The sequence below is a fragment of the Deltaproteobacteria bacterium genome (assembly GCA_016210045.1).
Classification (GTDB): domain Bacteria; phylum UBA10199; class UBA10199.
In genome coordinates this window covers 1-57,671 of record JACQUX010000011.1, presented here as the reverse complement: position 1 = coordinate 57,671, position 57,671 = coordinate 1, and the positions used below count along the sequence as shown (strand labels likewise).

Here is a 57,671-nt window from a genome sequence, read left to right as displayed (position 1 = left end):
CAGTGGGTTTCGATTGCCGCGTGAAAATTACCATATTTGTTATTGGGTTAAAGTGCACAGGGTATTATGGACTTCCCATAATGAAATTAATTGGGTACCATCCTACCCGATGGCTAAGGGGGGCATCACAACACGCGTCGTGGCCGTACCGCGCAAGCCGCCCAAGTTGGTGGCGGCGAAGGCGCCAACCCGGGGATTGAAAGAAAAGATTGTCGAATTAGAGCGACTTGTCGACCTCCTGTCGCGCGGCAAATATCTCTGGGAATCGACCTTCGATGCCATCCAAGATCCGGTCAGTGTGCTCGATCGCCAATACCGCATTCAACGCGCGAATTTGGCGATGGCGGCGCGGGCCGGGATCGATATTCGCGAATTGGTCGGGCAGCGCTGCTACGAAATTTTTGCGCACCGCAAACAGCCGTGCCAAGGTTGTCCGGCGGCGGAAGCGATGCGGCGCGACTGGCAAGCCAAGAGCCAACTCAACCACGCCATCGGCGCACGTGAATACGAAGTCCTCGCCTATCCTTTTCCCGGAGCCAAAGGGCAAGAGTATGCGCTGGTGATGCACTACCGCGACATCACGGAAGAACGGCGGCTGCAGCAAGAGTTAGTGCAGCAAGAAAAAATGGCGGCGATCGGCATGCTCGCGGGTGGTGTGGCGCACGAAATTAATAATCCACTCGGCGGCATTCTGGCCTTTACCCAATTACTGATGCGCGAGTTTCAGGACGGCGATTCGGTGCGCGCGGATCTGGAAGAAATCGAGCGCGCGGCATTACGTTGTAAGAAGATCGTCCAAGACTTGCTCGATTTCTCGCGCGTCTCCTCCGGTCGCGAGAAGACGGCCGTCGATATCGGTCCCTTGATTGAAAAAGTGTTCGGATTCTTGCGGCGCGAATTTCTGTCGCTGAATCTGCGTCTCCATACGGAAATCGCCACCAATCTGCCACCGGTCTTCGGCGACGGCAATCGGCTGCAACAAGTCTTCTTGAATCTCCTGACGAATGCCGCGCAAGCGATGCCAAAGGGCGGCGCGATCACGATCCGCGTGCGTCACGCGGCGGAACAGCGGCAGGTCGTTGTGGAAGTCATCGATAACGGCGTTGGGATCCGGCGTGAACTGCTGAATAAGATCTTCGATCCGTTTTTCACCACCAAAGGACCGGGGAAGGGGACCGGCCTTGGCTTGTCGATCACGTATCGGATTATTCGCGAACATAACGGGACGATTCACGTCGAGAGTGAGGAGGGGAAGGGGACGACGTTTCGGATCGGTCTCCCGCAGGCAGAGGCCGTGCATGTCGTGGAGGCGTCCGGGGGACTGGTCGGTGCATTACCACAACCGAGTTGAAGTGGAGGGGCTATGCGGCAGGAATCTATTTTAGTCGTCGATGACGAGGCCGTCATTCGCCGGGCGTTGGAAAAATTTCTGACTGATCTCGGGTATCACGTCGGTTGTGCCGGCACGGTCGACGAAGGGATTGCGTTGGCGGAGCGGAGGCCATTCGATGCCGCGCTCGTCGATCTGATGATGCCGGAGCGAAACGGCATTGAGCTGGTGCAGGCACTCCATGCGCGCGATCCGGAACTGGTCGCGATCGTCATGACCGGCTTCGGGACGATTTCCTCGGCCGTCGAGGCGATGCGCGCCGGCGCCTATCACTATTTGACGAAGCCGTTCGAGCTCGAGGCGATTCGGCAACTCGTCGGGACGGCCCTCGAATATCGGCGGCTGCGCGTGGAAAACCGCGCGCTAAAGGTCGCGTTGCAGCAGCAAGTCGGCTTTCCTGAGATCATCGGCCGCTCGCCGGTGATGGGCGAGGTGTTCGACCTGATCGAAAAAGTGGCGGCGACCGACAGCACCGTCTTGTTGCTTGGGGAATCGGGGACCGGCAAAGAGCTGGTGGCGCGAGCGCTGCATCACCGGAGTCATCGCACGCAAGGCCCGTTTGTGGCCGTCAATTGTGGGGCGATTCCGGAAGACCTGTTGGAGGCGGAACTCTTTGGTCATGTGCGCGGGGCATTTACGGGTGCCGTGGCCACGCGGGCGGGAAAATTCGAAGCCGCGCATGGCGGTACGATCTTGCTGGATGAGATCGGGGAGATGAGTCCGAAGTTGCAAGTCAAATTGTTGCGCGTGTTGCAAGAACGACGTTTCGAGCCGGTCGGTTCCGCACAGGTGATGGACGTCGATGTGCGGATTGTCGCCGCGACCAATCAGGACCTTGAGGTGGCGGTGCAAGACCGTCGTTTCCGCGAGGATCTCTACTACCGATTGAATGTCATTCCCGTGAAATTGCCGAACCTGCAGGAGCGGACCGGCGATGTCGCGTTGCTGGCGCAACACTTTCTGGACCACTTTAATCAGGTAAATGGTCGCGCGGTGAGCGGGTTTTCGCGGGACGCAGTGGCCTGCCTGGAGCAGTATCGATGGCCCGGTAACGTGCGGGAGCTGGAAAATTTGATCGAGCGGATCGTCGTGTTGAAGGGACAGGGCGTGGTCGAGGTCGCCGATCTGCCGGCCGCGTTGCAGACGCTCCCGCAGCCGTACCAACCGCCGCAGGTCGTGTTGCCGGTCACGGGGCTCTCATTAAAAGCCGCCGTGTTGGAGTTCGAGCAATCGCTGATTCAGCAGGCCCTGCAGATGTCGGGCGGCAATAAGAATCGCGCGGCGGGCCTGTTACAGCTCAATCGCACGACCTTAGTGGAAAAATTGCGTCGTCAACAGGGCGCCTCCGATGCGCCCGCGAACCAACGAGGTGATTATGTTTAAGCGGACCAATCTGCTGATCGTGGATGACGACGAGTCGCTCGTGAAGGTGTTCGAGCGTGTCGCCAAGGAGGAAGGGTGGAGCGTGGAAGTGGCGCGCTCCGGAACGGAAGCGGTGGAATGTCTGAATCGCCAAATGGTCGAAGTGGCGGTGATCGACATCAACCTCCCCGGCTACAGCGGCATGCAATTGCTGGAATATATCCGCGCCAACCAGCATGCGACGGAAGTGATCATCATCACCGGCGTCGGCACGGTCGAGACGGCGGTGCAGGCCATTAAGATGGGAGCCTACGATTATCTCACCAAGCCGTTCGAAGATATCACGAAGGTCGTGATGGCGATCCAGAAGGCGATGGAAAAATTCCATCTGATGCAGAAGCTGCGCCGCTTCGAGCGACAGGGATCGGATAAATTCGTCTACGAGGGGATTGTCGGGAAGAGTCGCAAGACGCAGGAGGTCTTTCAAACGATCGAGAGTGTCGCCGCGACGACTTCGACGGTGCTGATTCTTGGGGAGTCGGGGACGGGGAAGGAACTGGTCGCGCGCGCCATTCATCAGCGCTCGAAACGGAGTACGCGCCCGTTTGTGATCATCAATTGCGCCGCATTACCCGAACCCTTGTTGGAGAGCGAATTATTCGGGCACCAACGCGGCTCGTTTACCGGGGCGATTGCCGAGAAAAAGGGACTCTTCGAGGAGGCCGACGGGGGTACGATTTTCCTCGATGAGATCGGCGAAATCCCGTCGAGTATTCAGGTGAAGTTGCTCCGTGCGCTCCAAGAGGGAGAGATCCGGCCGGTCGGTGGGAATCAGAGCCGCCACATCGATGTCCGCCTGTTGGCGGCGACGAATCGCGAACTCGCGCAGTCGGTGAAAGAGGGAAAATTTCGCGAAGATCTATATTATCGGCTTAATGTGATTCAAGTCACGATGCCGCCGCTGCGGGATCGGCCCGAAGACATTCCGCTACTCGCGTACCACTTCCTGCAAAAATACAGTAAGAAAATGGAAAAAGAAGTGACGAAGATTGCGATTGACGCCTTGCAAGTGATGCAGAATTACCAATGGGTGGGGAACGTGCGTGAGTTGGAGAATGTCATTGAGCGGGCGGTCGTGCTCGTAACCGGCGATACCGTGACGGTGCGGGATCTGCCGCCGCGCATTTTGGGAGAAAGTTTCTATTTGGCGGAAGAGCCGGTGGCGACCGATCTCTCGCAATTTAATTATCAGGAAGCAAAGGATCGGGCGATGTGGGCCTTCAACCGCGCCTATCTCTCCAATTTGTTACGCCAAACCAACGGCAATTTGTCGTATGCCGCGCAAAAGGCGGGGATGGATCGCAGTAACTTCAAAAAGATCGTGAAGAAATTCAATATCGAAGTGGATGAGTTTCGGAAGAAATCGTCGGCGCGGGAGGCGTAATGCAATACCGTGTCCTGTTGGTCCGGGATCCGACAGCGAACGGCCGAGCGGTCGAGGACTTGCTCCCCGATGCCGCGTGGTCGATCAAGCACGCGAGTGCCGAAGATTATCAGGCGATGTTCGCGCTGGAACCGCCGGAAACGGTGCTGGTTCAGATCGGCGCGTCGCACGATCTGGCGCGCGATGTGCTGTCCGTCGCGCAACAGTTCGATGAACATTTACCGGTGCTGATCCTCGCGGGCGAGGGGAGTTCGGTGGAGACGGCCGTGGAGTTGGTCAAAGGAGGCGCGCACGATTACCTCCGCTGGCCGGTCGAAGCGAATCGTTTCCGCCATCTGTTGGAACACGCCGTCAAACTCTACCGATTGACGAAGCGGGTCTTTTTCCTGGAACAGCAGATGGGGTGGCCACACAAGTTCGCCGGGATGTTGGGCCAAAGTGCGAAGATGCAGGAAGTGTTTCAATTGATCCGGACTGTGGCTCCGACGAACGCGACCGTGTTGTTGACCGGCGAGTCGGGCACGGGCAAAGAGCTGGTCGCGCGCGCCATCCATCAATTCAGTCTGCGGGCCGAGCAGATCTTCATGGACATCAATTGCGGGGCGATTCCGGAGAATCTGCTCGAGAACGAGTTGTTCGGTCATGAGCGAGGCGCTTTTACCGGCGCGGAGCGGCGTTACACCGGCTGTTGCGAGCGGGCGCATCAAGGGACGTTATTCCTGGATGAAATTTGCGAGATGCCGTTGGCGCTCCAAGTCAAGATCCTGCGCTTGTTGCAGGAACGGAGTTTCATGCGTGTCGGCGGGAGCGAGCGGATTACCGTCGATCTCCGGTTCGTGGCGGCGACCAATCGCGACGTGCAAGCGGAAGTGCAGCGCGGTCATTTTCGAGAAGATTTATATTATCGTTTGAACGTTGTGCCGATCCATATCCCGCCGTTGCGGGAACGTGCCGAGGATGTCCCGGTCTTGGCGCGGGCCTTCATGGAACGGTTTGCGCAGAAATTGGAGAAGCCCTTCGTCGATATCGCCCCCGATGCAATGGGCCTGCTCTGTGCGCACACCTGGCCGGGCAATGTCCGCGAGCTGGAAAACGTCATTGAACGCGTCGTCGTGTTGCATAACGACACTCGCGTCAAGCCGAAGCACCTCCCGCCGCAGTTGCAAAAGTCACCGCGCGTCGCCGGGCGGCCGCGGGCCGTGGTCAATCAGGGCGGCGATGCGAGTGGCGTGCTGCCGCTCGACATGGTAGAGCGCTACGCGATCGAATCCGCGCTCGAGAAGTGTGTGTGGAATGTGGGCGAGGCAGCGAAGCGATTGCGGATCGGTCAAGCGACGCTGTATCGAAAAATTCGCCAATACGGGCTGCGGCAGTAGGGGGGGCGTATGGAAATCGTGGTCGCGCGGAAGGGGAAGTCGCTCGCAATTCTTGCCTGCCAGGGGAGTTTGGATGCCTCGACGGTCGACGATTTTAAGCGGTCGGCACAGGGCCTGTGCGACGACGGCGTCCGCCAACTGATTCTCGACGGGAGCGGGCTGGATTTCATCGACAGCGTCGGTCTCGGGGCTCTATTGGCGCTGAAGCGGCGGCTGCGCGAACATGCCGGGGATGTGCGGCTGGCGGCCCTCTCCAGTGACGTCCAGTCGATCTTCGAAATTACGCGTCTGCATCGACATTTTGAAATTTGCACGACGACGGACGAGGCGTGCCAACGATTTGCCGTCACGACGAATTAGGACATGAGGCATGAAGCTGGAGACCGCGGCGTTGACGGTCGCGATTCGGAGCGATCCGCGTTATCTCCCTTGGCTGCGGGCCGTATTGGTGGCGCTGCGCCGTGGGCTGCGACCGCGAGCGTCTTCCTCCCACCTGTGGCGTGCCGGGCTAGTGCTGACGGAAGCGATCAATAACGCGATCGCGCACGCGCATGGGCGCGATATGCGGCGCTGGATCGAGGTGCGCATCCGGTTCCACGCGCGCCGCTGCACGTTGACGGTGATCGATACCGGGCGAGCGTTCGGGTTGCCGCGCCGTGCCGTGATGCCGGGTCCGGAGCAGTGTCAGGGTCGCGGGTTGCCGTTGATTCAACAATGGTGTCGGCAGTGCCGGGTGGTGCGACGGGCACGGAAAAATTATTTCACGATGGTGTGTCATGTCTGATGCAACGTTTGAACATGCGGCCTTAGCGGCAGTGCATCGCTTGAGTCGGGCCATTACGGAAACGCACGATCTGCAGCGGATTTGCGCATTGTTATTGGAAGAGGCAGTGCGGCTGATCCCCGTCGAACATGCCTCGTTGATGCAATACGACGCGAGCGCCGGAGGCTTGCGCGTCGTGGCGGCCCGCGGCATGCCGGCGCATGTCGTGGAGCGGGTGCTGGTGCAACCGGGTGAAGGGATCAGTGGACGCGTCTTTTCGGAACGGACACCACAATTGGTCACGGATGCGCGGAACACGCGGGAAGCCACACGACGGCGCCGGTATCGTGGACATTCATTTCTCGTCGCGCCAGTCGCCGCCGTGCCGCTCCATGTGCGGGGGCAGTCGCTCGGCGTGATCAACCTGACCGATAAATGCGATGGGACGCCATTTTCCGCCCGCGATCTCACCGTGCTGACGACGCTGGCCAACCAAGCCGCCGCGTATCTGCATCTGTGCGCATTGGCCGAGCAACAAGTCCAGGCGCGGGCCGTGGAGCGAGAGTTGGAGGTGGCGCGCCAGATTCAACAGTCATTTTTGCCGACGATGCCTCTGCGGCTGTCCGGGGTGGATGTGGGAGGCATTTGTCTCCCCGCCGCGCGGGTCGGGGGCGATTATTTCGATGTGGTGCGCGGGGACGACGGCACCGTGAATGTCGTTATCGCCGACGTCGCGGGACACAACGTCGCGGCGGCGCTCTCGATGGCCGCCGTCCGCGCGGTGTTGCGCGCCGAACTGACGATCCCGGGCCACGACGTGGCAACCGTGTTGCAACGGACCAACCAGGCCCTGTATGCGGACTTGGCCCGCGCCGAGCAATTTGTGTCGTGTGCCGTGCTCCGATTCGATCCGGACTCGCGGTTGATTCATTACTGTGTGGCAGGACATCCGCCGCCGCTCTGGTGTCGAATGGCCGCAACACGCGCCGTTCCGTTGTTGCAGGGCGGCACCGTATTAGGGGCGGAACGGACGCTCGCACTGCAAGTCGGGCATGTCCCGGTGCGGCGCGGCGATTGCCTCTTCCTCTATACCGACGGATTGACCGGTCTGCGCGGCGCGCGTGGGCGTTATTTCGGGACGCGCCGACTGGCGGCGGCGATCCGGGCGGCCGGCACTGCGTCGGCCAGCGAGATGATTCGACGGGTGCAACACACGGTGGCACAATTTGCGCCGCGATCCCTGCAACAAGATGACATCACGATGGTCGCATTGAAGATCCGAGCATAGCGCATGCCGTGGCGATACGACGATCTGCTGCTGGACCTCGACCGCCGCAGTGAGCGGCGGATGCACTTCGGATTGGAGCGGATGCACGCCGCTTGCGCGCGTTTGCAGCATCCGGAATTGGCGGTGCCGACGCTGCACATCGCCGGGACCAATGGGAAGGGGTCGACGGCGGCCTTTTTGGCAGCGCTGCTGCGCGACGCGGGCTACCGTGTCGGCGTCTATACCTCGCCGCATCTCTGCGACTATGCGGAGCGGTTTACACTCGACGGCGTGCCGGCCGCACACGCCGCATTGGCCGCTTGCGCGGAGACGACAGTCCAACTCACGGCCGACTTGTCATTGACCTATTTCGAATTCTCGACGCTGTTGGCGTTCCGCTATTTTGCGGCGACGCGTCCGGATGTCGTGATCGTTGAAACGGGATTGGGCGGACGCTTGGATGCGACCAATGTCGTGGATCCCGTGCTCGTGTTGTTGTCGCCGATCGCGATTGATCATGCGGAGTATTTGGGGCGCGATGTGGCGGCGATTGCTGCGGAGAAATGCGGGATCATGAAAGCGGGTCGACCGGTGATCAGCGCCGTCCAACTGCCGGAGGTCTCTGCCGTGGTCGAGGAGTCGGCGCGAGCCCTCGGGTGTCCACTGCAATGGGCGGAACCGATTGCGGCGTCCGTGCCGCTCGGCCTCGCGGGCGCGCATCAGCGGATCAATGCGGGGTTGGCGTGGGCAGCGGCGCAAGCGCTGCGCGATCTGGGTTGGCGACGCGGGCGTGTCGCATCGCTTGCGGAGGCACACTGGCCCGGCCGCTGCGAGTGGTGGAGCCGACATCCCGCCGTGCTCTTCGACGGCGCGCACAATCCGGCCGGCGTAGCGGCGCTCGTCGCCTATCTCCGTCGGATTGCGGACGGTCGCGACGTGGGCGTTTGTTTCGGGGCGTTGGCCGATAAGCCAGTAACGGAGATGCTGGACCTCCTGGCACCGTTAGCGACGCGGTGGATCGCCGTGACGCCACCCTCCGCGCGGGCCCTCGCGGCCGCAGACGTCGCAGCGCAACTGCGCCGGTGCCAGGCGTTTGTGACCGAGAGCGCGCTTGCGGCTGTCCCGCAACTGGTCGCGGCGGCACCCGATCTATTGTGGGTCCTGACCGGATCGCTGACCCTGTATGCACCGCTACGAGCGGCCTTTGGTACAGGAAATTTCGCAGGAACGAGCGAGGGCGGGGCCCCACTCCGCGGGACGCTGGGATAGGGGGGACCCGCTGTTGCGGGGGGGAAGGGTTGACCCTTCCCTCCTGCGTCCCGCGGAGTGGGGCCCCGCCCTCGCGCCTTCACCGCGGACAATACGACATTTGACTTTTTTATGGCGGCGTCTCATTTTGCGTCCCTATGCGACTCGACAAAATGACGGTGAAGGCGCAAGAGGCCTTGCAGTTGATGCAAGATCAAGCGGCGCAACGGGAACATCAAGAATTACTCTCCACGCATTTATTGATGGCACTGCTCACGCAGTCGGACGGTCTCGCGACTGCGTTGGTGCAGAAAGTGGGGGTCGCGCCGGCGCAGGTGCAACAAGCCTGTGAAGAGCTGTTGCAGCGGCGCGCGAAAGTGAGTGGGGCGGCGTCCGGCCAGCACTTCATCGGCAAGGACTTGCAGCGCGTGTTTGACGAGGCCTTCAAGACAGCCGACGCGATGACCGATCGATTCGTGAGCGTCGAGCATTTGTTGCTGGCGCTCGCGGAACATGGCGGCGAGGCGGCGCAACTGTTGCGGCGTTTCGGCGTGACGCGCAGTGAATTGGAAAAGGCGCTCGTCAGCCTGCGCGGATCGCAGCGGGTCCAAGATCAAGATCCGGAATCGAAATATCGCGCGTTGGAGCGCTTTGCCCGCGACCTGACGGAACTGGCGCGCAAAGGGAAGCTCGATCCGGTGATCGGCCGCGACGAAGAAGTGCGGCGCGTGATCCAAGTCTTGTCCCGTCGCACCAAGAACAATCCGGTGCTGATTGGCGAGCCCGGCGTGGGGAAGACCGCGATCGTCGAAGGGCTGGCGCAACGCATCGTGCATGGCGATGTGCCGGAATCGCTGAAGAAGAAGCGCGTCGTGGGGCTCGACCTGGGGGCGATGCTCGCGGGCGCCAAGTTTCGTGGAGAGTTTGAAGAACGCCTCAAGGCCGTGCTGCAAGAGGTGGAGCGGTCAGAAGGCGAGATTGTCCTCTTTATCGATGAGCTGCACACGGTGGTAGGCGCGGGTGCGGCGGAGGGGGCGATGGACGCCTCCAACATGCTGAAACCCGCCCTGGCGCGCGGGCAATTGCGGTGTATCGGCGCGACCACACTCGATGAATTTCGAAAACATATCGAAAAAGATGCGGCGTTAGAGCGGCGTTTCCAACCGGTTGTAGTGGGCGAACCGAGCGTCGAAGATGCGATCGCGATCCTGCGTGGTTTGAAGGAGCGCTACGAAGTGCATCATGGCGTGCGGATTCAAGATGGGGCGCTGGTCGCTGCGGCAACGTTGGCGCACCGTTACATCACCGACCGCTTCCTTCCGGATAAGGCGATCGACTTGATGGATGAGGCCGCCAGCAAGTTGCGGATCGAGATCGACAGCTTGCCGACCGAGATTGACGAGATCGATCGGCGGTTGCGGCAATTACAGATCGAGCGCGAGGCGTTGAAGAAAGAAATCGATGCGGCGAGTCGGGACCGACTGACACGGTTGGAGGTGTCCCTCGCCGAGCTGCAAACGAACAGCGATACGTTGAAGGCGCGGTGGCAGCAGGAAAAGGCGGCGATCAGCAAGATCCGCAAGACCAAAGAGGCGATCGAACAAGCGCGCGCCGATCAGGATCGCGCCGAACGGAGCGGCGATTTGAACCGCGCCGCGGAATTAAAATACGGCGTGATGTGGCAGCTCGAAAAGCAATTGGAGACCGGACAAGCCGCACTCGCTGCGCTCCAGACGGGTGGACGGATGTTACAAGAAGAAGTCACGGAAGAAGATATCGCGGAAGTGGTGGCCAAGTGGACGCGGATTCCGGTGACGCGGTTATTAGAAGGGGAACGGGCCAAATTATTGCGGATGGAAGAACGCTTGCGCGAGCGGGTCGTTGGGCAAGACGCGGCGGTGCGCAAGGTCGCCAATGCGGTCCGGCGCGCACGCGCCGGCTTGCAGGATCCGCATCGGCCGATTGGGTCGTTTCTTTTTTTGGGCCCGACCGGGGTCGGCAAGACGGAAACGGCACGGGCGCTGGCGGAATTTTTATTCGATGACGAAGCGGCGATGGTGCGGATCGATATGAGTGAGTATATGGAAAAACATACCGTGGCCCGCTTGATCGGCGCACCGCCCGGGTATGTGGGATACGAAGAGGGTGGGCAGTTAACCGAAGCCGTGCGGCGACGTCCGTATGCGGTAGTGCTGTTCGATGAAATCGAAAAGGCGCATCACGATGTCTTTAATATCTTGCTCCAAATCCTGGACGACGGGCGGCTGACCGACAGCCAGGGCCGCACCGTCGATTTCACGAATACGGTCATTATCATGACCTCAAACGTTGCCGCTACGGAGGAAGGGCTGCGCAGCCACTTCCGGCCGGAGTTTCTCAATCGCATCGACGATATCGTCACCTACGATGCGTTGACGCCGGAACGCATTGAGCAGATCGTCGAGATCCAATTGCGGCGGGTGGCGGGGCATCTGGCAGGGCAGCAATTGTCGCTCACGTGTTCGGCGGCGGCCAAGGCCTTCTTGGCCCGCGCCGGGTGGGATCCGGCCTATGGTGCGCGGCCGTTGAAGCGTGCGATCCAGCGGGAACTATTGGATCCATTGGCGCTGCAGCTGCTCGAGGGTGTGATCACGCCGGGGCAACACGTTACGGTCGATGTCGCCGGCGATGCGCTGGTATTCAATCTCCCCAGGTGAAATGCCTTGCGCCGTCGGCGCACGGCCTCTGCATTCCCTCTCCCTTTGGGGAGAGGGCTAGGGTGAGGGGGAGGATGCAAAATAGTGAGAGTCCTGATGGTCTCCCCCTCACCCAACCCTCTCCCCAAAGGGAGAGGGAGGTGGATACCCCGCCCCTTGGGGCGGGGTTCGTTCATTGCCCAGACTTCGTAGTGCCAAGAAATTGCTCCACGAGTGCATTGACTTGATCGGGACATTCCATCAGCGCGGCATGGGTGGCGCCGTGCACGATCGCTATCGTTGAGTCAGGAATGCGCCGTTGCATCGTGTGTACGACGCGCGTCGGGACGAAGTCGTCATGTTCCGTGGCGATCAGCAGCGTCGGGATGCGAATGGTTTGCAGCACGTGCTCCATGTTGTAGGCCTCGGCGGCCTGGGCGAGTGTGGCGAAGCCGAGCGGTGTGAGACGGCGAATATGGTCGAAGTAATGTTGCATTTCGCGGCGCCGCAGTTTTTGCGTGTCGAGCCAACCGAGTAGTCCGCCGATGTAGTACGGTAATGGCGTCCGCAACAGCGCCTCTAGCGCCAGTTGCACCGCGTTCGGGTAAAAGACGCTCAGCAAATAAAAGAGATCGAAACTGAGACGACCGTACGGGGAATCGCCGAAATCACTGAGCGTCCGACCGGCCGTGCCTTGCACGGAAATCAGTTGCGCAAACGCTGCGGGCGCGGCGGCGTACATGCCGAGCAGGACTTGGAATCCTGCGCTGTGACCGATGCCGACAACGTTCGAGAGTTCCAGATGGCGTACTAGTTGGATGCCATCCGCGGCGAGATCGTCGAAGCGGAGCCGCGCTAAATGCGGTGGTTGATCAGAGCGGCCGTGACCACGATAATCCCAGCAGATGACTTGATGGCTGTCGGCGAAATGCGCGGCTAAATGGCGCCAAAAATACGACGGGACGCCGAGCCCGTTACAACAGAGGATCGGCGGACCTGCGCCGATGCTGCGATACCACAGTTTGGTCCCGTCCTGACTTCGCAACCAGCCTTGGCGCGCGCGCATAGCAGCTAAAACCGAATGATCTGTTCCACGGTCTGGTTTTCGGCCACGGCGAGATTGATCCACTTCTTCAGCAATTGATCGCGATCCCCGTCTTGGTAGCCCGCTTCGAGGTAGTAGTAGCCGGGCTGCATTTCAAACTCTTGCCATTGATCGCTGGTCTCGCCGGCGTACAGCGGCGCGTCTTGGCCATACGTGAAGAGCCGGAAGCCGCACGGAATGGGGATGTCGTTAGTGCCACGACAAGTCAGCCGCACCTTCCCCGCGATGAACTTCGCCAGTTGTTGGGTGGCGCCATTCGCGGTGACCGGGATGCCGCGAATCCAGACCGTCGGATGGACAATACCGCCCTGGCTGACATCGCGCGCGCGGATATCGTAGATCCCCGGCGTGAGTTGAAAACTGACGCCGCCGCTCAAGCTCCGTTGCGTGGTCACCGGATCCTCGCCGCTCCCGGGCCGATAAATCGAGACTTCGGTCGCCAGTGGGTTGTTCTTCGCGTCTTTGCCGACAATCTCCAACGTGCCGAGTTGGAACGAGGCCTCACGGATGTCGTGCCGATCGCCGACGATCTCGACATCGTCCCAAATCAGCGATGGCAGTGGCGTGATCGGCATCTTTTGGCGGGTCGCGACGATCTGATAGCGCCCGGGAGACAACGTGAGTTCGATCGGCGCGCTCGGACTGACTTCACGGACCAGGTCGCTGGCTTCACCTTTGCGACGCACCACGAATTCCGTTTCGACCGGTGCGCCGGTCCCATCCTTGCCGAGCAGTTTCATTGTGCCGACGGGGAACGAGATTAATTCCTGGGAACGATCGTTGGTGGCCACGGCCACAGCCGCGAGGGTGAGCGGCGCGGTGCCGCTGTACAACGGCGACGTGGCCTGGACGCGGATCTGATATTTGCCGACCGGGAGCAGCAATAAACGGCCGTCCGCGGGGAGGTCGCCTTCCGTCAGGACGGTATCGGGTTGTTCCGGCAACGCGATCTGATAATGACCGGAAATAAACTGGTGCTGGCTGGTTTCGGCCCGCAACAACAGTTCGCCGGTCTCGAACGTGAATTGATGTCCCGCCCGTTCTCCGGCCGCGACCACGACACGCTCGGCGGTGGCCACCAGCGGGATGCCGTTCACTTCCGGCCCGCTCGCATTGATTTGATACGTCCCCGGCGTGAGCAATACGCTCAGCGGCGTGCCGGTCCCTTGGGCGCTCCCGACGGCCGTGTTGGAGCGGGCATTCAGGAAATTGTACGTGAGCGCCGCGGGCTGTCCGTTCGGGTCGATGCCATTCAGTTCGAGCGTGCCGAGATCGAAATAGACGATCTGCTCCGCGCGCGCGCTGGCCTGGACTTCGACCCCTTTCAGCATTTTGGAGGGCTTGGAGGTCTCGATCGAGTCGGCATAGGTGACCAAGATGTCATAGCTTCCCGGTTGCAGTTGAAAGAACTTAATGCCGGTAGCGCGGCCTTCGGTGACGATTTGTTGCGTCCCGCTCCGATAGACGGTCATTTGGGTCGGTAATGGGGTGCTGCCGGCATAGGCCTTGATCCGCAGGTTGTACGGAAGATTGGCGTGCAATGCTTCGTCGGCGCTGCTGCGCAGTTCGGCCACGGTGCGGGCCAAATAAAAGCGGCCGTCGGTCTTCTGCGCCACGCAGCGCAGCTGTTGTTCCGCGGCTTGATCGAGGTCGAAGCCGACGACATGGACGATCACTTTTTTTGGACCGGTGTGGACTTGTTCGGCAGCCACGCACGGATCGGCATTGCAGGTGTCGGAACCGTCGGCGAACAGGAGGATCACGTTGTCGGCGTCGGTGCTCGCGTCGGGGAATTCTTCAGTGAGTTGTTGCAGTGCGTGCGCGATCGGGGAACTTCCCTTCGGCGTGATCCCGTCGAGTGCAGGCCCGAGTTTGTTCGGGTCGACCGCGCCGAGCTTGGCGATCTGCACCACATCGTTACAGTCGTTGCTCTCTGCGGGACTGCGCGAGCCGAACGCACGCAATCCAAACGCGCGGCGCATCCCGGTCGGGCTCGGTTGTACGAGGAGATCTTTAATGACCTGCTTGACGTAGTCGAGCTTGGTCCCGCTCTCGATAGCGCTCCCCATACTGCCGGAGGCATCGATCACGAGGGCCATGTTGGTCAGCGATTTCACTTCCTGGGTTGTTAATGGCACGGACGTCATGCCGGTATCGCCGGGGGCCGGCGGGATGGTGCCGGGCGCTGCGACGGTTGTGGTCGTTGAGGGGACTGGCGTGCTGGGGGCCGTCGTTGTGGTGGTGGTCGTTTGCGTCAATTCGAGGGGAGGCGTCGTGGCCGAGGCTGCGGGCCGCGTGGCCTTGGTCGGGGCCTGGCTGCGACGCGGCGAATGGCAAGCGGTCGCGAGACTGCACAACAGCAACAACACGATTCCCGTCTTCATCCAACCGCTCCTTGCCCGTTGGGACCGGTGCTGTGAGAGAGCCATTCGCATACGCAAGCAGATGTAACATGAATGGGTGGGGATGAAAAGATAGCAAATGGCGCCTGCTTATCCACGCCGCTTAATGGCGGTGCGGTGGGTCCAACGACGCCATGAAGGCCTGCCAGGCGGTCACTTCCGCTGTGGAACGTGCGAAGGGTTTCGCCTGCAGGCCAAAGTCCCGTGCCTTTTCTTGATCTCCCTGATCGCGGGCAATTTCTCCGCGGGTCAGGACGAGGGCAAACTGGTGCGCTGACAAACAGCGGTGTTCCGTGGCCAGCGTCTCCGCGGTCGTCAGCAATGTCGAGGCCTTCACGTATTCTCCCTGCTGTCGGGCAATTTCGGCAAGGCCGAGGTTGGCCGGGATGGCGGCGCGTTCGATCGCCGTGGCGTTAGCCTGGTGGCCGGTAAAGGCGAGGACCGTCTCCAACGCGTGTCGCGCGGGCGTGATCTGGTTTTGTCGGAGGTGCTCCAGGCCGATATTTGTCGTGGCGGTGGCCGCGGTCGTGAGGTCATGCACGCTGTACGCCAGCGTCACGGCCTGCTGGTACGCCGCCAGCCCTTCCTCAGCATGGCCCCGATGGCAGTGGAGCAATCCTAACATGTTGTAGGTCTCGGCCAACAGCGGGAGGTATTGGTGTTGGCGCGCCTCCCGTACCACAACCTCCGCATCCTCCTTGGCCTGCGGCCACTGGTCGAGCGACCACCGGGCCACCGAACGCCAGAGCTGCATCCGGAGGGCACGGTGCAGGATACCGGCAGCGCGACACTGCGCGATCTCCTCGGTCAGTATCGTCTCGGCCTCCGCGCATGCGCCGGCCAAGAGGAGGGCATGGCCTAATTCATTGTTCGTGATCTGGTGGGCGGCCCCGGGGGGTAATGCCTGCACGGCCGCACGTGCGGTGCGAAATTGGGCGATGGCTTCATCGTACCGTTTTTGGAGCAGCGCCAATCGGGCGAGCTGATTTCGCACGCGGAGTTTTATGACTCGATCATCGTGCTCTTGGGCCCACTGGACCGCCTCCCGCAATGTCGGCTCGGCCTGCGCATACTGCCGCCCCGCCATCAGCAGGATACCGGACCACAGGAGAAGGAGGCCACGCTGGGCTGGGTAGGCATCGCAACATTGCTGCAGCAGCGTGCAGACCTCCTGGTATCGCCCAATGGCCAGCGCGCACTCCGCCGCCTCCACAGCCAGCGCGACGTTTTGATCCTGCGCAAGGGTTACATCCTGAAAGTACGCCAGGATCTGCATCAGTGCCCGTCCGGCATGCCCCGTCGCCCGATCGTGGCGACAGAGGGTCAGGAATGTCTCGGGGTCCGAGCGCCCGTCCGATGCATCGCTCACTGTAGATACTGGCACGTCAATCACTACATCGGCAAAGAGGTGTTCCTCCCATTGCCCGCTTGCGGTGGCAAGATATCCCCGGGCGACCATCGTCTGCATGACGGCAGCGACCTTTGCAGGGATTCCCTCCGTCCGTGCCTGGAGCTGTTCCACAAGGAGCGACCGTTGTGCGTCTGGGACCGGGGCAATGGCACAGACATAGGTGGTCAGTTCAGCACTGGTAAATGGATGGACCGTGTAATGGGTCATGTGTGCGACGCCATCAAGTTTGCTAAGCGCTCTTCCCGTCATGACACACCACATCGATGTGGGCGGATGAGGATGGGTCGCCAGCGTTGTGAGCAACCCAGCGAGCCGATGCGCCTCTGGCTGGTGACCCCACTGATCGTAATCGTCCAGGCAGATCACGAGGGGCGCTCGCGCTGTCGCCAAGGCCTCGGCGATCGGTTGGAGCACAAGTTCACTCGCATCCGTTGCGGCATCGCACCAGATGGTGTGGCATCCGGCCAATTGGGCGGTAAATTTCAACTCTCGGAGGAGGCGTGACTTGCCCATCCCCTGTGCCCCCGTGATCTGCACCCAATGCACCGCCGGGGGCTGTGTGGTTGCGCCCTCCCATGCCGCCCGCAGTGGATGGATGATCGCCTCTCGCCCGATCAATTGTCCGGCGGCAGGGGCAAAGGCCTGATGCGAGGCGCGCCCCATGGCCTGTTGCACGAACCCATCGCCGAGTACTAATTGCAACTCATTGAGGACAGCTTTTGCCGAGGGGAAGCGGTCCGCGGGTGCTTTCGCGAGCAGGTGCGCGATGACCGTGTCCATCCACGCGGGGCAGTCGGGGCGCATCTGGGAAAGGGGTGGCGGCATCCAATCCAAGTGTTTCTGACGAATGGCCTCCGGTTGCGGGGCGTGAAAGGGATTGGTCCCGGTCAGACATTCATACAGCAGGACCCCCACGGCGTAGAGGTCGGCCCGATGATCCGTGTTTTCTTTTCGAATCCGTTCGGGGGCCATGTAGGCGGGGGTCCCGGCTCCATCGATCGGCGTGGTGACCGTGGCCAGACCGAAATCGATCAGTTTGACGCCATGGTCCGCCACGAGGATATTGGCGGGTTTGATATCGAGGTGTAACACCCCGCGCCCGTGGAGATAACTCAAGGCCGCCAGGGTATGGATCATCATTCGCCAGCAGACCTCGAGCGGTGCCCCGCGGGTTGCCGCCACGCAATCGCGTCCCGCAATCAATTCCGTGATCAACAGCGGTCCATAGGTTGGATCGTGCACTAGATCCCACACGCGGCAGATATGGGGGTGTGCCAGGGTCTTGAGGACCGCACATTCTTGGGTCAGGCTGGCCTGGATCTCGGGGCGGCGCACGAACAGATGCGGCATCAGCTTGATCGCCACCTGCTCGTTACGGCGCCGGTCTACCGCCGCCCAGACTTCGCCGAACCCGCCTTGGCCCAGGCGCCGTTCTAATTGATAGATGTCACGGAGCGTCGTCCCAGGTCGCAACGTGCGGGCGAATAACTCTTTCAGGGTCCCCATAAAGCATGCATATCATATGATGGGATGGGAGAAGAGCCATTGTTCGTTCATCTCCAACATGAGCTGTTTGAGGTGTTGGTCCTTACCAGACCGCGGATCAAATGGCTGACGACTGCTCGTATCCAGACTGCGCTCCACATCGGTCGGTGTATACGGGGCCTTTTTACCGTCCACGGCGGCCGCCAGGGGAGAGAGGAGATATTGGGCGGCCAGCACCCAGGCACACCACATGGCGGGGGACGGGGGTGCGGCATCCGGATGGCGCATGCCGAAGAACACGCCGTGCAGGTCGGGCCACTCTTTTTCACTCCCGGTCAGGATGCGCCAGTTGTAGACCGGGATCGCCACGATCGGTGACTCGATGTCGATGGCGGTTCGCAGGTGCCCAAAGAGGAGTCGTTGGTCCGCCGGTGTATCATGCAATGGTTCCCCCTGAATGGCGGTCCAGAGGGCGGCCATGATAAAGGCCTCTTCTTGGTCCGGTGTCAAGGCGGCGTCGAGGGCATGTTGGATCGTAAACTCCCCATGGTCCTGCGAGGCCGCAAAGACCACCATGGGGGCGTCGGGGATCACCTGCGTCACCCCACCCATCACATTTCGCAGCGTGGCGAGCCATTCCTCGGTGAGTGCGGTCATCGACCACGAGGTTGCCGTCTGCCGTGTGGCCTCCGTCATCGCCAACAACTCGGCGGCATGCTGGTACGTGCCGAGTCGCTCATACAATCGCTTGGGATGGAGTTTGGCCGGATGACCGAAGCCCAGTTGCGTATAGGCGCGGGCGAGAAATCGGCGCCAGTTTGCCGGTGACGGTGTCTGGCCGAGTTGCCCCAATTGTTCCGCCATGGTGGCCCGTGTGAAGTAGTGCGGGATGGCAGCCTGCCACGAATTCGGTGCGGTGGAAGGCCGTGATAGCACGGAACGCGTTGCTATGGGAGGCAACCGATTCTGCGCGGCGGCCACCACAAAGACCTGCGCACTATAGGCGGCACAATACAGTGCCCGCTGCCAGGCTAGTTGGGAGAGCAGCTCCGCACCGGCAGGTCGCCTTGCCAGCATCACCCCCAGGAGCGGTGGGCAGCTTGGTTCCGGCAGCGGCTGCGGATCATCCGCCACCTCCCGATATTCGGGAGGGAAACTCCGCCGTAGGGCCTGGAGGATCATCCATTGGTCCGGTGCGGGGTGCGCTTCCAAATCGGGGCGAAGCAGTGTCCCGTAGGCATAACACGGGATAGCGATGATCGTTGCCCCATCCGTGGTAGCGCCGCATTGGGGAAGCCCGTGCTCTATCGCCGCCCGTGCGACCCGCTGGGTGGCGGGATCCAGTGGCGGGTGAGGCACCTCGCCGAGGGAATAGGGGACCAATGTGTCCGCTGTTTGATCCGCGAAGGTGGTGAACCGCGCATCGTCGGCCTCCAATAAGCGGCCGAATTGCTGGAGGAGCCGACCGGCCTGGTTGGGGACATGCCGGTCGGCGTACGGATGACGCAACGCCCGTCGGATCGTCCCCCAATAGAAAAAATCATAGGCCGAGACGAAGCCATAGGCTGATTGTGGATGGGTATCGTAAAAGGCTGTGGCCAACACGGAGGGAAAGAGGTCAGCGGCGGGGGCAAGATACGAGGTCATACGAGGTCTCCTTAAGCTTTGGCGCGGGATCGTCGCAGTGGTCTCCCTGGTGCGAGGCGAGGCCATGACAGCTTGGCAACGAGGAGTACCATAAGGACTCCGCCAAGCGATACAACCGCACCGGGACCTGTGCTCGTGGTCTGTGGCATGAACGCGCACCCGGTTGCTGCCGCCATCCCACTACCAAATCCACCCACTGCCGCGCCTTCGGTATCCGGTCCCGCCATCGCCACGGCCGCCGGTTTGGTTTCCTGACTTCCGGCGGGCGGCGATTCCGGCGGGGCGGGCCCCGATCCTCCACCCACCGGTGTGTCATTGATCGGGGCGTTCCACGGGACCGCACCCGTGCCATCGCCATCGTTCATCGCGACAATGGTCGAGCCACTATCACCCAATAAAGTAGCACCGGTGCTGGCCTCCCCAACCGCGGCACCACTCTCACCGACCACCGCAGGGCCGGTATCCCCAGCCGCCGCGCCATCGCCAGCGTTCATCGCGACTATGGTCGAACCACTCTCCCCGACCACTGTCGCCCCGGTGTCGGCCTCTCCACCCGCCGCGCCCCCATCGCTGGGTCCCGGCAGCAGCGCCCCACTTTCGCCCAATGTGGCGGTGGCGGGGGTGATGGCGGTGGTGATCTTCGGTAGTGATTCATCGGCTACTTGTGCGAGCAGCCATTCGGAGTCTGTAATAAAACCGAGGGCGGCATGATAGATGCCGGCAGGCCGTATTGTTGATGCCTGCAAGAGTTGGAGTGGTTTTCCATTCAGATCTTTCTCGCACCGGAAAACACAAGCCCCTGCAGGAATATTGGTGACTGACGCATTCGACATGACGAACACTTTTGGTTCAACTAGAGCAAGCGTCGTACATTGTGCCATCAGATCTATCTGGTTTGTGGAATCTGTTGTATCGGCTGTGTTTTCATAGAGGAGGACTTGCAGGATGTTGGGAGATGTCAAATCGCAATAACTATTCGGCATCGCTCCTTCCAACATCGTGATCGTGTTTCCTTCCCAATTAGGATCGCAGATTTCGTAGCCATCAAGTGGTACCGTCTTGGCGCATTTTTTTGCTATCAGCAGTTGTTTGGCAAGATCTGTCGGCAACGGCTGGTCCGATTGGAAGGGCGTTGGGACCTTGATGAACTTTCCGGGCAGCAGGGTCATCGGGGGCGTCGCCGTGTCGATGGGCAGTGCCGCGGTCTCGCCCGTCGGCGGGGCGAGGATGTGGACGCCGACTTGGGCGTCGGTGATCGTGCCGCCGGTGAGGGAGAGCGGGGGCGCGTCCGGCGTCGCCGGCGGGGGCGTGAGTTGAATCCCGGTGGCGACCTGCGCGATGGCGGCGTCGCTGACCTGGTGCCCGGGGCCGGTGAGTTGGAGACCGATGGGGTCGGGGAGGAGGCCTCCGCCCAAGGCGGACGCGGCGAGGCCCCCGCCAGAGGCGGGTCCGGTGATGGTGAGTTGGTGCAGGGTGTGTGTGGTGCCGCTGACGGCAACGCCGGTGGCGAAGTTGAGCACTTTCGTCTGATAAAGCGTGTGGGTGGCGCCGGTGACGGCGATGCCGGTGGTGTCCGCGACCGGGGCGCCGTCGCGCGTGATCGTGCTGTTCCGCACAATAATCGGTGCCGTGCCGCTGAGCGTCAGCGCGGGGAGCGTGGGATCCGCCGTCGCGGGGAGGGTGATATTGAGGCCGTCGATCAGCAAGGGGAGCGAGGTGGGGTTCATGAGGACGACGGGGTGGGTAACGGTCACCGTGGGCGCAAAGCAGAGCGCGTAGTGGGAGGTGCCGACGCGGTACATCGCTTTGAGGGGTTTCATGACCTTGGCGAGTCCGTTTGCCGAGGGATTCAACACATCCGCGACACTGGTGATCGGGACCGGCGAACAGGGCAATGCGTCGTTTGATGCTCCCGCCGTCGGCACCGCCCATCCAATGACCAGTACGGACCAGAGCCCCAGCTGAAATCCGATCGCTCCCAGTCCCCAGCGCCGTCGCCTGTGTCGCTCCATATTCGCTCCTGCAGATCCCTTGTGCGAGAATCGTACCACTGGCGCTGGCGAATGCCGCGTCCGCATTTCAACCAGTTAGCGGGGACGGGCGCCGTGTGCCCTGGGTCTTCGGCTACACAGCCGCCTCAAAATGAGAACGTGCGCGACCGCGTTAATGCTGGAGACAACTCAACGGGTGATTTGCCCAAAACGCCAGGCACTCGGCGAAGTACGGGCCGATCGGTGGGGACAGGTCATCGATGGTGCAACTTTGCTCCGGCAGACACCCAAAGTCGTAGTGACTATAGACATCGACGATGGTCTGATAGTCGATGCCCCCGGGTGCGATCATCCCGGGCAGGGCTTGGAACGGCATCCCCAAACCCACGATCCGAAAACTGTTGGTATCGGACACAAACGTGTCGCCGCTGTACGCCACCCGCCACTCGCCATGCGGACAGAGGACGGCGCGGTCATCCCAACCATCGCCGTCGAAGTCCGCCACGATGGGGTGGCACCGGAGATCCCCAAAGCCCACCGTCGGGGGCGGCTGGTTGATGGGATCCGCATACGGCGTGCCGACATAGGGGTCGACAAATATCCATGCCCCGTCCGCCGATTTGCGACTGATCTGGGCATTCACGTTAAAATCACCGAACAGATACTGGGCGGGCCCCTCCGTTGGCAGGTCTGCTGAGAGCTCGTACGAGTACGGGGTGTCATTCCATCCCCAACCCACACGCAGCAATCGATCCCCATAGGGCACGCCGGTCGGGATTTGGAACCAGTCCGGTCGGGGTGCCACTACCGGCAGATACGCCCAGGCCGGGCCTTTCAGGTTGAAAGGGACCGTTTGTTCATAATCCGGTGGCAGCCACAACGTTATCGTGGGCGGCAACATGTCCACGACCCAGTAGAGAGCGGCCGGGTCCTCCACGGCCCCGGACCGATAATCGACCGCCCACTGCCCATCCGGACGCAGATAACTGAGGTCAATTGTCCGTCCCACCCGATAGGCCCCGTCCGCATCGGGGCCCAGCACATGCCAGTCCCCGTCGAAGTCGCCCACCATCGGCCGACTCCCCGGTTGCCAGCCCGGCGTGGCGCTGTAATCAAGTAAAGTATCCCACTCCCCGAAGTCCCCCGCCAGCACGGCCGCACTCGTGTACTTGATCTGCCACACCCCGGTGTCGGTGTTGTACAGCGCCAAGTCGGCGCGGCCGTCGCTGTCGTAGTCTTGGACGACGGGGAAGAGGCGGTTCGGGCCCGGCTCCTGCCAGCTGACACTCGGCGGCGTGAGCGTCAGGTCCCAGGCGCCGAAGCCATCTCCGCCGGAGGCGGACCCGCCTTCGGCGGGCGCGCTCCCGTCGGGGGCGGGGGTCGCGCTCAAGTCCACGTACCAGGTGTGGTCCCGACTCCACGCGATCAGGTCGGCGCGGCCGTCGCCGTCCACGTCTTGGAACTTGGCGAGCGGGCGATACGTGTTGGGACATTCTTTTGCGAGGTTGAACGCGGGATCGGCGGTGGCCTTCGCCGCACACCATTGGGCACAGAGCGGGTGGTGCGGGACTGCGTCGCAGATCAGGCCACAGTTGGCCTCGGGATCGAGCGGGTTGGTGGCGCACACACTCTCACACGTCGGCGAGACGGTGTTCTCACAGAAACCACCTTTCGCCGCAATCTTCGGTTGAATGACGCCATCCTTCAGCAACTGCAGCGCCTTGCCCAGGTCCGGCTGCCGCCCAATGTGGCACCCGCCATCACTCTGCGGCGTACTCGCGTCCGGGTGCGTAAAGAGCGCCCGGACCTGCGCGGCATTGAGATACGCGTGCTGCCAGTCTTCGAGTTGATCGGCGTACAATTGGTCGACGTACTCTTGCACCAACGCCACCATCCCGCCGATGATCGCGGTAGCCGCTGAGGTGCCCGCGAAGGTGTTTGTGTACCACTGATTCGGATCATCCTTCACGCTCATGGGATGATCTCCATAGCCTGTCGTGACGACCCCCCAGCCCCAGGCAAACACATTGACCCGGTTGCCACAATTGCTCCAGCTCGCCTTGAGAGACGGCCCGAGCGTGCCCGCGGACGCCCCGACCATCAGGGCGCCACTGTCATCCGAGGCGAGATTGGGGCACGGAGTTCCGCCACACCACGCATCGGGCGCTTTTTGCGCGGGATCGTCCAGACTGATGGCGCCATTGGCGGCCCCTTCCACCACAACGACCCCCATGGCTGTCAGATCTTGAATGGCGACATATTCCAGCAGATAGGATTCAATGGGCACGCATCCCGGACACTCTGAAATCTGAGTCCATTCGCCACTTTTTACGTAGGTCGCCGTCTTTGGGCCAGCCGAACCCTGCTCGATGACCAGCACTTGGCCACCGATCTCTTTACCCATGGCGTAGTCTGCGAGCAGCGCGCTCACTCCGTTCAATGTGGCGGAGGCGATAGAAAAAGGTAGGACGACTCCTTGGATTTCTTCAAACACCGTCTCTATGGGCACCGTGCGAATAGCGGTATTGGGGGCAATCCCGTTGATGCCAATACCATTATTCTTCGCAGCGAGGATGCCAACTACAGCAGTACCATGGTCGACACAGCTCTGACAGTTTGCATCGGAAGCAGCATACGGCTGCGTCCCGATTGGCGTGGTCTTAATATCAATCGGCAAATCACTATGCGTATAATTCCAATTCCCTTCTGCATCGATCACGGTTTGTCCTGCGCCGGTGAGGCCGTACTGCGCGCTCGGCTGTTTGATGTTCAGCCCCCCATTCGTCCCCAACAGATACGTTTGCTCATCACTCAGGTCCCCCACCGGGCCGCCGGTGCCCCCGGTATCCGTCGGCACCATGACCGGCACCGGATGCGCCCACGCGACCAGGTCCGGCAACGCCCACAGCGCAAGCAACAATGCCTCCGCCGCGTCCGGGTCTGCCACCGGCAGCACCCAGACCCGTGGCCAATCATGCAGCGCCACCCGCTCCCGCGCCGCCCGCGCCTGGACGCGGGCCCAGACATCGGGCTCCAGCGGCAGCGCCGGACGGGGATTTACTGTGCTAAAGTCCTGCCACCGCGTGCGCAACGCGGTCACATCCGCACCCGTGGTGCTGGTCCACTGCGCCCCGTCCCACGTCACCCCGCTGGCCGACGTGAAGCTGACCACGAGCGCCCCGGCATAGCTGGGCGTGTGGAGGAACGCGTGCCAGGGGGTGGGGGATTGGTGACTGGTGGCTGGTGACTGGTGACTGGACAGCGGCGCGAGGTCGGCAGGCGGACTCAGGGCCGGTACCACGACCGGCGCCGGATTCACAAGCGACGCGGTCGGCTGGTCCGTTGCCGTCGTGTCCGAGGCCCCCGGCGCCCCACAGCCCGCGAGGAGCAGACCGAGGAGCCCGATCCCGCATCGAATCCGCGGTCTCACTCGTTGTGGCTGGTGCTGCTGCATCGCCGCGCCTCGTGCTCGTGTGCCCCGCCTCTACACCCGCCCGCCGGGCGTGACAAGCGCGAAGGCACCTGGAGGTTTTATCGGCTGCCGGCGGGGAAAGTTGCGGGGTTTCGGGAAGGGCAGGTCAACTCTGCATACTTCACGAACCGCTTGCTCTTTCGATGACGGCGAGCCAGCGCAAAGTCTCGGGGCGCAGGGGAGACCCGCCCCCACGGACGGCAGGGTCCGCCCCCAGGCAGGACCCGCACACCGAAAATGATTTTGCCAACAGGCCCTATGAACGCCCACGGATCGCTCCCCCTCACTCCATATACCACCAAATCGCGCGGGTCAGGCCGTTGCTGCAGTAGGTGTTGGAAGCGGTTGCGCCGGCGCGTCGTCCCGGGGGAGCGCGAGGTGGACGGTAGTGCCGGTGCCGGGCGTACGCTCGATGCGGATCGTCCCACCATGTGCCTCGACCACGTCTTTACAATACGCGAGGCCTAACCCGTTTCCTTTGGCGCCTTTCGTGCTGAAGAATTTTTCGAACAGATGCGACTGCTGTTCCGTGGAAATACCGACTCCCGTGTCGCGGATCTCGATCACAATGTTGTCGTGGTGCGGTGCTAGTGTCAGGCTGACGGATCCCGCCTGTGTTTCCGCAATGGCCTGAACCGCGTTGTCGAGCAGGTTACTCAAGACGCGGTTGAGTTTCAGTGCGTCGAGGTGGGCGGGCAAGTGTTCCGGGCCTTCATAGGTGAGATCGATCTGTTGAGCACTGCGCCCGCGGACCTCTTGGAGAATAGATTGGGCGAGCTGCGCCAGGTCGACTTCCGTCCGGTGCGGATGCCGCGCCTTAGCCACGTCGCAGAGGTCGTCGGCCATTGCGTGCAACTTGCCCAACGTGGATTCGGCCGTCGTCATTCCGTGCTGCAGCTGTGCGTCCGTCACTTGATCGCGGAGATGGCGGAGCAAGATGCGCAGGAACGAAACGGGTCCGCGCAGGTCATGGGCGACTTGGACCGCGAGGTCACCGAGCGCGGCTTGGCTGGATTGATCCGTGAGGAGTTGACCGCAATGGTGCAAACTCGCGATCACCGCATGCCATTCGCGTGACGGGCAAGGGGAAGGCGCGGTGCGGTCGGCGACGGTGCGGAGTCGATCGATCACCCGGTGCGGCGTCAGTTTTTTTCTCGTGGGCACAGGTGGTTTGGGGGAGGGGATCCGGCATCAACATCTGGAGGTGTTGGTCCAGCGTCTCCCAAGCGGCCGTATTGCGGCAAACGACGCGGTGATGGATCGCCGCTTGGATCGTGACCACGACGATAGCCAGCGTGGCGGATCCGAAGCTGAGAATCTGGTAGGCAAAAGGAGAAAGATGCCCGCGCTGCGCCAGGACGCTTAAAACCCCAAGCCACCCGAGCAGTCCCAACCCCCACAGCGCTTGTAACGCTAACTGTCCACGATGCAATGTCTGGCGGAGCGTCCGGTTCATAGATGCCCTTTCTTGACGAGTTGGAGGGGCTGGACTCCGCGGCGCTCATCCGCGCGGAGGACAATCCAGGTGATGATCGCGACGAGGGTCAACAGCGAGGCGGGAATCATCCATCCGATCGCGGTCGTGTCCGTGCTCTGGCCGGCTGAAGGGATCCCTAACAATGTCAAGATGATGCAGCGGACTAAACTACTACACGAAAGGATCGTGGCGCGCTCGTGCGCCGACGCATCGGGGATATAGTTGTTTACCAGGGTTTCATAGCACGGGAGGACCATGCCATAGGCGAATTGGACCAAGATCATCGACACCAGAAAGAGGGGAAGTGAGTGCCCGTTGACGAGTCGGAGCAATCCCATCCCCAGCAGTGGAAGACTGCAGAGCAGCGCGCCGAAGACCAACCAACGGCGCAGGATCGCGTTGTGGGTCCTCAGGTCTTTGGTTCGGGAGGCCCACGAGCGGCTCAAGAAGCTGATCATACGAGAGCCGAGTGCGCAGATGGCGATCGCGGCTGCACTCAGGCCCAGCCACGCCGTGGCGTACCACTGGCTGCTGATCTGCGGTTTGAGGGCCAGCGGCCAGTAATAATCGACCAAATTGGCGAGGAACAGATAACTGGCGAACAGCAGCGTCAGGCACAATATTGGCGTGGAGCGGCGAAAGGTCGTCAGCGCGAGACCGATGATCTCGCCGACCCGTTTGGTGATATCAGCGAGGCGCACGCTGCCGGGGGTAAATGTGGCGTACGATTCTTCCATCTCACTGGAACAATAGGTAAAGCAGGGGACACAGACAAAGGCGCCCAGCAGATAGGCGAAATGGGTGAGCCCGTGTGTATAGGCGAAGATGCCGACGAGACATCCAACTACTTGGGCAAGGAACTGATACATATAGCCTCAGGAGAGGATGTGCTCATAGCCGATCTCCGGGGCCTTTTGTCGGAGGCTATCCACACACCAGGCCGTGAAGGCCCCGCTGAAAAACGTGTAGCAGAACGCGAACGCGATATTGGCGAGCATTGCGATACAAAACGCCGCGACGATATTGGGGGCCACCGTGGTGATGGCCAGGCACAAAAAGAACCCCGTGCGGCAGAGCAGACTCCACAGCACCGTGCGCTTGCGACCGATCGCATCGCCGATCGCGCCGGTGGGGACTTCCAGGAGCCCTTGCAGCGCATAGCCCGTTGTCAGCCAAATTCCCGCCAACAACATCGACTGGTTGGGATTACTGGCTCCTCCGAAACGATCATAAAGGTATGGGCCGTAGGTGAAGATGTGGTCCTTTTAATAATTCAAACACGCGGTGGGGTGGTGGGCCCAGGGGGCGAGGCCGTCTCCGCCGGAGACGCCTGCCTGCCAGCCGTTGGGCAGGGACCCACTTCGGCTGGGGCATTTATCTTCTGGTCGATGTGGCGGGGGGAGATAAGGCAAAAGGCAAAGTGCAAAATGGGGAGGGCGGGGGGCATCGGCGATACTCTAGCTCGCTACAGTGGTGGCGTCAAGCGCGGAAGCGGGCGATGGCGATCCCATTCCCACTTCAACTCGGCAACTCCGCACGGCGGGCAGGGCAACTCTTTAACATGCCACAATGGCAGTGGCGGAGTTCACCCTTTACGGACAATTACGGCAGTTTGTGACGTGTGAAGAGTTGTCCCCTGTACCTCGGACGGCATCGAACCAATGAAGGTCCCGGAGGTGTTACCAGGGTGAGGCCTTTCCCCAGCCACCAGCCACCTTCTATCCGATGGGGAAAATTCAATTTATCAAAGGACCCGTTGAAGCCACGATTCCGGCCCGTGCACACCGTTACGCGCCTGCTCGGTAGCCCCCCGTCGGCGCTGCTGGATGAACTCCGCAGGTGGCGGTGGCAGGGGTGATGGGGATGAAAAGGTAGCAAATGGTTGCTGATCCAATGCCGAAATGCTACCGGCGACCTTTGTACATTTAAAGGAGGTCATATGGGACAGCCACTCAATGGGAAAACAGCGCGTGACGTGATGCGGGCGCAATTTTTGTCGGTCGAACCGGAGGCGAGTGTCGCGGATGCGGTCCGACTGATGAATGAACGGAATGCGGGCGCCGTGGTGGTACAGAGCGCGATTAAGGACATGGTCGGGATCTTTACGGAGCGCGATCTGTTGCGGCGAGTCGTCGGCGGCGCGAAGGATCCGGTCCGCACGCGCGTGAAAGACGTGATGACCACCAACGTGGTTTGTGCACAGGCGGAAGACGATGCGTGGGAATTATTGCGTGTGATGATCGAGGCGAATTTTCGCCACCTCCCGGTCATGGATGGGCGCCAATTAATCGGGATGGTCTCGTTAAAAGAGTTCTGCCGCAGCATGATTCGCGAAATCGGCTGAGAGGAGTCTTGACAGGCCGGAGGAAGGCTGCTAATTTTATAAGTGATTTTGGGTAATTAGGGGTACGAGATCACCCATGAATCGCTCCGATCTGATCGAACTGGTGGCCGAACGCGGCAATCTTCCCAAGAAACAGGCGGAAGAAATTGTCCATCTGATCTTCGAAGGAATGACAAACACGCTGGTGCAGGGGGGGCGGATCGAAATCCGCGGGTTGGGGAGTTTTTCGGTACGGACCTATAAACCATACCAGGGACGCAATCCGCGGACTGGGGTCTCGATCGCGGTGCGGCCCAAGCGCCTGCCGTATTTTAAGGTGGGCAAGGAATTGAAAGAACGCATCGATAAGGGGTCTTAGAGTAAGTTTCTCACCATCCCATTCCCTGCCGTTGGTGGTACGGAATGGACCACAAGACGTTACTGGATTGGGTTGCACTCCATTTAGCAGTCCTGCATCGGCCACGGCTAGGCGCCGTTTTATTGGCGCACGCCGGTACGCCGACGCGTTTGCTTCACGCGCCGCGCGACGCGTTGCCGGACTGTGCCGATTCGGCGTGGGCTGCGTTGCAAGTCTTGCGCGCGGCCGTGCCGTGGTCGGACGCGACAGCGGCGCTGCAGGCGTGCGAGCGGCGCGGCATTGCGCTGTTGTGTCGCGACACGGTCGATTATCCACCGTGGTTGCATGAAATCGCCGATCCACCGCTCGTCCTCTTTGTGCGGGGCGATGCGACGCTGCTACAGCGGTCGGCCGTGGCGGTGGTCGGGACGCGGAAGCCGTCGCCGTATGGCGTGCAGATCACGGACGCCTTAGTCGCAGGGTTGCAGCAGAGCGGTTTGGTCGTTGTCAGCGGATTGGCCTTTGGGATCGACGCAGCTGCGCATCGCGCCGCGCTGGCTGTGCGGATGCCGACGGTCGCCGTGTTGGCGAGCGGCGTCGACTACATTACACCGCGCGGGCATTATCACTTGGGTGAACGAATTGCGGCGGAAGCGGTGTTGTGCAGCGAATACCCGCCGGGGATGGGCGCGAATCCATTTCATTACCCGCAGCGCAATCGGATCATCAGCGGGCTCTCACTTGGGGTAGTGGTCGTGGAAGGGGCGGTGCGGAGCGGGACGATGTGGACGGCGCGACATGCCGCGGAGCAGGGCCGCTTGGTCTTTGCGGTCCCCGGCGGGGCGGGGCATCTGCAGAGTGCGGGGCCGCATCATTTAATTCGCGAGGGCGCGATCTTGGTGGAGCGGGCGGAGCATATCGTGGAAGCCCTGGCGCCGCTGCGGGACGTGCCGGTGCGCGCAGCTGCTGCGGGTTCTGCGCTCCCTCTCACCCAACTGGATATGGAGAGCCATGCTCCTTCTCGTCGCATGGCTGTCAGCGCTGCTGCGGGCCATACGCTCCCCCTCACCCAGCCCTCTCCCCAAAGGGAGAGGGGGGTGGAGGCCCCGCAGGGGACTGCGGGGCGTTATCTATCGACTTCCGATAGACAACGGCCGGGTCGCGATGATAAGGCCCCCGACCCATATGGGCTGGGGACGTTTTTGCAAATCCCCAGACAACTGCCGGAGATCGTCGCGCGAGCCCAGGCCTCAGTCGGGGACGTGTTGCAGTGGTTGACACATGCGGAACTGAGCGGGTTGGTGCGGCGGGATCCTCGAGGGTATGTCCTATGACCAGTGCGCTCGTGATTGTGGAGTCGCCGACCAAGGCCAATACGATCAAGAAATACCTCGGTGCCGGGTTTCAAGTGAAGGCCACGGTCGGGCACATTCGCGACCTGCCGAAGAGCGAATTAGGGGTCGACCTGGAAAAGGATTTCGCGCCGACCTTCGAGACCATCAAAGGGAAGAAGAAGGTGATGGACGAGATCGTCGAGGCCGCGATCGCGGTGGAGACGGTCTATTTGGCCCCTGACCCGGACCGCGAGGGCGAGGCGATCGCCTGGCACGTGGATGAAGCAATCCGCAAGGCGGCGAAGAAGGGGCGCAAATCGAAGACCAAGGGCGAGGCGGCGCCGGCGAAGGGGAAGAAGAAGGCCGCAGTCGCGTCCGGGCCGCAAGTCTATCGGGTGCTGTTCCACGAGATCACGGCGACGGCGGTGAAGGCGGCACTCCAGTCGCCGCAGGCGATCGACCAAAATTTGTATGAGGCGCAATTGGCGCGTCGCATCCTCGATCGGTTGGTGGGGTATCAAGTCAGTCCGCTGTTGTGGGATAAAGTCAAGCGCGGCTTGTCGGCCGGTCGGGTGCAATCGGTGGCGTTGCGGATCATTTGCGAGCGCGAGGCGGCGGTGCGCGCGTTCGTGCCGCAGGAATATTGGTCGATCGTTGCGCATTTGGAAGGGAGTGTGCCGCCGCGGTTCGAATCGAAGCTGATCGAGTGGCAAGGGAAGAAGCCGGAACTGGGCGATGGCACGACCACGCAAACGGTGGTCGGCGCGATCCAAGGTACGCCGTTCACGCTGGAAAAAATCGTCAAACAGGAGCGCAAACGGAATGCGACGGCGCCGTTCATTACTAGTAAGTTGCAACAGGAAGCAGCGCGGAAGCTGGGGTTCAGTGCCAAGAAGACGATGATGCTCGCGCAGCGCTTGTATGAAGGGATCGAGTTGGGCGAAGAGGGGCCGGTCGGGCTCATCACCTATATGCGAACCGATTCAGTGCGCGTGAGCGACACGGCGCTTGCAGCGATTCGGGAGCTGATCGCCGTGCGGTATGGTGCGGGCTATTTGCCGCCCGAACCGATTCAGTATCGCAACAAGAAAGGGGTGCAGGACGCGCACGAGGCGATTCGCCCGTCGCTGTTCGATCATCCGCCGGAACGGGTGAAACCATTTCTGGAAGACGATATGTATCGGCTCTACGATCTGATTTGGAAACGGAGCGTCGCGGCGCAAATGATGCCGGCGCGCTATGACCAAACCACGTTCGATATCAGTGCCGGTGGCGGCGTGGCCAAGTTCCGCGCCACCGGATCGGTGCTCACGTTCGATGGTTTTATGGCGGTGTATTTAGAAGGCAGCGACGACGCAGCGGAGGCCGACGAAGACGAAAACCCGACGTTGCCGTTGCTGCAAGAAGGCGAAGTGTTGCGGTGCCACGGCATCGATCCGCATCAACATTTTACCCAGCCGCCGCCGCGTTTCACTGAAGCCTCGTTGGTCAAAGAATTGGAAGAACGCGGCATCGGGCGGCCGTCCACGTATGCGTCGATCATGAGCAACATTCAGGAACGGGAATATGCCACGCGGCTGCAGGGGCGATTTTCGCCGACGGATCTGGGCCGGATCGTCAATCAACTGTTAGTCGAGAATTTCCCCGACATCTTCGACGTCGGGTTCACCGCGAAGATGGAAGAAGAGTTGGACGACGTCGAAGAAGGACGTCGCCCGTGGGTCTCGGCGTTGCGCGACTTCTATACGCCGTTCGCGGAGACGCTGGCGCGGGCGAAGGTCCAAATGAAAGACATCAAGCGCCAAGAGATCCCGACGGAGCACAGTTGTCCGAAGTGCGGCAACACGATGGTCATTAAATGGGGGCGAAACGGCGAATTTTTGGCATGCACTGGGTATCCCGAATGTCGGTCGACTGCGGAATTCCGGCGGACCGAAGCAGGGACGATCGTGTTGCAAGCGGAAGAGCCGGTGAATGAATTGTGTCCGCAATGCCAGGCCCCGATGGTGCGCAAACGCGGGCGGTTCGGCAGTTTCCTCGCGTGTTCCCGTTATCCGGAATGCAAAGGGACCAAGGGCATTTCCGTCGGCGTGCAGTGTCCGCTCGACGGCGGCGACTTAGTCCAGAAGCGCTCGCGGCGTGGGAAGGTTTTTTACAGCTGTGGCAATTACCCGAATTGCAAATACGCGCTCTGGGACAAGCCGATCGCGACGCCATGTCCGCAGTGCAAGCATCCATTCCTATTAGAAAAGTATTCGAAGAAGTCGGGCGTGAGTTTGCGCTGTCCGCAAGAGGGGTGTGGCTATGTGGCCAGCGTGGAACCGGAGGCTGCGGCACCGGTCGCGGTCAGTGAAAATAGTGCGTAAGCTTACTGCGGCCTGACTTCGTAGCCTTCTTCCGGATACGAACCGAGTTTCTCGATCGCGGCCTCGTAGAGTGATCGCGCGTTTTGACTTTTCTGCCAAGCCGGTCGCGGGACCAGGATAACGCCAATCGCTCCCTTGAATTCCCGTTTGAGACGGCCGTGGACCGGTCGGGCATCGAGATAGAAATCAATGAAATCGATCCGGCCGAATTGGGCACGGCCGACATCCCCGCCGGCGTCTTGCAGATCGCTAAGAAAGGCCTTGCGCGCCCCGTCTCCCGCAATCCCCTGCTCGACGAGGATGGCGACGTACCGCATCTTTCCCGGTGTGGTCTGTAGTGCCCGGGCCGACTCTAGAAGGAGGGCTTTCAGGAGCGGACGTCGGGCTCCCGCGGTCTTGACGAAGCAGGCCACTGCCTCCTGGTCGCCAAAGGGGAACGCTGTCGGTGCGGCGATAATCCGCGCGAAACGGTCTTGCTCAAGAATATGGTCGGTAGCGAAGGCATCGGCCAGGCCGGTGGACTTTGGGGTGTCTGTTGCCGGGGCCTCGGCCGGGCGTTCGGGGTCGGGACGGGACGCGGGCGGGTCGGGAGGATCGTTCGGTTCGGGAGCGTGTTCCGACAACTGACTCAACCGCTGCAACACCAAGACCTCGATGACTTTCGGATTGGTGATTTTCGTCTTGAATACGTCTTGCAACGCGGCGTAATCGGCGACGCCGTTGAATAGCCCCGTCTTCGCCAGTTCGGGGTATTGTGCAATGGCCGTCTCCCGGATCACGTTGAAGCACGCGGCTTGCAGGAGTGCGACGGGATCTTTGTGGTGCTCTTCGGCAATCGCGATGAGCCGTTGCGCATTGAGTTGCGGGCGGGTCTTATGGAGGTAGTCGAGATAGACGCCGAATCGGGTCCGCTCGTCGGTAGCGCGATCGAGGTCCGGGGCCACTAAGAGCAGAGTTTTGATAGCGGCTTCCAAGCGGTATGGATTGACTGAGATCTGCGTGGTTGCGTTGTCGAGCAGGTCTTGCAGGGGTGGGTAGATTACTCCGTGCCTTAATAGGTGCTGCGAGAGCGTGCTCCCCTCCCGCGCGTCTCCGAACCAACGTTTCCACGGCTCGGGCCCGACGACGGTATTGCGAAGATACGCAATGCAAGCGGTCATGAGCATTTCGGCAATCGGTTTTTCATACTGTTGCGCGAGGTCGATCAAGCGGCGAATCGATGCGGGTGGGAGTTTGGCCTCTTCCGCCAGGTAGTGGACGATCGGTCCCAGCAAGAAGTCATCGGTGATCGCGAGTTGAGTGATCTCCGGCCCACGTGCGTCGAGTGACGTGGCGATCAGGAGGTCGGGGAGTTGCTTGGGATACGCAGCGACGTCTGGATCATCGGAGACGCGCCAAAATCCCTTGAACCCGATCGCGAAACGTCTTTCTTGCCGCAGCACGGTGATGCTCCCGCCTTGATAGCGGACGGTCGTGCCGTCTGGTGTCGTCAGCAGCAGTTCGTGGGGCGTGAAGACCTTTTTCGTTTCGTTTTTTTCCATCCGCAGCGCGAGGCCATGCACCGTGAATTCGAGCCCGGGGATCGTGAGTGCTCCGGGTGCGGAAGGTGGCGGTTCCGGGGCCTTTGCCTGCGGACACATCGCGCGTTTGAACTGGTCGAGCGATTTGCCGGGCGTCTCGATGAAGACATGGCGTGCTTCGTCGAAGGCCGTGCCGTCGTGCGGGATAAAGACGTAGACGTCTTCGGAGCGATCGATTTTCGTACTGAGAAACTCCGTCTGCTTGCCATGATCGAAGAGGAGTGTCGAGCTGGTGCCATCCCAATTAGTCCAGGCCTTCAGGTCGCCATCGACCCAACGGGACCCCGTGCGTGGGTCCCGGGTCTCCGGGACCTCCCGCGGTTGCCCAGCGGCGCTACAGCCATGAAAGATGACAATGCGATTACCCATCACTCTTATTATCGGTCGCGCCGCCAAGAAGTTGCTTGAATAGGAGTGACTTCCTAATTTCCCCTCGCCCCGACGGGGAGAGGGTGGCGCGCAGCGCCAGGTGAGGGGGATGGGAAAGTCACTCCTATTCAAGCAACTTTTTCCGTGGGCCGCCGAATAAGGAGAAGATGCGCTCTGATAGGAAATGCAAAATGCAAAGTGCAAACTGCAAAATGCAAATTTGCGGAACCGTGGGGCTGCTCTGCCTACTTGGGTCCGCGCTGGCCCATGCGGATCCGTGCCGCGTGACGTCAGCCGCGGATCGGGGAGAGGGGAGCCTCCGCGCGCGGGTCGAGGCAGTAACGGAGCGGGGCGAATGTGTCAGTAATGATGCCGGGTTGCGCGAACAGTACAAAGACTATCTCAAGACCGCTCCCGACTTTCACGTCATTTATTGGGACCAATCGATGGAGATCGTGTTGGAGACCGCGTTGCCGGCGTTGCACGGGCGGGGTGGGCGTCCGCTGATCCTGCGAGTGGCGCCTGAAACCGTGGTCCGGATTCGCGGCGAGCGGTTGGCGGCCGGCGGTCGTGGTGTAGTGGTGGAGGGGAGCGGGGGGCATGTGATCCTCGACGGACTCACGCTGTCGCACTTCCCGGAGACTGCGTTGACGATTGAAGCGGATGATGGCGCGGTGCTGCAAACGCGGGTTCTGGCCAGTGGGCGCGTCGCGGATGCGGCGCATCCGGATGGTCGTCCGGCGGTATTGATTCGGGGGCGCCGCGTTCAAATGGTCGGGGGGGAAGTCGCGGAAAATCGGGGTCCCGGCGTGATGGTGAGTGAAGATGGGGGCATTACTGCGTGTCAGAGTTTGCAGTATCGGAGTGGGGAGCGGGCCCAGTTGGAGCACGGCGAGATCCACGACAACGGTGGCGAGGGCGTGATCATTAATGCCTTCAATGTCCATGTCCATGAAATGACGATTGCGCACAATGCCAAGGCGGGGTTGTTGCTGCGCAGTGAATCCGTCGCTGCGGCGTGTGCGCGGGCGCAGGGCAACGCCATTCCAGCCGATGCGTGGCATACGGCCCATGTCACGGCCACGCGGTTTTGGGAAAATGGCGGGCCGGATGGGGAAGGCATTCAAGTCAGCACGCATCCGCTGCCGCCGCCGGTCGATCTCGTCGCGGTTTCGCCGGTAACCGATGCCGAACTCGTCGTGGTCGGGAATATCAGTCGGCCCGTCGAAGTGGATCCGGTCTGGACCGATGCCCAGCTCGATTTTTCGACGTTGCGTGTTGAGATCTATCTGAATCACAGCGGCACGCGGGGCCAAGGACGCTATTATTTGGCGACTACGGACCAAATCGATCGCACCACGCGACGGTTCGTGATGCATCTGCCGCTGCCGATCAAAACGCCGGAAGGGGATGTCGTGACGTCCCCGGTATTGACGGCAACAGTGGTGGATGTGGAGCATGGCAATACGTCACCGTTTGCCGTGCCGTTGGATACGCGGCAATCGGCGGATTGGGATCGGGATGGAATTAGCAATGCGGAAGAAGACGCGAATCACGACGGCCTTGTGGATGTGCAAGAAACCGATCCGCGGCTGGCCGATTCCGATGGCGACGGCGTCAGCGACGGTGAAGAGCGGTTATTGATCGGGCATGTGGCGGAACTGTTGCGCGGGAACGGTAGTGGTGGATTGGCGTTGAGCCAGTTGCGTGGCTTGGATCCGCGCAATCCCGACTCGGACGGGGACTGCCTGCCGGATGGCGTGGAACTCGGAATGAGTGCTGAGAACATGCCGGCATGGGAACCGACACCGGGTTCCGTGTTGGCGCGGCCGCGCGTGGAATTTTCGCCCGCGTGCCTCAATGCCTTCCGTGACGCGCAATTGAGCCAAATGGGCAACGCCACGGCGTGGGACTCGAGCAAACCAGCCACGCCGGACAACGCGACCGCAGTCTTCGATACCGATCCCACCACGTGGAGCGATCCGACCAATCCGGATACGGATAGCGACGGATTACGCGATGGGGCTGAAGACACCAATAGCGATGGTCGTCGAAATACCAAGGAGCCGGTTGTGGCGGCCGAGGCGGCGACGGCGTTGCTCGGCACGGGGACACCGGAGTGGCTGGAGACCGATCCGCGACTGACCGATTCGGATGGGGATGGGCTGCCGGATGGCGATGAGGGTGATAAGAATGCGGATGGCCAGTTGGGAGCCGCGGAGACGGATCCGCTGCGGGCGGATACCGACGGAGACCATATTGCCGATGCGGCGGAAGTCCGCACCTTCGGGACGCTGCCGAATGGTTGCGATAGCGATGACGATGGGCTGAGCGACGGGTTGGAGGTCGGCGAAATCAATCCGTTCGCGGCGAGCACCGATTGTATGGGGTTGCAGAGCGCAGGGAGCAATTTTGACAACGTGCGCGCGCTGGATCCGTTGAAACCCGATGCCGATGGCGACGGAATCGCCGATGGCGACGAAGACGCAAATCACAACGGCTGGCTCGATCCGGAGGAGACCGACCCTTCGACCAAAGATTCGGACGCGGATGGGATTCCCGACTATGTCGAAGTGACCGGCGACTTGGATGGCGACCGGATGCCCGATCTGACCCGTGATGTGCTGAATAACGGCGCCGGTTGTGCGCCGCCGGCGTCGTTGCTCGATGTCGATTGTGATGGCACCCCGAACGCCCGCGATGACGACAGCGATAACGATGGCTGTCTGGACCGCGATGAAGGCCTGTCACCGGTGAATGATCCAAATGGAATTCCGGCGGCCTTCAACGCGGTCGTGAAGCGGTGCGAATTGAGTGGCACCAACTCCGCCGTGTCGAGCGGGACCGCGCCGGCGGACGCTGGGACCGAGGCGGCAGGACCGACTCCGCTGGATGAGGCGGAAGAGTACTATTCACGGCAAATCAAGGGGGGCGGTGGGTGCTCTTTGGTGACTGGTGGCTCGTGACTGGTGACTGGGAACGGACCACGTGAGTCCCATTGCCCAGCCACCAGTCACGAGCCACCAGTCACCTCCTTGACAGCAGCACCACTCCTGAATATGAGCCGACCATGGAACCGGTCATTCTCCCGCAAGCCCTGACGTTCGACGATGTTTTGCTCGTTCCTCAAGAATCGGCATTGCTCCCCGCGGATGTCCAGACGCAGACGCAGCTGACCGCCCGCATTCAGCTCGGCATCCCGATCTTGAGTGCGGCGATGGATACCGTGACCGAAGGGAAAACGGCCATCGTGATGGCGCAAGAGGGTGGACTCGGTATTATTCACAAAAACCTGTCGATCGAAGAACAAGCTGCCAAAGTGGCGCGGGTCAAAAAATTCGAGAGCGGGATTGTGCGTCAACCGGTCACGTTGCAGCCGACCGATCCGCTGACGCGTGCGCTCGACCTTCGCGCCGAACACCACATTTCCGGATTTCCAGTCGTGGAGGCCGACGGCCATTTAGTCGGAATCCTGACCAATCGCGACATCCGCGCCGCGACGGACTTTGCGCGGCCGGTCGCCGAACTGATGACGCCACGCTCGCGCCTGATCACGGCGCCGGAAGGCGTGACGCTGCAGGCGGCGATTACGCTGTTACATCAACATCGCATTGAAAAACTTCCGGTGGTGAGTCGGGCCGATGCACTCGTGGGGCTGATCACAATTAAAGACGTGGAAAAGGCGCGTGCCTATCCCCACGCGGCAAAAGACAGCGAAGGCCGGTTGCGGGTGGGCGCGGCGATCGGCGTCGGATCGGACGGGCTGGAGCGGGCTGCCGCGTTGTTGGCCGCCGGTGTCGATATCCTCTGCGTCGACACGGCGCATGGGCATACGCGCGCCGTCTGCGACGTCGTGCAGGCGCTGCGTCGCGTGCATGCCGATGTCGAAGTGATCGCCGGCAATGTCTCGACTGCGGAAGGCGCGGCCGCGTTAGTGCGTGCCGGAGCGACGGCGATCAAGATCGGGCAGGGACCAGGGAGCATTTGTACGACGCGGATGGTGAGCGGCTGCGGCATGCCGCAGTTCACGGCCGTTTCCGAATGTGCGCGCGTCACGCGTGACGCGCACGTCACGCTGATCGCGGACGGCGGGATCAAATATTCCGGAGATATCGTCAAGGCGCTGGCGGCCGGAGCGGACGCCGTGATGATCTGCTCGCTCTTTGCCGGCACGGACGAGGCGCCTGGGGAACGCGTCCTCTATCAAGGACGGAGCTACAAAGTCTATCGTGGCATGGGGTCGCTCTCCGCGATGCTGCGCGGGAGCCGTGAACGGTACGGCCAAGCGCATGTGCGCGAGGCGGGCAAGCTGGTGCCGGAAGGCGTCGAGGGGCGCGTGCCGTATCGGGGTCGCCTCGCCGACATGCTCTATCAATTGGTCGGCGGGTTGCGGTCCGGCATGGGCTATGTCGGTGCGCCGGACCTCACCGCGTTGCGAACGCGCGCGCGATTCGTCCGGATCACCGCTGCGGGATTACGCGAATCGCACGTTCACGATGTCACGATCACGCAGGAGGCGCCGAATTACTCGGTGGAATAATGCACAAAATACTCATCCTCGATTTCGGGTCGCAATATACGCAGCTGATTGCGCGGCGGGTGCGCGAGGCACAAGTGTACGCCGAGATCCAACCGTGCACGTGGACCGTCGAACAAGTCCGTGCGTTTGCCCCGCAAGGGTTGATTTTGTCGGGCGGACCGGCCTCGGTCACTGACACCGATGCGCCGCGCCTCGATCCCGCATTGCTGCAACTCGGCCTCCCGGTGTTAGGCGTCTGCTATGGCATGCAGGCCATGGTGCAACAACTGGGCGGCGCGGTCGCGTGCAGTACGCGGCGCGAGTATGGTCGGGCGACCGTGGAGTTTGAAACCACGCAACCGTTGTTGCAAGGTATCGGCGATCGGCTGCAGACCGTCTGGATGAGTCACGGCGATCATGTGCAAACGCTGCCGTCGGGATGCGTTGGGATCGCGCGCTCGACGGACATCGAAGTCGCGGCGTTTGCCGATCCGAAGCGGCGTTGTTACGGACTCCAGTTTCACCCGGAAGTGTTGCACACCGTTCCCGGCACGCAGATTCTCCACAATTTCCTGTTCCAAATTTGCGAATGTGCACGCGAGTGGTCGATCGGATCGTTCCTGGAACGCGCGGTGCGGGAGATTCGAGAGCGGGTCGGCACCGCGCGCGTCGTTTGCGCAGTGTCCGGTGGTGTCGACTCCTCAGTCCTTGCGGCGTTGTTGCATCGGGCGTTGGCCGATCAAGTGGTCTGTCTCTTCGTGGACAACGGATTATTGCGCAAAGATGAATCGACGAAAATCCCCCGACTCTTCGCAGAACGCCTTGGAATTAAGATCCGACGCATCGATGCGGCGGAGCGCTTTCTGCAAAAATTGCGCGACGTGGACGATCCGGAAACGAAACGAAAGATCATCGGGCGCGAGTTCATCGCCGTCTTCGAAGAAGAGGCGCGGGCGATCCCGGGCGTCGCCTATCTGGCCCAAGGAACACTTTATCCCGATGTAATCGAATCGGTCTCCTTCAAAGGACCCTCGGCCACGATCAAGAGCCATCACAATGTCGGCGGACTCCCCGACAAAATGGGCCTCAAACTCGTCGAGCCGCTGCGGGAACTTTTTAAAGATGAAGTCCGTCAGCTGGGCCGCGCGATGGGGATGCCGAATGAATTCATCGATCGGCAACCGTTCCCCGGTCCTGGGTTGGCGGTCCGTATCCTCGGCGCCGTTACTCAAGAACGGCTGGAGATGTTGCGCGACGCCGACCATGTGATGATGCAAGAAATCAAGTCAGCCGGCTGGTACACGCATGTGTGGCAGAGTTTTTGTGTGCTGCTGCCGGTCAAGACCGTCGGCGTGATGGGCGATCAACGGACCTACGAACACGTGGTGGCGGTGCGGGCCGTGCACAGCCAAGATGGCATGACAGCCGATTGGGCCCAACTCCCGTACGAAGTCCTCGGCCGAATCAGCAGCCGGATCATCAACGAAGTCCGCGGGATCAATCGCGTGGTCTACGACGTCACCTCGAAGCCGCCCGGCACGATTGAATGGGAATAAACGTTGAACTTACGTTCCGCGTTTGTCTTGCAGACTCAAACAGACAAATCCAAGCAAGATCCATAGACCGGAGCGGAGTCGCTTCACGATCTGAATCGTCACGCCGAGTGCCGGGGGCAAGTGCATTAAATACAGTGCTCCGCTGAATGCGCCCTCCATGACGCCGAAGGCTCCCGGAATGAACGAAAAGACGAGATTAATGAGCGGCGCTAATGCGCCGAGGATGAACGCCTCCGGCCAACCGAACAATGGGTTGACGGCGTGACCGATCCAATAGATCTCGACGATGCCGAGCATGCGTCCCGCCCAATGGAGCAGCAGGGCGAGCCAAAATCCGGAAGGATCGTGTCGATAAAATTCGGCGATCCGACGGTCGAGTTCTTCGACCTGTTCCACGCGCTGGGGCGCAATATGGCGGCGAATCCTGAAGCGCTTCAGGAGTTGCAATCCGAAACCAAAAAAACCGTGCTGCTGATGCAGGAAAATATACGTAATGAATGCGCACGCGATAATGAGGACAATCGGCAGTCCATAGCGCATGTTCATCGGCAGATGGGGGATGCGCCAGTAGATCAGCAGCACGCCCATCACGATTGTGACCAACGTGGCCATGGCCTGCACGGTGCGATCGATGACGACCGACGCCGTTCCGAAGATCCAGGGGAGGTGACGGCGCAACAAATAGATCCGCATCGGATCGCCGCCCAAAAAACCGGCGGGCGTAATGGTGTTGATCGTCTCGCCGACAACTTTAATGAGATACAGTGACCTGAGCGCGATGCGGCGCCGTTGGCGCAAGATGCGTTGCCAGGCCCAGGCCTGTAGCCAGTGCCACAGCACGCCGAGCACCCCAATGGGCAGCAGCCACCATCCGATCCGACGCAGCTGTGTCCAGACCGTCGCAAAGCCGATTCGCTGCACCAGATGTAGAAACAGTGCGAAGCCGAGCACGAGTAAGAGGAGGCGGAGCCGCTTCATAGAGGGGGGCGGGGTGGGCGCTGGCGCAGGAAGTCGGCGGCGCGGCGCAAGTCGGCGGGTTCGTCGATCTCGACCCAGCCATGACCACTGACGTCCATCACGTGGACCGGCACGTTCGTTGCGACCAATTCGCCCAACACCCATTCGACGCAACTTAGTGTGCCATGCCGCGCTTGTGTCTGGGCCACCGCCTGCCAATACGCCGCTTGCCACGCAGCGGGGATTTGTGTGGCCCCGATATAGCCACAATCCCAAGTCGCCAAGGTCTTATGGATCGCCGCGAGGCGGCCGTGGCCATCGAGCGTCACTTTCATGTCATCGGGACCGAGCGTCCGATCGTGGTCGACGATGGCGGTGATATGGGTCGCTGGCGTGATCATCTGCGCCCGCATCGCGGGATGGTAGAGGTGATCCACATTACAGATCAGGAGATCGCCTTGGGCATAGTCGCGCGCCGCGCAGAGGGTCAACAAGTTCCCGGCCCGATACTCCGGATTTTCGAAGAGCTGGACGTCGGGGGCATGACTCGCCAGCCAGCCGCGCACCAGATCGGCGTGAAAGCCAGCCACCACGCCGATCGACTCGATGGTCGCGCTGCCGCGGAGCCAGCGCAATACGTGTCCCAACAGCGGTTCGTCATGCAGCAGCACTAACGCCTTTGGAAGATCGCGTGTCAGGTCGTGCAGTCGACTACCAAGGCCGGCGGCCAGCACGAGTGCCTTCACGAGAGGAGCTCCCGCAACGAGCGGATGACCCGCACGCCGGGGTACCGATGGTGAAATTCGCCGGCCGCAAATGTCCCGACGCGGCCGGTGAATCCGAGGCCGTGCTGCAACGCCAATGCGGCGTCGTGTAGCGAGTCGCCGACGAAGGTCATCGCGTCGTCTGCGGCCTGGCTGAAGGCGCGCATCGTGGCGAAGTGCGCAATGCCTTTGCCGACGCCATTGCGCCAGCCGCAGACGATGTGGATCGGGAGTTCCCAGCGCTCGACCATCGATTCAACTAACGCCTGTCCATTGTTCGACGAGATCCCTAAAAAATCGCCGCGTTCCGCTAAAATTTGCAAGACTGGCAAGACATCGGGGAATGGCCGCGCTTGCGCGTAATAGTCCAGTTTCCGTCGCTCGAAGGTTGCAACCGTTTCGGCGTTGTTGGGATGATCCGGATAGAGCGTCTGCATTTGTTCCACGAACGGCAGCCCCGAGGTTTGGCGATATTGTTCCTCCGCCTCCGTCGGACTGACGCCGTAGTGCGCTGCGATTAATTCACCGGCCAAATGACGAAATGCGGTCATGGAGTCGATTAATGTGCCGTCGAGGTCGAAGATCCAAACCGATTGCTCCTGTGCCATTGTCGTGGCCACAGGCGTGTGTAGGCTTTGAGGGAGATGCAATGCGGGTTTGGGATCGAACATAGAAGATGCGTCCTTGCTGGATTACAAAGCAATGGCCCGCGCCGTCGCCATGCCGGAATCGGTCTCGAGGTCCGCTGCCGCGTCAGGAATTGTCCGCGCCAGACTGCGGCGAATCGACGGGAGGCGCGGGACCCAGAACGCGGCCACGACCCCCAGCCAACTGCCGATGGCGACAATGGGCAACGCCAACGGCAAGACGCCGGCCATGGCCATCAGGCAGAAGCAGAGCGAGAACCATTCTTTCTTAAAGATCGCTTTGATCCCACGCAATCCGCCGGCCAGGATCGGCGGGAGACGACGGGCCAATGGCTCCATATATTCCCGATCAAACGTGGCCAAACTCGCGGAATTGGAAAAGCGGCGCAGGAACGGGATCAGGATGCCCAGCAACGCGCCAAGCCCGCCGAGCATCGCGGCACCCCAGAGGAAGGAGCGCCAATCGCCGGAGACGCGAAAGTGATGGATACTGAGGCCTACGAAAAAGCTGACCAATGCGAGGTTGTCGCTGGCGGTGTCGATCACTTGGCCGAAACGACTGGTGCGATGGGTCAGTTTCGCCACTTCGCCGTCGCAGCCGTCCATGATGGAGGCGATTTGAAACAACACGCCGCCCACTAACAGCCCGAAGTAGGTGACGCCCGCGGTACCGATCCCGGCGGCCAGGCCGATCAGCATATTGCCGACCGTAATTGCATGCGGACTGACACGCCACCGTGCCAAGATCCGGCTCAACGGGATCGACAGTCGCTTGTTGACGTGCCGTGCAATGAGCCCATTTGCGCCCATGCGGAGCAGTTCACACAGAAAATGTTCGAGGATGCCGATTTGCCCCGCTGCGGTGATGCGACACGAGAGCCCAGGCTGACAGTACGAATGCGTCGTGTCGAGTGCGGTCACGAGTGTGCCGTCGGAGAGCGCGTGGAGCAAGTGCTCGCGAGAGAGGACGCGCGCGGTTTCGGCCAGCGGGCGGTGATACGTGAGACCTGGTCGCAAGACTTCTCGTGCCCAGCGTGGGGAGACCACCGTGAGGCCGTCCAGCACACAAACGCGATCGGCCAAGAGTTCGGTGAGCAAGGTCTGATCGCGCGGGGCTAGGCCACCGCCACTCTGCAGCGGCACGAAATCGAGTTTGAAACCCCGCCCGGCGGCATACCGGGTCCAGAGGCGTATGACCGAGCGGCGCAGTCCCAACGGGGCGACGACGACGAAATGGCTGTGACCGCTATCCGCCAATGTCAGGACGCTGCGCAAAAAGAGCGGCACGCCTAAGATCGGTTGACTATATAAACCCTCGCGTTCCTTATCGCAGGAGGCGAGGGCGATTAGCACCTCAGCAGCCATGATGCCCGGACCTAGCAGATAGGCGGGGTTGGATCAAGAACTGATAGTTAGTTCACTCGCCGAGGATTTGGACGACTAATTGGCGTTGACGGGGTCCGTCGAAGTCGATCACCGAGATGCGTTGCCAGCGTCCGAGCAGTAGTTTCCCGTTGCGGACCAACAGACTGGTCGTCGCATTTCCGATCAGGAACGATTTGACGTGCGCGTCGGCGTTGCGATCGCAGCGATTGTCTTCCGCGCAGCGATTTTTCGTCCGCAATGGGCTGTTGTGCAAATAATCATTCACGCGCGGCGCGATCTCGCTTAACGCGCGGTGAATGTCCATCAACAGCATCGGTTCATCGAGTTCGTTGACGCTGAGCACCGTGGTTGTGTGCATGACCTGTGCGGTGAAGAGTCCGTTGGCAATTTCGCTCGCGGCGACTAATTGCTGAAACTGTTCCGTGAGGTCCTCAATGAAGAAAATATCCTGAGGGCCGACGAATTGTTTGAGCTTCGGGTCGAGGGTGGGAAGATTGTTGTCGCCCGTCGAAATCGTGAGTTCTTTCCAATAGGTCCGCATGGCGCGCGTGCATAACGAATCTATTCGTAAAAGTCTAGATTTTATTTGCACAGTCCTTGCGTTTTCGCTGCGCATTTGGCAATGCCTAGTCCATGTCGAGTGAACCAGCGCACACCATTCTGATTCCGAAGGGGCAGTGCGAAGTCGCGATCGATACCGCCGCCATTTTAAAGACCCGATCTCTCGGCGGTTGCATTGCCGTTCTCGCGCACGATCCTGTGCATCATGTGGGTGGATTGCTACACGTTATGTTGCCACGCGCTGTTTACAGCCGCTCCAACAGCGATGTCTTGCCAACCCTCTATGCGGATACTGGAGTGCCGTTATTGCTCCAACGGATGCACGGTTTAGGCGCGCGGACTGAAAACCTGACCGTCAAATTGGCGGGCGGCGGCACGCTGGTTGAGGCCCCGGCCGTGTTGCAACTCGGGTGGCGGACCGCGGTCGCTGTGCGAAAACAACTATGGCGTGCCGGTCTGCTGGTTGCTGCGGAAGCGCTGGGAGGACAACACTCCTGGGAAGTGGCGTTGTTGGTCGGCACCGGCCGCGTGATCATGTCCACTCGAGGAGAGGAGCGGCAGCTATGAGCCAGACCGAACTGATCTTGGCCGCCGTCGACAAGCTGCCGACCCTGCCTGGGGTCGTGGCCCGGATGTGTGCCCTGGTCTCGAGCGACGTCTGGAGTGCGGAGGATTTTGAAGAAGTCGTGGGGCCCGATCCCGCGCTGACCGCCAATTTGCTGCGCTTTGCCAATTCGCCGTATTTCGGGCTGCGGCGCAAGATCACCACGGTCCAACAGGCCGTGATGCTGATGGGCATCAAGCGGGTGTTTGAAATCGCCGCGATGGGCGCCTTTTCCCGGATCATTCCGCCGTATTTGAGCGGCTACGAGACCAAGGCCGCGGACTTTTGGGTCCATTGCGTCGCGGTCGCGATGTTGAGCGAACGCCTTGTCGTGGAGCTCGGGGTCAAAATGCCGGAACTCATTTTCACGGCCGGACTGCTGCACGACATTGGCAAGCTCGTGATCGGCGTGTTCCTCTCGAATCAATCGAAGCAGATCGTGGTGGAAGGCGATTCGAGCGTCGGCCACTTTCTGGATGCCGAGCGTGCGGCATTAGGGACGGATCACACGGAATTAGGTGGCGCATTGGCGAAAAAATGGAATCTCCCGGAGGTGGTGGAATACACCGCGCTGTGGCATCACCGCCCGAGCGAGGCGCCGGATGAAGGACATCGCGTCGTCGTGGACCTGGTCCATACCGCCAATGCGTTGGCGCATTCGCTCGGCTACGGCGTCGATCGCGGCGAACTCTCGCGTCAAGTGGACCCAGCCGTCTTGCAACGGTTGCATGTCCAGGCGCATCGTTTGGAGCGCGTGGCGGGAGAGACGTTCGCGCAGATCCAGAGCATGGGTGAATTCATCACGAAAGACCTGCCGAAGGGATGATCCGTGGGCCTGAAGATCCTCGTCGTGGAACCGAATATCGTTGCGCGGGCGTATTGCGTGCGGGCGTTGCAGCTCGCCGGCATTGATCGCAGCGCCATCCGTGAAGCGAGTCAGGGTCGCGAAGCGTTAGTCATGGTGCGTGAGGAACGAGTGGACCTGATCATTACTGCACTGGCGATGCCCGAACTGGATGGACCGGAATTGCTTGTGGCACTGCGCGGGGAATCGCAGTTGGCGAATATTCCAGTCGTGCTGCTGACCAGCGAACGGAATGCGCGGCGCGCTGCGGCCATCGCACAACACGGTGTTCGTGGCGGTCTGGAACGTCCGTTTCGTCCGGAGGCGGTGCGCGCGGTGCTGAACGATCTATTGCCACAATCAGGGGCGACCACGTGAGTGCACTCAACGACAATCTGTTAACCACCGAGTGGCCGTCGACGGTCGTGCGCGCGGCAGGGGATGGCGCGTTTCTGTTACTCGAACCGGTCGAAGAAACCGATCCGTGGCGCGACGCGGTCTCGCTCGGTGTGGTCTCGTTTGTCGGTGCGACGGCCGGAAAAGTCGTGGTGGCCGGCACTGCCCGAGTGGCGCGGGAAGCGGCTGTCAATTTGCTCGGTCGCGATTTGCCGAATGACGACACCTTCGACACGGCGGCCATGGCGGCATTGGCCGATCTGCTGGCCGGCGCACTATTAACGCAGTGGCAAGGAAGCGACGCGGTCTGGGAGCTTGGGATGGCGCAGGGTTTCGTGGAGACACCGGAACGGTTCGCAGAACTGATCGGCACGGCTCCCGCATGGTTGGGTCATTTTCGAACCGATGAAGGGCAACGGTTCGAGGTTGTCGTCCTCAGTGAAGGCTAATGGGCGGAATTGTCGCGCCGCACCAGTTGCGACGCGTGCCGATGCAGCCAGGAAAGATGGGCAGTGTGGCGGTTTTCCATTTCGTCGGGCGTGTATTCCGTCTGTTCAATAGCGCGGATGATCTGATCGACACTCAATTGCAGTCCTAATTCGTGGGCCATCGTAATCATTTCATCTTGCAGCTCGTCCCGCAGTTGACGACGCTTATCTTCGATCGACAACTGCTGCCAGTGCCGTTCCGTGTTCCGTCGCCGTGTTATGTTTTGTTCCTGTTGTCCCATGGCCCGTTCCTCCCCAACGTTAGGGCATCCGATAGCGCCAGCGCGTCGTAGTGATCAAGTGTCAGTTGAACCAAATAGAAAGTGATGCCAGGGAGACGAGTTATCCACAGTGATTAAAGCTGTCTCTTCACCAAGAGTCCAACCGCTAGCAGCAATATTGAGGAAATTGCCCCCAGGGCATACGCCCCTATAGACCAAGCCAGCACGATATTAAACAGCGCGATGCTGAAATAAAAGGCAAGGTCCATCAGATTGTGCGTACGTGCGTAGGTGCGTACGTGCGTACGTCCTGGAATGAGTTCCCAGAGCCATTGATTGACGAGGATGATGACGAGTGGAACGAGAAACCAACCGAGAAAATTCGTGAATGGGACGCCGAAATACCATCCCGGATGCGCGTAATCGTAGATATCGCCCAGAAACCACCGCTCTCCGAGATTCGCGACCGGATCAATGATGATATCGAGCAACATCGTCAATGCGGCCCCGAGCAGCGCGCGGCGCCAGCGCACGGAGGAGTCCGCTGCTTCACGAGGGCGCAACAAGAAGGTCGCCGTCGTGTAGCTGGCATAAATCAGGAACGGATAGGAGAGCGAGTCCCAGACCGGCACGCCCCACAACAGCCAGTCGCGGGTCAAATTTTCATAGCGATAGCTGTACCAGCCATAGGGGAATCCATTGCGAATCGAACTGGCCTCCGAGATCCAAGCGATCCAGTACCCGGTAGTCAGCCAGAACAACGCGCGTGTGGTGCCGAACCGCCGGATGGCGAGGTAGAGAAACGCGCAGAGAAAGGCGAGCACATACGGGCGATGGAGCATGGGTGACGGCTTTCGTTATTTGCCGGCCGTGCGCGGCGTGGTGATCGTGGCCGGCGGTGTGCCAACGCGGACTTCCGGTTCCGGAAACTGATAAATCAATTCGCCGCTGCGGACGTAGCCGAGTTCACGACGGATGATCAGCTCCAGATAATCCGGATCATCCAGCCGGACTTTTTCTTGCGCCAACGTTTGGAGACGGCTGGAGAGCGCGAGTTCGCGTTGGCGTAGTTCACCTTCGGTGTGACGCAATTGGCGCAGCCGCACGAGGCCTTGATCGCCGAAGACGATATACCATCCGAAAATGAGGCTTAACGCTAAGGCCGCGAGCGGGATCGGGTTGATCCACTCCCGCCAGGATCCGAGGATGTGCCGCAACCATTTGGTCATGCGTCACCTGCACGATACAGATCCCCTTGCCGCAAGTGTGTCGGTGCGGTGCGCCCAAAGTGCTCGTAACTGCGGGTCGTCGCCACGCGACCGCGTGGGGTGCGGGCCAGATACCCGTGTTGGATCAGAAACGGTTCATACACGTCTTCGATCGTGTCGCGCGCCTCGCTGACCGCCGAGGCGATGGTCTCGATTCCGACCGGGCCGCCGTTAAATTTTTCGATAATGGTGAGAAGAATTTTTCGATCCATCGGATCGAAGCCCGCCTGATCGACGGAGAGGAGGGTCAACGCGTCTCGGGCGACGGCGATGTCGATCCGTCCGGCCGCGCGGACTTGGGCAAAGTCGCGCGCGCGGCGGAGCAGCCGATTCGCAATCCGTGGTGTGCCGCGAGAGCGGAGCGCAATTTCCAATGCGGCAGCGGGCGGCAACGCCGTCTGTAACAATTCCGCCGAGCGGCTCAGGATCTGCGCGAGTTCCTCCGGGGCATAATATTCCAGTCGGGAAACGATTCCGAAACGATCGCGCAGCGGCGACGTGAGCAGCCCGACGCGCGTCGTCGCGCCGATTAACGTGAAGTGGGGGAGATCGATCCGCACCGTGCGGGCAGCCGGCCCCTGGCCGACAACCAAATCCAGGCGGAAGTCTTCCATTGCTGGATAGAGGAGTTCTTCGACGATGCGCGGCAGCCGGTGGATTTCGTCGATGAACAGGACTTGACGCGCCTCGAGATTGGTCAAGATCCCGGCTAAATCGCCTGCGCGTTCCAGCACCGGACCCGACGTGATGTGAATCGCCACGCCGAGTTCCGCCGCGATGATATGCGCCAAGGTCGTCTTGCCGAGTCCCGGTGGACCGCAAAACAGCGCGTGATCGAGCGCCTCCCGCCGCCGGCTGGCCGCTTCAATGAAGATCGTCAGCGCTTCCTTGACCGCGTTTTGGCCCACGTATTCGGCGAGCCGTTTCGGGCGGAGCGAGGCCTCGAACGCGGCTTCTTCGCCGCCGTTCGGCGTGAGGTCGAACGGGTCGTCGCTGGCGGATGGAAGTGCCGTGGTCATCGGGTTGCCAATTCCTTCAACGCCTCACGAATCAGCCCGCTCAACGTGGCCCCGTGGCTGCGTTGTTGCGCCGTGCGCACCGCGGGCTCGGCCACTTGTCGGGCATAGCCCAAGTTCAACAGCGCCGACAACGCATCGTGGTTGATGCCGGTCGATCGGTCGGTGCCCGCGGATGGGAGATTGACCAACACCTGGTCTTTCAACAGTCGATCCCGCAAGTCGATCACGATCCGTTCCGCAGTTTTCTTGCCGATTCCTGGAATGGTCGCTAACTGTCGCGCGTCTTCGCCGATCACGGCCTGCACTAAATCGGGCGTGGAGAGTCCGGAGAGCAGCGCCAGCGCCGACTTCGGCCCGATCCCGGAGACGGCCAACAGCCGTTGAAACAGCGCCCGTTCCTCTCGCGTGGCAAAGCCGAACAAGCAGAGTTGATCTTCGCGCACATGCGTATGAATGTAGAGCCGCACCGTGGCGCCGGGCTGCGGCAGACATTTGGCCGTTTGGGCCGAGACGAGCGCTTGATATCCGACGCCTTGGACATCGATGATGACGTGATCCTCTTCGAGTGTCGCCAGCAGCCCCGTCAACAATGCAATCATGCGCGCATTGTAGGGATCACGCCGAGCCAGGGCAACGGAATTCGTGCCGTCGCGCCGTTAAAAGAGATCGCCCAAACCGCCGAACGAGCCGACGATCTCGTCGAACGTGTCCTTGACGCCACTGGCCGCCTCTTTTACGGAGCCCCACGCGTCCTCGGCCTCTTTTTTCCACGCCTCGTATTCTTTCTTGGCTTTCTCCTCGAGCTTCGCAGCCTCTTTCGCCGCACTGGCAATCGCGTCTTCTACCGTTTTCTGGACCGACGCGATCTGGCTCAACGTATTCGTAATCGTCTCTTCGAATTGTTGCTTCAGGCTCGCAATCTCGCCTTGGATCGAGCTCACCAGATTATTGATCTCTTGCATCGCGGCGTCGATCTGTTGGTTGGCTTCATCGACGGCCGATTGCACCGTGCCCATCGCGGTCTCGACTGCCGATTGAGCCTCGGCAATCGCGCCTTCCAGCTCGGCCTTGACGGCGTTGAACTTCCCGAGCGCCCCGTCCATCTTCATCTTCGCCGTCCCGGCTTGGCTCTTTACTTTCTCGATATAATCCTTGACTATCTCGAGGCTACACACATTTTCCGGGTCTGTGCAGTTCGCTATCTGGGTTTGCAAGTAGGGCACCCACTGTTTCATCACTTCATCGGCTTTCCCTTTGGCCTCATTCAACGCCGTCTTCACATCCGTGTTATTTTTGAGATCCTCGACCGTCTGCTGAACCTTCTCAAGCGCCGCCTTGGCCTTGGCCTGCGCCTCCGCCTTCTCCTTCTCGATGGCCTCCGTCACTTGCTGCACGGCCTCCCAATCGATCGTGAATTTGGCCGGGAGTAAGGTGACGAGTGTGCCGGTCAAGAAGATCATCGGTTCCACTGCCTCCCCGCCACGGCCAGAGGAGGATGTAGAAGACGAGGTGGAGCCTCCCGACGGCTTCTCTGTCTGCCCGCCCGAGCTGCTGCTACTGGAACTGCTGCCCGTCCGGGTTGGACCTTGACCGGCGCGTGCCAAGTCCAAATCGAGTAACACTTTCAGGATCGATGGAGGCGGGACTTTGTTGTTTCCTCCGATGCGCCCGACCGTGGTTGGGTCAAGCTTGATGGGGGGCTTTCGCGTCCCTCCGCGCGGTGGTTTGTCGGTGTTGTCGTCATCATCGTCGGCTGGAGTACCAGTTGGGGCGCGTGCGTTGTCGGTCCCCGGCTGACCGGCGCGCTTCGGCGCCTTCGGTGCAGTGCCCGCGCCAGCACGCGGAAGTTTCGAGGGTGGCATGCCAGCGGGTGGTACGACGTCAATCCCTGGTGTTGGTTTCTTAGTGCCGGCATTCGTGTCATCACCCGGCTGAGGATCGTTGGGCGCTGTTGGGGCCGTTGGTTCACCCGCGGCAGGAGGGCTGCTCGGAGTCGTCGGGGTTGCAGCGGTGTCCGTGCCGTCATTGGTTGGTGCCGGTTCCAACGCTGCAGGCGTTGCCGAATGTGCGGCATCGGCCAATTTTCCGTCGGTCGGAGCCACCGGTGTTGCCGTGGCGGTGCCGGCGGGCGTTGCTGGAGCCGTGGTGTCGGTTGGTGGCTGTTTGGTTTCTGGTGTCGTGGCATCGTCTGGCGACGGAGTCGTTGACGCTACGGCGTGTTGACTGAGACAGCTGATAGTTGTGTTACACTCCAACAAGCCGACGATATGCGAGAAGTGGAACAACGGCTGCACCGTTGTGATGCCTTCCGACCGTGCTTGGACCAAAAATGGCCGATGTGCCTTCGGATTGAAGACGCTCAGTGTGGGTGGCTCCCCGTCGTACCGACCGCCCGCGCTGAGTGCCGTGGGGCGCGTATCGAACAACGTCGCGCAGTCGACGGGCGCTTCCGTCTTACACGGAGTGCCGACGGCGGTGTCGAAGAAGAGGTCGGCATAAAATGGACTCTGTGGGAGACTGCTGACGGAGAGTGTGAATTCCGGATAGAGCGGCAATGGGGCGTCGTACATTTTGGCCGTCGGCTTGATCGCATAGCTGCCATCCTCATTCTTGGTGATACCGGCCGGGAGCGGCGTGACGACCGTGGCCTTTTCGATGGCGGTCACCTTGGCGCACTGCGCGTCTTCACAATAGCGCACGAAAAAATTGCCGGTCAGCATCTTGCCATAGAGCTCCACCGCTTCGTGCAGCGTCGAGCTAGGGCTGAGGAGTGGAGTGACTGCCGGCTGTGCATCCGAATAAAAGACCGCATAGTCGAGTTGCATCGGGTAAAAACTGTCGAACGTGGCGCGCAATTGCAGCTGCGGCGTTGTCGGTGGCAGGCTCGAATTTTCAGGAGTTTGGTTCGTAGTGGGGAGTGGAGGGGGTGTCGCCGTAGGCCCTTCAGCCGTGTCTTCGCAGCCGAGAATGGCGAGTGGCATGACGAGAGCAAGTACCCGAATCCAGGGGGTCGTGCGCATGGGTCGTCCTTTCTGTGACGTTAAAGCCATTGATAACGCAGCGCTTTATATAGAGGCATCCCTGAGGAACGCAAGGCAATATCCGGGCGTGGAGACTGATGGCACTCAGCTTTTTCATTATTCAGGGCTTGCCAACCAGTGGGGATTCATGTAAGAGGCGCGCATCAACCGTTGTAGGACTTGCGAGGAAGGCCAGGAGTTGTCCACTAGTGATCCTGTCAAATCTTAAGCAAACTACAGCACTACAAGGAGGACATCATGTCCAAACAGACCGGAACCGTTAAGTGGTTCAATGACAGCAAGGGGTACGGCTTTATTACCCCGGATAGTGGCGGAAAAGACCTTTTCGTCCACCATTCCAACATCATCGCGGAAGGGTTTAAGTCCCTCTCCGAAGGCCAAAAAGTCGAGTTCAATATCGGCCAAGGCCCCAAGGGCGAACACGCGACCGAAGTTGTTGCCGTCGGCTAAGTCAGACTTATTCTGATGATGCGTAAAAAAACCGCGTCGGCCTAGCCGGCGCGGTTTTTATTTTTTATCGCGAGGGCCCACTCCAAACTTGCCGAGCCGGAACGACTATGGTAGCAGCGCGCAAGTTTTTCAAAGACATGCGCCCGCGAGGGCGCAGCAGGCAAGGCAGCCAGAGCGGCACAGGAGAATGAAGTAGAGTAACGTCCCCATCGTCTAGCCCGGCGACCGAGTCGGGGTTCCCACGCGGAGCGTGGGACGACGAGGAAGTGCCCGGAGGCGTGAGCCGGAGGGCCCCAGGACATGCGCCCGTGAGGGCGCAGCAGGCAAGGCAGCCAGAGTGGCACAGGAGAATGAAATAGCGTAACGTCCCCATCGTCTAGCCCGGCCCAGGACACCACCCTTTCACGGTGAAGACGCGGGTTCGAATCCCGCTGGGGACGCAAATGAGTCACCGGTAGCGTATTTGAGTCGCCGGTGACTAATTTTTGTACGGAGAGAAATATGGGACCAGAAGGTTGGCTAACAGCCTGCAAAATTGCGGCTGCTATCGGATCGATTGTGGCTATTCTCGGGGGATACGGCTCATGGTATTTCGGAAAGCAAATTGATAAGGACAAAACAACTATGGCCTCAGATAAATCCGCAGAGCCATCCGCTCCAGTATCACCGGTCCCAACAAATCAGAGCCATACTGGGAGTGGTGACAATGTGGCTGGGAACAAATACGAATACAATTTCAATAAACCGCAACTCCCTGCACTCAGAACAATTGAGGAAAAGTATTCAGATAATGCAGACAGCACACACAATCTGATTCGTACGGTTGAAATGAATGCCCCTTATGCAGGCAAATTGGTTGTGACAATCAAAGCAGAGGGACTAAGACAGGCTTCCGTAGAAGCTGGTCCTCGACACACAACGCTACCCGATGGGAATGTTCTGACAGTTACTGGCGGTGGAATGGTTCAGAGTGAACTGCAGACCGATAATTTTTACACAGTGACGATTCCCGCGCCCTCTGGTCGATATATTATTACTGCAGTGACCAAGAACAAAACAGGCGTCGATATTGGTACGGTGTTTCAATAATCTCCACCCTCCATCCCCCCTAAGCCGGATGGACAGTGGATAACTGCATTTGTCAGAAAATAGGCCGCCCTGGATCGCAGGAACAATTTATCGCTGAAGCCCGCTGATAAACGCGTCGACTTGTTCAAACGCCTTGGCGAGATCGCAATCAAGCCCGCATTCTTTTGCTAACCGGTCGAATTTCAGATTCCAGTTTGCCGGAGGATGGTTAATGACCTTGGGCGCTTCATGAGTTTGACCTTCCCCCCACAAACTAGTCCAGTTGCCACCAGAATCGGTCCCCACTAAACGCCCAGCATGGGCAAGGAGGACAGATGAAACGGAAGCGATTTACCGAGGAGCAGATCATCGGGGTGCTCCAGCGTTGGGAGGCGGGGCAGACCGTGGCGGACCTGAGTCGGGAGATCGGCGTGAGCAGTGCCACGCTGTATGAGTGGCGCAAGAAGTACGGCGGGATGACGGTGAGTGATGCCAAACGACTCAAGGCGCTGGACGACGAGAACCGGCAACTCAAGCGGATTGTCGCCGACCAAGCCTTAGAGCTGGTGGCGGTGAAGGATGTACTCTCAAAAAACTGGTAAGGCCTGCCGCACGGCGTGAGGCGGTCCGGTACGTGCAGGACACGTATCAGACCAGTGAGCGGCGGGCCTGTCAGATCATCGGCAGGGCGCGGTCGAGTCAGCGCTACGTATCTCGGCGATGCGACGCGCATGACGAGGCGTTACGGGTGCGCATGCGCACCTTGGCCGAACGCAAGGTGCGCTGGGGATGCCCGATCATTCATGCGATCTGCAAACGGGAGGGATTGGTGGTCAACCACAAACGGACGGAGCGGCTGTATTATCGTGAGCTGGGACTGAGTCTGCGCAAGCGGCGCAAGAAGAAACGGCCGAGTCACGTCCGCCTCGTGATGCCACCGCCGTCGCGACCCAACGAACGCTGGTCCATGGACTTTGTCCATGACCAGTGTCGTGACGGACGGAAGCTCAAGTGTTTTACCCTGGGTGATGATTGCACACGGGAGGCATTGGCGATCGACGTGGCGCGATCGATTCGCGGTGTCCATGTCATCGCTCTACTTGACCGCATTGCGGCACCGCGGGGCTATCCCACGAACATCGTCATGGATAACGGTCCAGAATTTACCTGCTTGGCCATGGAGGATTGGGCGACGACACACGGTGTGCAACTCGATTTTATTGATCCGGGCAAACCCGTCCAAAATGCCTTCCGGGAATCATTCAATGGCCGGTTCCGGGATGAATGTTTGAACCAGGAGCTGTTTGCGGACATCGCGGATGCCCAGCGCAAGATCGAGCACTGGCGTCACGAGTACAATCAGATGCGCCCACATAGCTCACTGGACTATCAGACCCCGGCCGACTATGCGGCACAATGGAACATCAACCACGGGGACTCTCTGGTTCAAACTGGTACATAACATGGGGGATGGTCACTGGCATGGTACTAAAAGCTACGGACTTACATGCCCTTCACGAGGCCCTTTTTCAGATTGCAAAGAAGGCTGATGTTGCAATCAAGCCGGTGTCTCCGCATTGGAAATCAGGGGCGATTCTTACTGCAGGATCATTAAATAGCTTCTTAAAAGATGTGGAACTGGTTTTCCTGAAACTCGAACACATAAAGATCAAATGGTCGTTTAACAAGTTCGAGGATGGTCAAATACTGAAAGCAGAATATTTAAATGAGATTGTGGACAAGATTAATAGAGCTGGCCTGGTTTTTTAGGACAGCAAATCAAGCCGTCATATTCGAACAATCGCAGTATTAAATTTACACCTTCGCCGGCTCATCCAAGATATCCAAAAGCTTTCGAGCGCAATAAATCCGGTTTCGTTTTGCGTCGCTCGTCTGTTTGAGGACACCCGCCTTTTCTAGTTTATCGATGGCACGCTGGGCGGTAGGAAAGGCGATCTTGTGTTTTTTGGCCACGCCACTCACGGTCATAAAGGGATTCGCCATGCAATCGTCAATCAACAGCAAACAATTCTTGTCGGCCTTGCGGGTAAAGGATTGTTTCCACTTCGCAACGGTTTCCTGTATTCGCTTGATGCGACTTAAAGCATCTTCTGACTGACGGGCGACTCCGTTGAGAAAGTATTCAACCCAACCTTCCCAGTCTCCGTTTTCATTTACGGCGCGAAGATGAGCATAATACTCATCTCGCTTGGCTTCAAAAAAGGCGCTGAGATACAAAATTGGCGATGGTAAAATACCGTGCTCCACAAGATACAGGATAATCAGAAGGCGTCCCACGCGACCGTTTCCATCGAGAAACGGGTGAATCGTCTCGAATTGCAAATGGATCAGAGCGATCGTCACGAGTGGCGGGAGTGCGGATTCGTGAAAGAATTTTTCCAAAGCTCCCAAACAATCAATGAGCAGGTGTGGAGGCGGCGGAACATAAGTCGCGTTTTGTAAAGTGCAACCGGCAATACCGATCCAGTTTTGAGATCTCCGGAATTCTCCGGGGGTAGCCATATTGCCCCGAACGCCCTTCATGAGATATTCATGAACCTCGCAAATCAGACGCAATGAAATAGGGAGGGTTTTGAGCCGCTTGATTCCATATTCCAAGGCTTTGACATAGTTTTCGACTTCCCTGAGATCCGACCGATCTCGCTCTGTTTCCACACCGGCCTCATCCGCGAATAATTCCGCCAGTGAAGTTTGGGTCCCCTCAATACGGCTCGACAAGACGGCTTCGCGTCGGACAAAGGGACGAATCAACAGATGAGGGTTGGGTAAGGCGGCCCCGATTGAGGCCAACTGACCGATGAGACGATCAGCATCTGAAAGATGTCTCGCCAGCCGGTCATTCCATTCTATCGGTGGAGGAAGCGGATCAGGGACATAAGCCTGATAGCCTTCCGGACACTTAACATTTGTCCCATGAATTTTCGATTGGTTAGCCATATTAGCGATTCGATAATAAGATGTTCTTTTATTAACGAATATATATAATATCGTTAATAGTAATGCAAGTTATTAACGG

46 protein-coding genes and 1 tRNA gene are annotated in these 57,671 nt (G+C 60.4%); 25 read left to right on the top strand and 22 right to left on the bottom strand.

What is annotated here, in order from left to right:
• Positions 1-109 precede the first annotated feature (109 nt).
• The 9 genes from HY696_03545 to clpB all read left to right on the top strand — a co-directional run bounded on the left by HY696_03545 (position 110) and on the right by clpB (position 11,546).
• Positions 110-1,351 carry a PAS domain-containing protein gene (locus tag HY696_03545; protein ID MBI4237479.1) on the top strand — a complete coding sequence of 414 codons (1,242 nt, stop codon included), beginning with the start codon at positions 110-112 and terminating at the stop codon, positions 1,349-1,351.
• Between the two features lie 12 nt (positions 1,352-1,363).
• A complete protein-coding gene (locus HY696_03540) occupies positions 1,364-2,773 on the top strand; it encodes a sigma-54-dependent Fis family transcriptional regulator (GenBank protein MBI4237478.1) in 1,410 nt (469 codons plus the stop codon).
• Positions 2,766-4,196, top strand: coding sequence for a sigma-54-dependent Fis family transcriptional regulator (locus HY696_03535; GenBank protein ID MBI4237477.1), 1,431 nt, complete (start codon positions 2,766-2,768; stop codon positions 4,194-4,196). The genes HY696_03540 and HY696_03535 overlap by 8 nt, the downstream gene beginning before the upstream one ends.
• Positions 4,196-5,572 carry a sigma-54-dependent Fis family transcriptional regulator gene (locus tag HY696_03530; GenBank protein ID MBI4237476.1) on the top strand — a complete coding sequence of 459 codons (1,377 nt, stop codon included), beginning with the start codon at positions 4,196-4,198 and terminating at the stop codon, positions 5,570-5,572. Before HY696_03535 ends, HY696_03530 begins: the two co-directional genes overlap by 1 nt.
• A 9-nt stretch (positions 5,573-5,581) precedes the next feature.
• Positions 5,582-5,932 carry an STAS domain-containing protein gene (locus HY696_03525; protein MBI4237475.1) on the top strand — a complete coding sequence of 117 codons (351 nt, stop codon included), beginning with the start codon at positions 5,582-5,584 and terminating at the stop codon, positions 5,930-5,932.
• Between the two features lie 10 nt (positions 5,933-5,942).
• Positions 5,943-6,356, top strand: a complete 414-nt coding sequence (locus tag HY696_03520; GenBank protein ID MBI4237474.1) for an ATP-binding protein — start codon at positions 5,943-5,945, stop codon at positions 6,354-6,356.
• The gene (locus tag HY696_03515) at positions 6,349-7,623 is read left to right on the top strand and encodes a SpoIIE family protein phosphatase (GenBank protein MBI4237473.1); all 1,275 of its coding nucleotides are present in this window, start codon (positions 6,349-6,351) and stop codon (positions 7,621-7,623) included. The genes HY696_03520 and HY696_03515 overlap by 8 nt, the downstream gene beginning before the upstream one ends.
• A gap of 3 nt (positions 7,624-7,626) precedes the next feature.
• Positions 7,627-8,871 (top strand): bifunctional folylpolyglutamate synthase/dihydrofolate synthase, encoded by a 1,245-nt coding sequence (locus HY696_03510; GenBank protein ID MBI4237472.1) that lies wholly within the window; start codon positions 7,627-7,629, stop codon positions 8,869-8,871.
• A 137-nt stretch (positions 8,872-9,008) separates the two neighbouring features.
• Complete coding sequence (gene clpB, locus HY696_03505; protein MBI4237471.1) at positions 9,009-11,546, top strand: ATP-dependent chaperone ClpB; 2,538 nt, start codon at positions 9,009-9,011, stop codon at positions 11,544-11,546.
• A 172-nt stretch (positions 11,547-11,718) separates the two neighbouring features.
• Here clpB and HY696_03500 read toward each other — a convergent pair whose 3' ends face one another.
• From HY696_03500 to HY696_03460, 9 genes are all read right to left on the bottom strand, one after another.
• Entirely contained in the window at positions 11,719-12,591 is an 873-nt protein-coding gene (locus tag HY696_03500; protein MBI4237470.1) for an alpha/beta hydrolase, read from the bottom strand.
• Positions 12,592-12,596: 5 nt separating this feature from the next.
• A complete protein-coding gene (locus HY696_03495) occupies positions 12,597-15,014 on the bottom strand; it encodes a VWA domain-containing protein (protein MBI4237469.1) in 2,418 nt (805 codons plus the stop codon).
• Between the two features lie 121 nt (positions 15,015-15,135).
• Entirely contained in the window at positions 15,136-17,949 is a 2,814-nt protein-coding gene (locus tag HY696_03490; protein MBI4237468.1) for a protein kinase, read from the bottom strand.
• 12 nt (positions 17,950-17,961) lie between these two features.
• Complete coding sequence (locus tag HY696_03485) at positions 17,962-19,575, bottom strand: hypothetical protein (GenBank protein ID MBI4237467.1); 1,614 nt, start codon at positions 19,573-19,575, stop codon at positions 17,962-17,964.
• Between the two features lie 11 nt (positions 19,576-19,586).
• Positions 19,587-21,587, bottom strand: a complete 2,001-nt coding sequence (locus HY696_03480) for a hypothetical protein (protein MBI4237466.1) — start codon at positions 21,585-21,587, stop codon at positions 19,587-19,589.
• A gap of 151 nt (positions 21,588-21,738) precedes the next feature.
• Positions 21,739-25,020: a S8 family serine peptidase gene (locus HY696_03475; GenBank protein ID MBI4237465.1), complete on the bottom strand. Its 3,282-nt coding sequence runs from the start codon at positions 25,018-25,020 to the stop codon at positions 21,739-21,741.
• Positions 25,021-25,350: 330 nt separating this feature from the next.
• Positions 25,351-26,202 carry a HAMP domain-containing histidine kinase gene (locus tag HY696_03470; protein ID MBI4237464.1) on the bottom strand — a complete coding sequence of 284 codons (852 nt, stop codon included), beginning with the start codon at positions 26,200-26,202 and terminating at the stop codon, positions 25,351-25,353.
• Between the two features lie 288 nt (positions 26,203-26,490).
• Entirely contained in the window at positions 26,491-27,384 is an 894-nt protein-coding gene (locus HY696_03465; protein MBI4237463.1) for a hypothetical protein, read from the bottom strand.
• A gap of 6 nt (positions 27,385-27,390) precedes the next feature.
• Positions 27,391-27,708, bottom strand: coding sequence for a hypothetical protein (locus tag HY696_03460; protein MBI4237462.1), 318 nt, complete (start codon positions 27,706-27,708; stop codon positions 27,391-27,393).
• A gap of 746 nt (positions 27,709-28,454) precedes the next feature.
• Here HY696_03460 and HY696_03455 point away from each other — a divergent pair.
• The 4 genes from HY696_03455 to topA all read left to right on the top strand — a co-directional run bounded on the left by HY696_03455 (position 28,455) and on the right by topA (position 32,896).
• Entirely contained in the window at positions 28,455-28,859 is a 405-nt protein-coding gene (locus HY696_03455; protein MBI4237461.1) for a CBS domain-containing protein, read from the top strand.
• A gap of 76 nt (positions 28,860-28,935) precedes the next feature.
• The gene (locus tag HY696_03450; protein MBI4237460.1) at positions 28,936-29,217 is read left to right on the top strand and encodes an integration host factor subunit beta; all 282 of its coding nucleotides are present in this window, start codon (positions 28,936-28,938) and stop codon (positions 29,215-29,217) included.
• Positions 29,218-29,261: 44 nt separating this feature from the next.
• Positions 29,262-30,530 carry a DNA-protecting protein DprA gene (dprA, locus tag HY696_03445; protein MBI4237459.1) on the top strand — a complete coding sequence of 423 codons (1,269 nt, stop codon included), beginning with the start codon at positions 29,262-29,264 and terminating at the stop codon, positions 30,528-30,530.
• Positions 30,527-32,896, top strand: coding sequence for a type I DNA topoisomerase (gene topA / locus HY696_03440; GenBank protein MBI4237458.1), 2,370 nt, complete (start codon positions 30,527-30,529; stop codon positions 32,894-32,896). The genes dprA and topA overlap by 4 nt, the downstream gene beginning before the upstream one ends.
• Positions 32,897-32,898: 2 nt before the next feature.
• On the opposite strand, the gene HY696_03435 is transcribed toward topA, so the two are convergent.
• A complete protein-coding gene (locus HY696_03435; GenBank protein MBI4237457.1) occupies positions 32,899-34,845 on the bottom strand; it encodes a hypothetical protein in 1,947 nt (648 codons plus the stop codon).
• 191 nt (positions 34,846-35,036) lie between these two features.
• On the opposite strand from HY696_03435, the gene HY696_03430 reads away from it, so the two are divergent.
• The 3 genes from HY696_03430 to guaA all read left to right on the top strand — a co-directional run bounded on the left by HY696_03430 (position 35,037) and on the right by guaA (position 40,920).
• Positions 35,037-37,811, top strand: coding sequence for a hypothetical protein (locus HY696_03430; GenBank protein MBI4237456.1), 2,775 nt, complete (start codon positions 35,037-35,039; stop codon positions 37,809-37,811).
• A 104-nt stretch (positions 37,812-37,915) separates the two neighbouring features.
• Positions 37,916-39,385: an IMP dehydrogenase gene (gene guaB, locus HY696_03425; GenBank protein ID MBI4237455.1), complete on the top strand. Its 1,470-nt coding sequence runs from the start codon at positions 37,916-37,918 to the stop codon at positions 39,383-39,385.
• The gene (gene guaA, locus HY696_03420) at positions 39,385-40,920 is read left to right on the top strand and encodes a glutamine-hydrolyzing GMP synthase (GenBank protein ID MBI4237454.1); all 1,536 of its coding nucleotides are present in this window, start codon (positions 39,385-39,387) and stop codon (positions 40,918-40,920) included. The genes guaB and guaA overlap by 1 nt, the downstream gene beginning before the upstream one ends.
• Before the next feature lie 9 nt (positions 40,921-40,929).
• Here the strand turns inward: guaA and HY696_03415 are convergent, their stop codons facing one another.
• The 5 genes from HY696_03415 to HY696_03395 form a co-directional block, all read right to left on the bottom strand.
• A complete protein-coding gene (locus HY696_03415) occupies positions 40,930-41,898 on the bottom strand; it encodes a flippase-like domain-containing protein (protein ID MBI4237453.1) in 969 nt (322 codons plus the stop codon).
• Positions 41,895-42,623, bottom strand: coding sequence for an NTP transferase domain-containing protein (locus HY696_03410; protein MBI4237452.1), 729 nt, complete (start codon positions 42,621-42,623; stop codon positions 41,895-41,897). Before HY696_03410 ends, HY696_03415 begins: the two co-directional genes overlap by 4 nt.
• Positions 42,620-43,261 (bottom strand): HAD family hydrolase, encoded by a 642-nt coding sequence (locus tag HY696_03405; GenBank protein ID MBI4237451.1) that lies wholly within the window; start codon positions 43,259-43,261, stop codon positions 42,620-42,622. The genes HY696_03410 and HY696_03405 overlap by 4 nt, the downstream gene beginning before the upstream one ends.
• 72 nt (positions 43,262-43,333) lie before the next feature.
• Positions 43,334-44,653, bottom strand: a complete 1,320-nt coding sequence (locus HY696_03400; GenBank protein MBI4237450.1) for a CDP-alcohol phosphatidyltransferase family protein — start codon at positions 44,651-44,653, stop codon at positions 43,334-43,336.
• A gap of 52 nt (positions 44,654-44,705) precedes the next feature.
• The gene (locus HY696_03395; GenBank protein MBI4237449.1) at positions 44,706-45,215 is read right to left on the bottom strand and encodes a YjbQ family protein; all 510 of its coding nucleotides are present in this window, start codon (positions 45,213-45,215) and stop codon (positions 44,706-44,708) included.
• A gap of 92 nt (positions 45,216-45,307) precedes the next feature.
• Between HY696_03395 and HY696_03390 the strand changes: the two genes are divergently transcribed.
• Genes HY696_03390 through HY696_03375 form a run of 4 tightly spaced genes read left to right on the top strand, consistent with a single transcriptional unit; the run spans position 45,308 to position 47,528 of the window.
• Positions 45,308-45,802 carry a chemotaxis protein CheD gene (locus tag HY696_03390; protein ID MBI4237448.1) on the top strand — a complete coding sequence of 165 codons (495 nt, stop codon included), beginning with the start codon at positions 45,308-45,310 and terminating at the stop codon, positions 45,800-45,802.
• Positions 45,799-46,665 carry an HDOD domain-containing protein gene (locus tag HY696_03385; protein MBI4237447.1) on the top strand — a complete coding sequence of 289 codons (867 nt, stop codon included), beginning with the start codon at positions 45,799-45,801 and terminating at the stop codon, positions 46,663-46,665. The genes HY696_03390 and HY696_03385 overlap by 4 nt, the downstream gene beginning before the upstream one ends.
• Before the next feature lie 3 nt (positions 46,666-46,668).
• Entirely contained in the window at positions 46,669-47,061 is a 393-nt protein-coding gene (locus HY696_03380) for a response regulator (protein MBI4237446.1), read from the top strand.
• On the top strand, positions 47,058-47,528 hold the full coding sequence (locus HY696_03375; protein ID MBI4237445.1) for a hypothetical protein: 471 nt from the start codon (positions 47,058-47,060) through the stop codon (positions 47,526-47,528). The genes HY696_03380 and HY696_03375 overlap by 4 nt, the downstream gene beginning before the upstream one ends.
• Here HY696_03375 and HY696_03370 read toward each other — a convergent pair.
• The 6 genes from HY696_03370 to HY696_03345 form a co-directional block, all read right to left on the bottom strand.
• A complete protein-coding gene (locus HY696_03370) occupies positions 47,525-47,809 on the bottom strand; it encodes a hypothetical protein (protein MBI4237444.1) in 285 nt (94 codons plus the stop codon). The genes HY696_03375 and HY696_03370 overlap by 4 nt on opposite strands.
• 113 nt (positions 47,810-47,922) lie before the next feature.
• Positions 47,923-48,630 (bottom strand): carotenoid biosynthesis protein, encoded by a 708-nt coding sequence (locus tag HY696_03365; protein ID MBI4237443.1) that lies wholly within the window; start codon positions 48,628-48,630, stop codon positions 47,923-47,925.
• Between the two features lie 15 nt (positions 48,631-48,645).
• A complete protein-coding gene (locus HY696_03360; GenBank protein MBI4237442.1) occupies positions 48,646-49,017 on the bottom strand; it encodes a septum formation initiator family protein in 372 nt (123 codons plus the stop codon).
• Positions 49,014-50,075: a Holliday junction branch migration DNA helicase RuvB gene (gene ruvB, locus HY696_03355; GenBank protein ID MBI4237441.1), complete on the bottom strand. Its 1,062-nt coding sequence runs from the start codon at positions 50,073-50,075 to the stop codon at positions 49,014-49,016. Before ruvB ends, HY696_03360 begins: the two co-directional genes overlap by 4 nt.
• A complete protein-coding gene (ruvA, locus tag HY696_03350; GenBank protein MBI4237440.1) occupies positions 50,072-50,674 on the bottom strand; it encodes a Holliday junction branch migration protein RuvA in 603 nt (200 codons plus the stop codon). The genes ruvB and ruvA overlap by 4 nt, the downstream gene beginning before the upstream one ends.
• Before the next feature lie 57 nt (positions 50,675-50,731).
• On the bottom strand, positions 50,732-53,056 hold the full coding sequence (locus tag HY696_03345) for a hypothetical protein (protein ID MBI4237439.1): 2,325 nt from the start codon (positions 53,054-53,056) through the stop codon (positions 50,732-50,734).
• Between the two features lie 297 nt (positions 53,057-53,353).
• Between HY696_03345 and HY696_03340 the strand changes: the two genes are divergently transcribed.
• The 5 genes from HY696_03340 to HY696_03320 all read left to right on the top strand — a co-directional run bounded on the left by HY696_03340 (position 53,354) and on the right by HY696_03320 (position 56,404).
• Positions 53,354-53,566 carry a cold-shock protein gene (locus HY696_03340; protein ID MBI4237438.1) on the top strand — a complete coding sequence of 71 codons (213 nt, stop codon included), beginning with the start codon at positions 53,354-53,356 and terminating at the stop codon, positions 53,564-53,566.
• 365 nt (positions 53,567-53,931) lie between these two features.
• A tRNA-Glu gene (locus tag HY696_03335) sits at positions 53,932-54,006 on the top strand.
• Positions 54,007-54,067: 61 nt separating this feature from the next.
• Positions 54,068-54,655, top strand: a complete 588-nt coding sequence (locus HY696_03330) for a hypothetical protein (protein ID MBI4237437.1) — start codon at positions 54,068-54,070, stop codon at positions 54,653-54,655.
• A gap of 314 nt (positions 54,656-54,969) precedes the next feature.
• Positions 54,970-56,096, top strand: a protein-coding gene (locus HY696_03325) for an IS3 family transposase (GenBank protein MBI4237436.1) whose coding sequence is annotated in 2 segments (ribosomal slippage) — positions 54,970-55,222 and positions 55,222-56,096 — 1,128 coding nt in all. Because the reading frame shifts where the segments join, the coding sequence is not laid out codon by codon here.
• Positions 56,051-56,404 (top strand): hypothetical protein, encoded by a 354-nt coding sequence (locus HY696_03320; GenBank protein ID MBI4237435.1) that lies wholly within the window; start codon positions 56,051-56,053, stop codon positions 56,402-56,404. Before HY696_03325 ends, HY696_03320 begins: the two co-directional genes overlap by 46 nt.
• A gap of 45 nt (positions 56,405-56,449) precedes the next feature.
• Here HY696_03320 and HY696_03315 read toward each other — a convergent pair whose 3' ends face one another.
• Complete coding sequence (locus HY696_03315) at positions 56,450-57,592, bottom strand: Fic family protein (GenBank protein MBI4237434.1); 1,143 nt, start codon at positions 57,590-57,592, stop codon at positions 56,450-56,452.
• Positions 57,593-57,671: the final 79 nt, after the last annotated feature.

Bases quoted from the DNA above. Each gene is read 5' to 3' on its own strand.
- HY696_03395 (MBI4237449.1), bottom strand. From the start codon at position 45,215: ATGCGGACCTATTGGAAAGAACTCACGATTTCGACGGGCGACAACAAT.
- HY696_03435 (MBI4237457.1), bottom strand. From the start codon at position 34,845: ATGGGTAATCGCATTGTCATCTTTCATGGCTGTAGCGCCGCTGGGCAA.
- clpB (MBI4237471.1), top strand. From the start codon at position 9,009: ATGCGACTCGACAAAATGACGGTGAAGGCGCAAGAGGCCTTGCAGTTG.
- HY696_03485 (MBI4237467.1), bottom strand. From the start codon at position 19,575: ATGACCTCGTATCTTGCCCCCGCCGCTGACCTCTTTCCCTCCGTGTTG.
- HY696_03475 (MBI4237465.1), bottom strand. From the start codon at position 25,020: ATGCAGCAGCACCAGCCACAACGAGTGAGACCGCGGATTCGATGCGGG.
- HY696_03510 (MBI4237472.1), top strand. From the start codon at position 7,627: ATGCCGTGGCGATACGACGATCTGCTGCTGGACCTCGACCGCCGCAGT.
- HY696_03385 (MBI4237447.1), top strand. From the start codon at position 45,799: ATGAGCCAGACCGAACTGATCTTGGCCGCCGTCGACAAGCTGCCGACC.
- HY696_03490 (MBI4237468.1), bottom strand. From the start codon at position 17,949: ATGGGGACCCTGAAAGAGTTATTCGCCCGCACGTTGCGACCTGGGACG.
- HY696_03465 (MBI4237463.1), bottom strand. From the start codon at position 27,384: ATGTATCAGTTCCTTGCCCAAGTAGTTGGATGTCTCGTCGGCATCTTC.
- HY696_03480 (MBI4237466.1), bottom strand. From the start codon at position 21,587: ATGGAGCGACACAGGCGACGGCGCTGGGGACTGGGAGCGATCGGATTT.
- ruvB (MBI4237441.1), bottom strand. From the start codon at position 50,075: ATGACCACGGCACTTCCATCCGCCAGCGACGACCCGTTCGACCTCACG.
- HY696_03495 (MBI4237469.1), bottom strand. From the start codon at position 15,014: ATGAAGACGGGAATCGTGTTGTTGCTGTTGTGCAGTCTCGCGACCGCT.
- guaB (MBI4237455.1), top strand. From the start codon at position 37,916: ATGGAACCGGTCATTCTCCCGCAAGCCCTGACGTTCGACGATGTTTTG.
- HY696_03455 (MBI4237461.1), top strand. From the start codon at position 28,455: ATGGGACAGCCACTCAATGGGAAAACAGCGCGTGACGTGATGCGGGCG.
- HY696_03365 (MBI4237443.1), bottom strand. From the start codon at position 48,630: ATGCTCCATCGCCCGTATGTGCTCGCCTTTCTCTGCGCGTTTCTCTAC.
- HY696_03515 (MBI4237473.1), top strand. From the start codon at position 6,349: ATGTCTGATGCAACGTTTGAACATGCGGCCTTAGCGGCAGTGCATCGC.
- HY696_03525 (MBI4237475.1), top strand. From the start codon at position 5,582: ATGGAAATCGTGGTCGCGCGGAAGGGGAAGTCGCTCGCAATTCTTGCC.
- HY696_03345 (MBI4237439.1), bottom strand. From the start codon at position 53,056: ATGCCACTCGCCATTCTCGGCTGCGAAGACACGGCTGAAGGGCCTACG.
- HY696_03390 (MBI4237448.1), top strand. From the start codon at position 45,308: ATGTCGAGTGAACCAGCGCACACCATTCTGATTCCGAAGGGGCAGTGC.
- HY696_03535 (MBI4237477.1), top strand. From the start codon at position 2,766: ATGTTTAAGCGGACCAATCTGCTGATCGTGGATGACGACGAGTCGCTC.
- ruvA (MBI4237440.1), bottom strand. From the start codon at position 50,674: ATGATTGCATTGTTGACGGGGCTGCTGGCGACACTCGAAGAGGATCAC.
- HY696_03340 (MBI4237438.1), top strand. From the start codon at position 53,354: ATGTCCAAACAGACCGGAACCGTTAAGTGGTTCAATGACAGCAAGGGG.
- HY696_03530 (MBI4237476.1), top strand. From the start codon at position 4,196: ATGCAATACCGTGTCCTGTTGGTCCGGGATCCGACAGCGAACGGCCGA.
- dprA (MBI4237459.1), top strand. From the start codon at position 29,262: ATGGACCACAAGACGTTACTGGATTGGGTTGCACTCCATTTAGCAGTC.
- HY696_03545 (MBI4237479.1), top strand. From the start codon at position 110: ATGGCTAAGGGGGGCATCACAACACGCGTCGTGGCCGTACCGCGCAAG.
- HY696_03430 (MBI4237456.1), top strand. From the start codon at position 35,037: ATGCAAAGTGCAAACTGCAAAATGCAAATTTGCGGAACCGTGGGGCTG.
- HY696_03370 (MBI4237444.1), bottom strand. From the start codon at position 47,809: ATGGGACAACAGGAACAAAACATAACACGGCGACGGAACACGGAACGG.
- HY696_03330 (MBI4237437.1), top strand. From the start codon at position 54,068: ATGGGACCAGAAGGTTGGCTAACAGCCTGCAAAATTGCGGCTGCTATC.
- HY696_03460 (MBI4237462.1), bottom strand. From the start codon at position 27,708: ATGTTGTTGGCGGGAATTTGGCTGACAACGGGCTATGCGCTGCAAGGG.
- HY696_03400 (MBI4237450.1), bottom strand. From the start codon at position 44,653: ATGGCTGCTGAGGTGCTAATCGCCCTCGCCTCCTGCGATAAGGAACGC.
- HY696_03360 (MBI4237442.1), bottom strand. From the start codon at position 49,017: ATGACCAAATGGTTGCGGCACATCCTCGGATCCTGGCGGGAGTGGATC.
- HY696_03520 (MBI4237474.1), top strand. From the start codon at position 5,943: ATGAAGCTGGAGACCGCGGCGTTGACGGTCGCGATTCGGAGCGATCCG.
- HY696_03450 (MBI4237460.1), top strand. From the start codon at position 28,936: ATGAATCGCTCCGATCTGATCGAACTGGTGGCCGAACGCGGCAATCTT.
- HY696_03415 (MBI4237453.1), bottom strand. From the start codon at position 41,898: ATGAAGCGGCTCCGCCTCCTCTTACTCGTGCTCGGCTTCGCACTGTTT.
- topA (MBI4237458.1), top strand. From the start codon at position 30,527: ATGACCAGTGCGCTCGTGATTGTGGAGTCGCCGACCAAGGCCAATACG.
- guaA (MBI4237454.1), top strand. From the start codon at position 39,385: ATGCACAAAATACTCATCCTCGATTTCGGGTCGCAATATACGCAGCTG.
- HY696_03315 (MBI4237434.1), bottom strand. From the start codon at position 57,592: ATGGCTAACCAATCGAAAATTCATGGGACAAATGTTAAGTGTCCGGAA.
- HY696_03320 (MBI4237435.1), top strand. From the start codon at position 56,051: ATGGAACATCAACCACGGGGACTCTCTGGTTCAAACTGGTACATAACA.
- HY696_03500 (MBI4237470.1), bottom strand. From the start codon at position 12,591: ATGCGCGCGCGCCAAGGCTGGTTGCGAAGTCAGGACGGGACCAAACTG.
- HY696_03540 (MBI4237478.1), top strand. From the start codon at position 1,364: ATGCGGCAGGAATCTATTTTAGTCGTCGATGACGAGGCCGTCATTCGC.